The following is a 57,671-nucleotide window of genomic DNA, read 5'->3' as shown; positions in this document are numbered from 1 at the left end:
CCGTCACAAATACAAAACTTTCAATATTGCCGCCACCGGCCAGTCGCGACTTAGCCAGGCGACCTTCATCCCACTGCACCGTCACGGTAATTTCATTACCATTGCGACTGATCGCCCCATCACCACCGGGCAGGCGTTGCGCTAACTCTTGCAACCACTCCCGGCGGTCAACATCAACAATTCCATCGCCGCTGGGCGCGTCCGCATCCACCGCGATATCATAGTTGCCCGCTGTGGCGTTTGCGCGATTTGCTCTCATGCGATCGGTAATATCGTTGGCTAAAAACACCGCGTGGGAGCGGAAATTCGCCACTTGATTAAACTTTACAGCGTTTAACTGCAAGGCTGCGGCACCCATTACACCTGTTGCAGTCACTAAAACTGCAATCAATACTTCGATTAAACTTGTTCCGCGTTGGCGATTTAAATTCATGGGCACACCCTATCGGCAATACTCGTTTGGCCACTTGGGGTTATCGTTAAATCTCGGTCATGTCCGCATTTCTCAGGCTGACTACGATAGCTAAAGGTCACTGATTGTCCCGACGCCGCGAAACCCTGGCTGTCAAAACTCACTTCCGTCACAGCTGAACCGTCGATTTGCGCAGTAATAAGTGCGCTAGTTTTAATCGCAGTAGCGACTTTGAATTCTTCCCCACTATCATAGCTGCCATTAGTATTAGTATCGGCCCAAACTCGCCAACCCTTAGCCCAATCGCCGTCGACTGCGGTTAAATGCACTGAACGGGCCCGAACAACAGCCTCAGATCGCGCCGCCACCAAGTTTTTCAAAAGCTGTTGTACATCTGCACGCTCACGGGAATTATCGATAAAGCTGACGAAATTGGGCACCGCGACAGTCGCCAATATAGCGACCACTGACATTGTGACCAATAACTCTATCAGGGTGTAACCCTGCTCTTTACCCACTGCGAACTGCATTTTTCTTCCTTGCAAGCAACTTGACATTAGCTATTCAATACGTAGATTACTGTACATCTGATCATTCCAGTTAAATATGCGGAGTAACCCGCATATCTCTAAGAAATGTAGTTCTTAATACACTTAAACGCCACTATTGTGCAGTTTAAGCCACTATGGAAAGGAGTCCATAATGGAAAACCGAGGGGTCACCCTGATTGAGCTCATTAGTGTGCTCGCAATTAGCGCTGTTTTGGGCCTTGTCGCCGTCCCGGCGCTAAACAGCCTTATTCAAAAACAGCAGCTCCGCGCAGCAGCGTATAGCCTATACCATCTACTCATAACTGCCCGCGCCACGGCCATTTCCCAGCAAAATAGAATTAGCGTTTGGAATCAGGATGGTGATTGGCGAAGCGGTGTTGAGGTGTTTCTCGACAGCAACGAAAATGGCCAGCGCGAAAGTGCCGAGACCCGGCTCTATGCCGCAGCAGACCACGAAAATATGTCTATTAGTGGTAACAGTCCAGTAGCCAACTATGTTTCTTATATTCCAAACGGCCGCGCCGCTAAGGCGAACGGCGCTTTTCAAGCCGGTACCATCACCCTATGCAAGTCTGGCGTAAGCGATCGATATCAATTAATTATCAGTAGTGTTGGGCGGCTACGCCTGCAGAAATCAACAACGAGCAGCTGCCCATAGGTAATTTAGTAAAACCCTAGGAGACATCAACCAAGCGCAGCTCTTTTGGCAATGAAAAGGTAATGTTTTCTGGACGCCCAGCAAGCTCTACTGGGGCTTGCGCGCCGAGGTCACACAACCGTTGCACCACGGCATGAACCAGCACTTCTGGCGCCGAAGCACCCGCAGTAATGCCGATGCGCGGATTACCCGCCAACCACTCGCTGCGAATATCCGTCTCGCTATCAATTAAATAGGCTTTGCAACCAATCCGCTCGGCGAGTTCGCGAAGCCGGTTGGAATTGGAACTGTTTGGGGAGCCAACCACCAAAACCACATCCACTTGTTGCGCCAAGGTTTTTACGGCGTCTTGGCGATTCTGGGTGGCGTAGCAAATATCATCTTTGCGCGGCCCCTCAATATTTGGGAACTTGCTGCGCAGCGCGTCAATTACTGCGGCGGTATCGTCCATAGACAAGGTGGTCTGCGTTACAAAGGAAAGTCTGTCGGGATTCTTAACTTCCAGCTGCAAGGCCTGTTCAACATCCTCAACCAAGTAAATGTCGCCACCCTGAGCGCCGCTGTATTGGCCCATGGTTCCTTCAACTTCTGGGTGGCCCTTATGACCGATCAGCACACACTCACGGCCAGCCCCACTAAAACTAACCACTTCCATATGCACTTTGGTTACCAGTGGACAGGTTGCGTCAAACACCTTTAGACCACGGGTTTCAGCCTCTTTACGAACAGCCTGCGACACGCCGTGCGCACTGAAAATAACGATTTTGTCGTCGGGCACTTCGACCAGTTCATCGACAAATACCGCGCCGCGTTGACGAAGATTTTCGACCACAAATTTATTGTGAACCACCTCATGACGAACATAGATAGGCGCACCGAACACGTCTAGAGCGCGGTTCACGATCTCGATCGCCCGATCAACACCGGCACAAAAGCCCCGCGGATTGGCCATCATTATCGGCATTTTTATCTCTGAACCCGCCACTGCACCACCTTTCTGTTCAATCAATCTATGACTTTACCGCAGACTGCGCGCTTACTTTCAGAATTTCAACTCGGAACGTCAAGTTCAAGCCGGCCAACGGATGATTAAAGTCAACCATCACCGATTCATCACTTACTTCGCTCACCACGCCAGGTAATTCTGCTCGCGCTGCGTCGGCAAAGGAAATAACCAGCCCCTTTTCCAGTGCCATATCTGCCGCAAACTGGCTGCGGGGAAAGCGCTGAATATTCGCCGGATTGCGTTGACCAAAAGCATCTTCTGGAGCTAGCGTAAAGGTTTCACTGGCGCCCGCACACAAACCAAGCAATTTTGCTTCTACACCCGGCAGCAAGCTGCCGTCACCGTAATTAAACGTTGCCGGCTTTGCCCCAAAGGTAGAATCTACATCGTCGCCACCAACAATACTTAGGGCAAAGTGCAGGGTAATTTCAGTACCGGGCGCAATTTTCATATCAGTCATTGTTCAAATACTTCCAGTCATCGCTCAGGATGATTTTTCAGGCTCAGGATTTAAAAACATATCCAAGAGCAGTAAAACGGCACCCACACTAATCGCAGCGTCAGCAATATTAAAGGTGGGGAAATAATGGTGGTCCCAATGTACCGAGATAAAATCGATAACATGCCCAAGCCATACACGGTCCCACAAATTACCCAGTGCGCCACCCAACACTAAAGCCAAGGCAAAGGACAATAGCCACTGCTCGCGTTTCAGGCCTTGCAGCCAAATTCCGATATAAATACTCACGCCAAGGGCAATAACGGTAAAAAACCAACGCTGCCAACCACCGGCGTCACTCAAAAAGCTAAACGCAGCGCCCCGGTTATAGTGCAGCGTAATATCCAATACTGGCAGCACGGTATGCGGCTGAGCGTAGCTCAGCATGCTGTCAGCAAAATATTTTGTGATCTGGTCTATGGCAACAACCGCGATGACCACCAGCAGCCAAAATACGCGGCTGCGGCGCTCGGCTGCCTGTTCGGAACTTACCCCAGACTCAAGCATAGAAGCGCACTTCGCCGTCACCGTCGACGTTATCAATACAGCGGAAACACAATTCGGGATGATCCAAAGACTGTCCCACCTCTTCGCGGTGATGCCAACAGCGGCTGCACTTTTCGCCTTCGCTTGCGGCGACACGCACCTGCAAACCTTCAACATCAGTGCTCATTGCTTCATTGGCCGCCGACAAAGGAGCCAATCGCGCAGCGGAACTAATCAGTACAAAGCGCAGCTCGTCACCCAGCTTAATCAAGGTATTCATCAGTGGTTCGTCGCAAAACAAGGTCACTTCAGTGGCCAAACTGCCGCCGACCAAACCTTCTTTTTTGGCCCCTTCCAGCACTTTATTAACCGCTGACTTAACGGCTTGCACCGTCTCCCAGAAGTTGTCGTCCATGTCCGCGTCAGCATCCATGCGAATCAAACCCTGATACCACTCAGCGGCAAATACGCTGCCATTGTGTTCGCCGGGCAAGTGCTCCCACAGCTCGTCCGCAGTAAAACTCAGTATCGGCGCAATCCAACGGGTGAGTGCTTCGGCAATGTGGTACATAGCCGTTTGCGCTGACCGCCGCGGCAAGCTATTCGGCTTGGTGGTGTACTGCCTGTCTTTAATAATATCCAGATAAAAACCGCCCAATTCCAGCACGCAGAAATTATGTAACTTCTGGTAGATCAAGTGGAATTGGTAGGCCTCGTAAGCGGCGACGATTTCGTCTTGCAATTCTGCCGCCCGATGCATAATCCAGCGGTCCATGGCGAGCATATCGCTAGGCGCAACGGCGTGTTCCTGGGGTTCAAAACCAGCCATATTGGCCAACAGGAAGCGTGCCGTGTTACGAATGCGACGATAGGAATCAGCAGTGCGTTTAAAAATCTCGTCGGAAACCGTCATTTCATTGCGGTAATCTGTCGCCGCCACCCACAGACGTAAAATATCGGCACCCAAGGTGTTCATCACTTTTTGCGGCGCGACCACATTGCCGACCGACTTTGACATTTTGCGGCCCTGTGCGTCCACCGCAAAACCGTGGGTTAATACGCTTTTATAGGGCGCACAGCCATTGGTGGCCACCGATGTAAGCATGGATGACTGGAACCAGCCACGATGCTGATCAGAACCTTCCAAGTAAAGGTCGGCAGGAAATTGCAAATTATCGCGCTGCGCTAAGACCGCGTAATGAGTAACACCAGAGTCGAACCACACATCTAAGGTATCGCTCACTTTAACGTAGTCGCTGGCGTCGTCACCCAGCAGCTCGCTTGGTTCAAGGTCAAACCACGCTTGAATACCCGCTTGCTCAACGCGCTTAGCAATTTCTTCTATCAGCGCAGGCGTATTGGGGTGCAATTCAGCCGTGTCTTTGTGAACTAATAAAGCAATCGGTGCGCCCCAAGTACGCTGACGCGACACGCACCAGTCTGGACGCTCCTGCATCATGGACTCAATGCGCGCGCGACCCCAACCGGGCATCCAATTTACCGCGTCAACTTCCTTCATCGCGGTATCGAGCAGACCGTTTTGGCTCATGCTGACAAACCACTGCGGCGTAGCACGGAAGATAATCGGGCTTTTATGGCGCCAGCAATGCGGGTAGCTGTGCTCCAAGGGCTTGTGCAATAACAAACGACCACGCTCGCTTAAGGCCGCAATCACCGTGTCGTTCGCTTTGAACACATGCTGACCAGCGAAGAGTTCGGTGTCCGGCAAGTAAGTGCCGTTGGCTGCAACTGGGTTATAGACCTCTAGGCCGTAGGCTTTGCCCACCACAAAGTCATCTTGACCATGCGCTGGCGCGGTGTGAACTGCACCAGTACCGGCGTCGGTTGTAACGTGTTCACCCAGAACCACCGGTACTTGGCGGCTATACAAAGGGTGTTGCAGTAATAAATTTTCCAGTGCAGCGCCTTTACAGCGACCAAGCACGCTAAAGTCTTCAACGCCGTAGCGCGCCATAGTGGCTTCGTGCAGGGCCTCAGCCAGCAAGACCACGATAGCCTCGCCATCACTACGCGTGTATGAAACCCACACATAATCCAACTCTGGGTGCAGGCTCACCGCCATATTGGCAGGAATTGTCCATGGCGTCGTTGTCCAGATCACCAGATTCAACTCACCTTCCGTATCAACAGGCAAGCCACCCGCCGCAAGCATCGCAGCGCGATCTACCGCTGCAAAGGCAACGTCAATCGCGGGCGAGGTTTTATCTTTGTATTCGACCTCTGCTTCGGCCAGGGCCGAACCGCAATCCATGCACCAGTGCACGGGTTTGAAGCCTTTGTGCAAGTGACCGTTGTCGACGATTTTGCCAAGGGCGCGAATAATATTGGCCTCAAAGCCAAAATCCATTGTTAAGTAGGGATTATCCCAATCACCAAACACGCCGAGCCGCTTAAAATCTTCGCGCTGGCCGTTCACCTGTTTGTAGGCGTATTCACGGCACTTTTCGCGGAACGTAGCGGCGTCAACTTTGTGGCCCGCTTTGCCGACTTTTTTCTCAACATTGAGTTCAATGGGCAGACCGTGGCAATCCCAACCGGGCACATAGGGCGCATCAAAACCACTGAGGGTTTTCGATTTAACGATAATGTCTTTAAGGATTTTATTGACCGCATGACCAATATGAATATCACCGTTGGCATAGGGAGGGCCATCGTGAAGTACAAACTTTTGCCGCCCTGCACGGGCGTCGCGAATTTGCTGATAAACGTCCTCTTCCTGCCAGCGCTTCAGCATACCGGGTTCACGTTGGGCCAAATTTGCCTTCATGGCAAAGCTGGTCGCGGGCAGGTTCAAGGTGTGTTTGTATTCACTCATAGTGGTTTTTTACACATTCCAAAGGTTTAAAGATCAAAAAAGGTTCGCGCCTGTTCAACATCTAGCGCAATTTGCGCCTGCAGGGCGTCTAGTCCGTCAAACTTCACTTCATCCCGCAATTTTTTGCGAAATACCACGCGAATTTTGCGGCCGTAAATATTCTGATTAAAGTTCAGCAAGTGCACTTCTAAAATCGCTTTTGATAGATCACCAATAGTTGGCCTAACACCAACATTGGCAACACCGGGGCACATGCCGTCGGCGGCGCCGTATACTTCTACGGCAAATACCCCTGAAAGCGGTGCACGCAAGCGGTGTAATTCCACGTTCGCCGTTGGCGTACCAATAGTGCGTCCTAATTGTTGGCCGACAATTACCCGTCCAGAAATACTGTAAGGACGACCCAACAAGCGCTCGGCGAGCGCAAAATCAGCCTCAGCCAAAACTTCGCGAATACGCGTGCTACTCACTCGCTCGCCGGAAAATTGCAATGTGGCAGTGTCGACCACATCAAAGCCATCGCGCTTACCCACTTTGCGCAGCAAATCAAAATCACCGCTGCGATTGCGGCCAAAGCGCAAATCATCACCCACCACGATGTATTTCACGCCAAGGCCTTCCACAAACAATTTGTGAATAAAGGCCATGGCCGTCATATCCCGAAATCCGGGGGTGAATCGAATTCGCAGTACACGGTCTATACCAAGATCGCGCAGTGCATGAAACTTCTCGTGAAAGCTCATCAAGCGCGCTGGCGCATCGTTTGGCGAAAAAAACTCACGGGGCAGCGGTTCAAACAGAACGACAGTAGAGGGCAAGCCCATTTCCTTACCCTTGGCAATGAGCTGGCGCAGCACGGCCTGATGCCCCAAATGGACACCATCAAACGCGCCTATCGTAGCCACGCAGCCGCGATGTTCGGGGCGAAAATGTTTAAATCCGCGGATTAACTCCATGCCTACCGTCATTCTAATTTACAAAGCGGGTGATTATAGCTCAGGACGGAGCCGGACTAAACGCCAGTGTTGTGCTAATCACGCCCCCGCAGGAACTTAGGCGCGGGGTACTGAACCACGCAAATCCTTAAGCCGCAAGCCACAGGCAAGCATTACTGCAATATAGACGGCGCTGCCAGCCACGCATAAGGCCATTAGATGCATCGCGCGTTGCATAGCCCCCCACTGCTGCCAGCCATCGAACCACTGCAAGCCATACCAAAGACACACAGACATTGCAGCCACAGCCAAGCCTAGTTGCATACAATACCGACCCCAGCCCGGTAGGGCTTTAAAACCTGCCTTGTGACCAAGGCCGCGATACAGCAAGCCGGCATTAAGCCAGGCCGACGCTGCGGTTGCCAAGGCCAAGCCGGCGTGGCCAATCTGCCAGTAGTGGTGAAGCGGAATGACCAGCGCAAGATTCATCACCATATTTGCGACCATGGCGATAATACCAATACGCACCGGTGTTTTGGTGTCTTGACGCGCGTAAAAACCCGGCGCCAATACCTTTATCAACATAAAGGGAATTAAACCTAAGGTGTAAGCGCGCAAACTGAGTGCCGACATCGTCACGTCGCTAAGTTTCATTTCGCCGTATTGAAACAGGGTGACCAGGATCGGTTCCGCCAATAGCAGCAACGCCGCTGTTGCCGGAATTGCCATTAACAGCACACTGCGTAAACCCCAGTCCAAGGTCGCGCCAAAGGCGAGTTCATTACCACCGGCACGCAGTCTCGATAAATTAGGCAAGACCACGGTGGCGATGGCAATCGCAAAAACGCCCAGGGGCAACTCCACCAGCCGGTCCGAGTAATACAGCCAAGAAATGCTGCCCGTGGGCAAAAATGAGGCAAGGATGGTGTCGAGCAATAAATTAATCTGACTGATAGACACGCCAAACAAGGCCGGAATCATCAGCGTAATGATTTTTTGCACACCGGGATCTTCCCAAGCCCAGCGCGGCCGCGGCAGCATTTGGATACGCTGTAAAAAAGGCATTTGGAAAACCATCTGCACTGCGCCGGCCATTAATACGCCCCACGCTAAAGCCATGGCTGGCTCGGCGAAATATTGCGACATGTAAACGGCCGCAACAATCATACAAACATTAAGCAATACCGGCGTAAACGCGGGCACAGCATAGCGACCAAAGGTATTGAGTATGCCGCCGGCAAAGCCGGTCATGGAGATCAAAAACAAATAGGGAAAGGTGATGCGAATCATATCGGAGGTGAGCTGAAACTTTGCTGGATCATCCCGAAAGCCCGGCGCAAATAGGGTTGCCACCAAGGGCGAGGCGATCACCGCCAAGGATGTCACCAAGAGCAATACGCCACCGAGTGCACCCGCTACACGGTCAACTAATAGCTTAATCGCCGCCGTATTACCGTTCTCGCGATACTCAGACAACACCGGCACAAAGGCTTGAGAAAATGCGCCCTCAGCAAATAGGCGCCGTAAGAAATTAGGAATTTTGAAGGCGACAAAAAAGCAGTCAGCGTTACTGCTCGCCCCTAAAAAGTTGGCAATCACCACATCGCGGATTAAACCCAAGACCCTAGACAACAAGGTCATTACGCTCACCAACAAGCTAGAACGCAATAAGCCGCGCTGCTTCGCCGGCCCTTTTACCGCACCGGCGTCGCTCATGCCAACCACCGCTGCCGAAGCGCGTCGCGATTCAAACGCAGCCACTGCAAAGCGATTAAATTGTGCGCGCTACTGACCTGCCCGGCATCCAGCATTGCCATTGCGTCAGTAAAGCTCATCACCTTGGCGCAAATATCTTCACCCTCTTCGGCTAAACCGAAAAAGCCGCCCGCGGTTGCTAAATTGGCACGACCGCAATACAAATAAAAATACTCATCACTGCCACCCGGCGAGGAGTAATATTCGGCGATGGCTTCCATCTCCTGAATGTCTATTCCCGCTTCTTCCAGCGCTTCACGACGGGCGACATCCTCCGGGCTTTCATCCGGCTTATCAATAATTCCCGCGACCAGTTCGGCGATCCAAGGGCTAGCCGACCGATTCATTGCACCGACGCGGAATTGCTCAACTTGCAGAATACAATCTAGCACCGGGTCATAGGGCAATACGCCAACCGCGGGCCCGCGCACAAATAGTTCACGACTCAACCAGCGACCCCAACCGCCTTTATACAAGCGATGACGCAGGCGATACTCCCGCACTTGAAAAAAACCGCGCCAAGCAGCGCGGTCTTCATCTATTTCTACATCACTGCGTTTGAAGTCAGCCATTACGTATTTGAACCACCTCTAAAATCGACGCTCGGTATACCAGTTAACATCCCGAGCGTTTTTATCCACCTGATCAACGACATCTAAAATCAAGGCAAACAGCGCCATGCGCACTAATACGCCATTATCTGCCTGGCGGAATATCGCCAAATTCGGATTATCGTTTAAGTCGTTGTCGAGTTCATTTGCCTCGGTCCGCGAGTCCCGCGGCAACGGATGCATAATCACCGTATTCGGTTCACAGTTGCGGGTGTATATCGCCTGATTCAAACGGTAGCGGCCGCGGTATAAATCGGCCTCGGCGCGATCGGCAAAACGCTCTTCCTGAATACGGGTGGAATACGCAATATCGACTTTAGAGATACTGCCTTCCATGACATCGGATTCGACCACGGTATGACCCGCACTACGCAACTGCTCTACAATCTCGCCGGGCATTTGTAGCTCGGTAGGCGAAATAAGTACCACAGTTACATTGCGGTATAGGCACAGCAGTTTACATAGAGAGTGGACCGTGCGGCCGTATTTCAAATCGCCAATCATGGCAATCCGCAGGCCGTCGAGGTCGCTGCGCCCCTGATGCAGTAGCTCCTTACGAATAGTATAGAGATCCAGTAAGGCCTGACTTGGGTGCTCGTTAGCGCCATCGCCACCATTGATCACCGGCACGCGACTAGCAGCGGCAAACTCGGCAACTGAACCCGATACCGGATGGCGCATAACAATCACATCGCTATAGCCACTCAAAACCCGCGCCGTATCATAGAGCGACTCGCCCTTGGCGATTGCTGAGGTTTCAAAACCAGTGGTTTCCCGAACTTCGCCGCCGAGCAAATTAAAGGCACAACCAAAACTCACTCGCGTGCGGGTAGAGGGTTCAAAAAACATATTGCCGAGTATTGCGCCGTCCAGCACCTTGGTCACCCGCTGACGGTGAGCATAAGGCTCCATGCGATCGGCAACCTCGAACACTCGTTCAATATCTACGCGCTCAAACTGACTGATCGAGAGGATATGGCTGCCAGAAAATTTCAAAAGGGTCTCTCCGCGTTAATTACACTGTTTCAAGAACTTCGGCACTGCTACTGCCTTCGTCAAATTGCAAACTCGCCCAACGTGAATAAAGGGGCGAGCTTTGCAGTAACTCGGCATGGTTGCCGGTATCAACCAATTTGCCGTGATCAAGCACCGCAATAATATCGACGTCCACCACGGTAGCCAGCCGGTGGGCAATGACAATAGTGGTACGCCCCTTCATTAAAAGTTCAAGGGCTTGCTGAACCTGATATTCACTTTCGGCGTCTAGCGCGCTGGTAGCCTCATCAAGCAACAATAAAGTAGGGTCGGCCAAGATCGCCCGGGCAATCGCGATACGCTGACGCTGGCCACCTGACAAGCGCACGCCACCCTCGCCCACGAAGCTGTTATAACCATCGCTTAGCCGCTCAACAAATTCATGCGCGTAAGCTTTGCGCGCTGCGTCTTCAATTTCGGCCATGCTGGCATCAGGCTTACCGTAGCGGATATTGTCGGCAACAGTGCCAGTAAACAAAACGGGCTGCTGGGGCACAATGGCAATTTGCGAGCGCAAATCCTCTAAGCTGAAATCGCGAATATCGATCCCATCGAAGTAAATAGCGCCACCCTGCACATCGTAAAATCGCAAGATCAGGTCAACCAAGGTTGACTTGCCCGCACCGGAACTGCCCACCAGCGCCAAACTACTGCCTGGCTTAATATCCAAGGTTAGACTATCAATAGCCAACTGCTCTGGTCGCGAGGGGTAACTAAAGCAAACTTGTTTAAATTGCAGATGCCCCTTGGGCTCAGCTGGCAGCGCTACTGGCGTGTCAGACGACGGGACTAGATTTTCAGCTGCGAGCAATTCTAACAAGCGCTCGGTGGCGCCAGCGGCGCGCTGTAAATCACCATAAACCTCAGAAATCGCACCCACCGATGCCGCGACCATGACCGCGTAAAAAATAAACGCCGCTAATTCACCGCCGGTAATTTTTCCCGCCATTACATCGAGGCCGCCGACCCACAGCATTGCGGTTACCGCGCCCAGCACTAGCGTTATCACGGTAGTGCTCAACCAAGCGCGCTGTTTGATACGACCAATAGCCACCTGAAATGCAGACTCAACATGCCCGTCAAAGGCCGTACGATCAAGCTTTTGATGATTAAATGCCTGCACCATTTTAATATTTTTAACTGACTCGCCTACAAAGGTACCGACCCCTGCAATTTTATCCTGACTGGTGCGCGATAAACTGCGCACCCGGCGACCAAACACAATAATCGGCACTACCACCAAGGGCACGCTGAGCATCACCATGGCGGTTAACTTGGGGTTGGTTACAAAAAGCCAAATCACCCCGCCAATAAACATCAGAAAATTACGCAGCGCGATCGATACCGATGAACCGATGACCGTTTGTAACAAGGTGGTATCGGTGGTGATGCGTGACTGAATCTCGCCACTGAGGTTGGTTTCGAAATAGCCGGGATGAAGCTGGACAACATGAGCGAACACGGCCTTCCGCAGATCAGCACTCACCCGCTCGCCAATCCATGACACTAGGTAAAATCGGGTAAATGTGCCGGCGGCCAACAACAATATCATCGCCATAAAGAATAACAGCGCTTGATTTAAGGCCGCTTCGCTGGCGCTACTGGAGAAGCCCTGATCGACCAACATACGCAGGCCCTGACCAATCGACAGGGTAATCGCCGCAGTACAAACCAATGCAATGCTGGCGCCAATCATTTGCCAGTAATAGGGCCGCAAAAACTGCATCATGGCCTTTAATACGCCAACGTTTGTGCTTTTTGCTCGTTCCGGACCGCTATCTGCCATTACCTTCCCCTGTTTATCGCCGCGCATTATCGCCTGTATCAGGCCTGCGGGAAAGCGGCGTTTTGATCGCTGATCAAGCTATCTTTGGCACTGCGCCGTAGTTTTTTTATTGCTGCCTCTCGCTGGGAAGCTTCTGAGCGGTTTTTAGCCATTTCACGATAGACAATTGCATCGGCAGGATCGCCGCGAAAAAACTTCGCACCCCGACCACCCTCACCGCAATGCTCACGAAAACGCCGATCGGGATCCGTGCTGATACCGGTATACAGCTTACCGCTGCGGCTCCGCACCATATACACCCACCACGGGGACGTCACAAACCTTCCTGCTCCAGCGCGTCGGCGTACTCCGCAAGTTCGTGAAGGATCATAGTGTCGGCAGAAGAGCTGCGCTCCAATGCCAATTCACCAAGGCGACGGCGAAAATCAACGAACCCTAGCTGCCCAGGCTCCGGCTGCCGCAGGCGCTGTCGACAAAAATCTAACCATCGCTGACGCTCAGGACCAGACAATGTCATTGGGTAATTACGTGCGCGATAGCGCCACAACAGTTCTGGTAGACGCTGATCTCGAAAAGGAAACGATTGCGTAGCCAGCGATTCGGGGTCGCTGCTGCGCACCGCATCCATCAAATGGCGATCCTCTCCACTGAAAAATCCACCGCCATAGAGCATTACATCGGGATCACTGCTCTCAGTAAATTGACGAGCACCAAACAATTTTTGCAACTTGTCTTTAAGATCAGCACTTTTGCGAATGCGCTGCCAATTACGCCGACACTGATCCATGTCAAGCTGCAAACGCTCACACACCGCTTCATCCAGCAACTTGGCCGTAGCGACGATTGGCGCGCGATTAATATGAATTTCTTTTAGCGGGATACGCTCTGCGCCCTCCGGTAAATCCGCCGTGGCGCTAAATACCCGAGCGGAAATTTCCTCCACCGACAAGTCAATCAAGGGCTGCGGATCAACACTCAGGTCGTAGACAATCACGCTGTTTTTATTGTCGGGATGCAGGGCCAGCGGCATCATGAGTGCCGAGCAAAACTTAGCCGCAGGCAAACGACCCGACACATGCAGCACCGGCACTTGGGTGACGGTATCCAGCATCGCCGCGACCGTGCGTTTGTCGCGCATACTTAAGGCGTAATCAAATAATTTTGGCTGGCGCTGTTTGAGCAACTTAGCCAAATCAATGGTGGCGTAGACGTCCGACAAGGCATCGTGCGCCGACTCATGACTCAAGCCATTGGCCGCCGACAATTCTTCAAGGCGAAAACTGGGGGTACCATCTTCCCGCACCGGCCACTCAATACCATCAGGCCGGAGCGCCCTGCACAACCGCGCGACGTCAATCAAATCCCAACGGGAATTGCCGTTTTGCCACTCACGAGCATAGGGATCAAAAAAATTGCGGTACAGAGTGTAGCGCGTCACTTCGTCGTCAAAGCGAATACTGTTATAACCAACACCACAGGTGCCGGGCTGCGCCAATTCCGCGTGAACAATGGCAATAAACTCCGCCTCAGACACTCCGTCTTGCAGTGCCTGCTGGGGCGTAATACCGGTGATTAAACAGGCTTCAGGATGGGGAAGATAATCCGGGCTCGGTCGACTAAACACCATTAAAGGTTCGTCGACAATATTCATATCTGTGTCGGTGCGCACCCCGGCAAACTGCACCGGCCGATCGCGAGCGGGATTAGCGCCCCATGTTTCGTAATCGTGCCAGTAGAAGGTTTGATTAGCCAAGGTGTGCTCCTATACGCGAAAAGCGCTTACTCGTCTGGTGTCAGATGTCAGGCGTCGGACGCTAGACCGCTCATATCTCGCCTTGCGTCCGACTCCCAACGTCAGACGATTTCTATTGTCTGCGCTTCGATCTTGGCCTTCCAAATCTGTGGCCCGATCTTGTGTACCGAATCACCCCGCACATCCACCGCAACGGTCACAGGCATGTCTTCAATAGTAAATTCGTAGATCGCTTCCATTCCCAGTTCAGGGAAGCCGACAACTTCGGATTTCTTGATCGCTTGGGCAACCAAGTATGCCGCGCCGCCAACGGCCATTAAGTAGGTAGCGCCAAACTCTTTGATTGCCTCAATCGCCACATCACCGCGCTCAGATTTACCGATCATGCCCATCAGGCCAGTTTCAGCTAGCATGGTACGGGTAAACTTATCCATACGGGTCGCGGTAGTAGGGCCTGCAGGGCCGACAACTTCATCGCGTACTGGGTCTACAGGACCTACGTAATAGATAAAACGACCTTTTAGATCGACCGGCAATTCTTCGCCCTTGGCCAGCATATCGACCATTTTCTTGTGGGCAGCATCGCGACCGGTAAGCATTTTGCCACTTAACAAAATCGTGTCGCCGGGCTTCCACGTCGCCATTTCTTCTTGAGTAACGGTGTCTAAATTAACGCGCTTGGCGTCGCCCGCTTCACGCGTCACTTCTGGCCACTCGTCCAATGATGGGGGCGTCAGTGCTGCTGGACCGCTGCCATCCAATGTAAAGTGAGCATGGCGAGTCGCCGCACAGTTGGGGATCATCGCCACGGCTTTGTTTGCTGCATGGGTCGGGAAGTCTTTCACCTTCACATCCAGCACAGTGGTCAAGCCACCGAGACCTTGCGCGCCAATACCCAGCTTATTAACTTTTTCGAACAACTCTAAACGCAGTTCTTCAGAACGGTTGCTGGCGCCGCGCTTTTGCAAATCATGAATATCAATGGGGTCTAACAGAGCCTCTTTGGCAATTATCATCGCTTTTTCAGCCGTACCGCCTATACCAATGCCCAACATACCTGGCGGACACCAGCCCGCGCCCATAGTCGGCACCATTTTCAGCACCCAATCAACGACTGAGTCGGAGGGGTTGAGCATCGCAAATTTAGATTTCGCCTCTGAACCGCCACCTTTGGCCGCAACGTGCACTTCTACAGTATCGCCGGGCACAATTTGGTAGTGGATAACAGCTGGAGTATTGTCTTTGGTATTGCTGCGCGCACCATCAGGATCATCGAGAATTGAGGCGCGTAGAACGTTGTCTGGTAGGTTGTAGGCGCGGCGTACGCCCTCGTTGACCATGTCGCTTACGCCCATGGTGCCTTCCCACTGCACATTCATGCCCACGGTCAAAAATACCGTGACGATACCGGTATCCTGACAAATCGGGCGCTTGCCCTCAGCGCACATCCGCGAATTAATCAGAATTTGTGCCATGGCATCTTTGGCGGCGGGGTTTTCCTCGCGCTGATAGGCTTCATCCATCGCGCGGATAAAATCAACGGGGTGGTAGTAAGAAATATACTGCAGCGCGTCGGCCACACTCTGAATGAGATCGTCTTGACGAATTACGGTCATCGGAGGACTCCTGAAATGATGGCGACAGCGCCCGGAATGGCGGCAGAGTATACACTAGCTGACCGGCGGTGGTGTAGTGCACCACCGCCCATAAGTTTATCGAGGGGACGGACTGCCCGCGTGATACTGCGACATAGTTAAGCGCATAGACTCAATATCGCGATTTACTTGCTTGCGGAAGGCGTTGATCGAATCTAGCCACTCATCGTTCTGAGTCACTCTGCGCTCAAGATCCTTAACCCGCGCATCCAAGGCACCGCCAGAGGCGACTTGTTTGCCCATGTCCAGCAATTGCTTGCGATTCACTTCCGATTGAGCAATAACGCGATCCAGTTTACCCGCCATTGAAGTGAGTGATTCGCGCTCAGAATTATAGGACTTCACAATTTTAGCGACTTGTTCGTCGCTGACGCGCAGTTTCGCTTCAAGGGCGGCAATGCGCTTTTCAGCCTTTGCTAAATCGGCTTTTTGCGTCACCAAACTCGCCTCGTGCTGCGCTAGCTCGTCTTTCTGTTTTTTCCAAACATTGTCCCACAACTTGCGAACTTCAAAATCCAACTCTTTAAGTTTTACCTGAGTCGAAACACTGCTCTCAGTAATACTTTCATCGGCGACGGACAAACGCTGCTCAAGCACATCAATTCGGCCTTGCCCGCTTGCTAGCTGTTTTTGAGCATTGGTCAATTGCTCATAAAGATAATACGAGGCGCCCGTCAGCGCTAAGACCAACACCGTGAGCATAAACATTACAAAGCCACCGCCACCACTTGCAGGTGGTGGCGCAGACTGCGTCTTGCGCTGGGGGGAGGCATGGACGATATCGTCCTCATCGATCGAGAGTGAAATTTTAGGTTCCTGTCTTTCCGTGCTCACGCGTAATAACTCACTCTAATTAGGGGCAGAAAAAATCCATTATGACACTGACGTGACGGGGCTTAAAGCACCACTTGGGCCATTTGAGCAGCAATCACTACCCAAGTTCCGCGGCTTTGCTATACTTCGTGGGTTTTACGCTAACACAGCGCGACCCATGGTTGTACATTGTATATTTTCTGCCGTGAATACAAAAAAACCAAACAACAACAAAACGCGAACGAGGACTCTTTAATGGAAGCATTTATCTCCCCAGATCTATTACTACGCTGGCTGCACGTTTTATTCGGCATTACTTGGATTGGCTTGCTGTACTATTTTAATTTTGTGCAAACTGAATACTTTAAAGAAGCCGAACCCGCCGCCAAAGCAGATGCGGTTAAAAAGCTTGCTCCCCGCGCACTGTGGTGGTTTCGCTGGGGCGCCATGTTCACCTTCCTTACTGGCTTAGGCTTATTGCACTTCACCATGGCTCGCGGCTTAAACGGCTACATCATTATTGGCGCGCTAATGGGCACCCTGATGTTCCTTAACGTATGGCTTATTATTTGGCCAAATCAAAAAATCGTTTGCGGCATTGTTCCCGGTGACGCAGCAAAAGCCGCCCCCAAAGCTGGCCTCGCCTCACGAACGAACACCTTGTTTTCAGCGCCAATGCTGATAGGCATGCTGGGTTCTTTCCACGGCGCAGGCGCCGCTGGTGCAGCCGCAGTAAGCAAAGCAGGCACATCGATCAGCTTAGGCCTGTGGATTTGTATCGGCTTAATCGCCTTGCTTCAGCTCAACGCCATGTTCGGCAAAACCGGCCCAATGACCACAGTAAAAGGCGTCGTACACTGCAGCATCGCGCTTGCCGTTGCGATGGTTGCACTACTGCAATTTGTTTAAGTTAAAGCCGCCAAACTAAAAAGGGGGAGCCATTCAGTTGGCTCCCCCTTTTTTTTGCCTTGCAGGGTCAGATTAAAACTGACCAGTGCGCAACAAAACCAGCGTACAGGCTTCTTCACAACGGATACCTGACACCGCCAACGCCCGCATCATTTCTTTTGATTCAGTGCCCGGGTTAAATATTACACGCCGAGGTGACAGAGCAATAAGCTGCGCAAGATCTCTTGCCAATAACTCAGCACGAACATACACACTCACGGTATCAATTTTTTCTCGCAACTGCGCCACACTCGCAACACAGGGTATGCCTGCCACCTCGCGGTGATAGGGGTTTACCGGCAATACCTTATGCCCGTATTCAGCAAGCAGCTTTACAGCCTTATAAGAGTATCGTTCTGGTTTTGGACTCGCCCCCAGTACCACAACCGCTTCAGCGGCGACCTTATTGAATTCTGCTGGCACTTTTTGTCCTCACAAAAAAAACCGGACGACAAGCATCCGGTTAGAGCAAAGCAAAAGAATTTATTTCTTTTGCTGACCGATCCAACGGCGCAATGTAGACGCTAGCTCTTGTGCATTATAAGCCTCGGCGTCATCAGGCATTGGATCTTTACCCATTTTAATTTCCAGTGACGACTGGTAATTAGTGCGGGTCGTTGCTGTTGATACTCCACCGCTAAGGCGCGAGGGAGTTTGGGTAACTACTGTGTCGCAACTTACCAATCCGCAGCGCTGATATACTGCCGTGTGGCCGCCAAAATCATTAATCGCTGAAATACCGCCAGTTGTGCGTGTTTTACCTTCGGTATCGCGATTAACCAAGTGAAACCAATTATAGCCATTCTGCAGAGTCAATTCTGCCGCTCGCAACATCGCGTAGTCGTTAACCGTTTCTTTGTCTGTCATGCTATTGCCGGTAAAGGTCACTCGATAGCGATCACCGCCAAGCTGGGTTTCCGTGTAACCGTAAGCGCCACGCTCGTCCGCTGGCTGGTATACAGTGCCACCACTACTACAAGCAACTACCGCTGTTGACAACAATGCCACTAACACTAAATGTAAACGCATATTATTCCCCTCTCGATTTACAACTGGCCGCCGACACCACGGTATCAACGGCAACCTTGAACTTGTGTACGTAATAATACGTAATTGAGATTAACTGAAACTGAACAGAGTTATTATATTGCGCCATTTTGCACTGTTTGCGCGCATTTAAAAAACAACAATAGCATGACCAAAGCGGCAAGCCGCCTCAGGTGCTCGTCGCCGCCAGGGTCATACTGGCTTCATGGCGCTGTCCCGGCGCTAACAAAAACTCATCAGCAAAGGCCATTCCTCGCTCAACGCAAACGTATTCAGCAAAATGCGCACCCACATCCGCAATGGTATCAGCCAGCACCGCACCGGGATTCCACACCACCACAGTGTCGCAGGCAGTCCCCTTCACGGAAATGGCCCTAGCGCCATCGCGCAGCGTTTGCGTGCCGCTCAACCCCTCATACACACGATCGATTTCACCGCTAAAACGCAAAGTCTCTTCTTGCCGGCACTGCGTCAAGTTCTGACAATTATCGAGGTATTCAGCGCCATCAACCCCATCAAGCGCAAGCGCAGACAAACCTGATACCGCAAAATAGCTGTGCATGGCAAAACTCAGCGGCATCGCCTTGTCGCTGCTATTGAGCACACTGAGATTTAACGCCAAGGTATCACTCAATAGCACATCGAGACGCGCCGAAAAAGCCCAGGGGAAAACCTGTAAATCCTCGGCGCTAGACTGAAACAAAAAACGCAACGCCAGATCGCCACCCGCAGTCTCGGTCACATTATCCAGACTCCAAGACTGGTTGCGGGCAAAACCGTGCTTGGCTAATGCCGGTTCGCGGCGATTAACCCCAAACCAGGGCAAACAAAGTGGGATCCCGCCACGAATAGCCTTGCCATACTCAAAGGTTTCCAATGGGCTCAGCCACAGTAATTCGTGACCGTCACTCGGACAAAACGACAGTATTTGCGCGCCCTGCAAGGCAATCACGGCCCGGCATTTTGGGGTAATGCATTCTATAACCGGCAGCTCCCCTGCATTCGGGTACACATCGCAGGCGGCGCGCAAAATGACTTTGGTACTGGTTAACTCAAGCTCATCTGTAATCATCTGTTGTCCAAACGGTATTGTTCTAGAGAGCGACTCTGCGCAAAGTGAGCATCTCACTGGCGCCCTTTTGAAATTGATACGGGACTGGCTTCAACTCAGCGTGGTAATCCCGCGCGTTAAAATACCGGAGCACACCGGGAAGGTGCTGCGATAAGCGACCATCAAGGCTAAGCAGTGGGTAGATTCGCACTTCCTTGGCGACTCGGCACATTTCAGTTAGCGCTTCAATATGCTGTGCAGCATCGATCTGTTCGCTGTATAAAAACAGCAGGTGGGAGCACAGTGCCAAATCAAACTCGTCATCAAAAAATGGCAGTTCGGGTAAGCTTGCGTCAACATAGCGGCCCTGCGCCAAGCCCAAATCAAAATCATCCAAAAACCGGTTCATTGCCGACATGCGAACCGAACCGAGATGCCCCGGGTCGCGAAAACTACTCCAATAATAATTATCGGCATGGCGGGCAAGCTCGGCAATCATGCCCGGATAAACGCGCTGAATCCGACTACTAATTTGGTCTTTAGTAAATTGGTATATTGGATCAACCGACATAATACGGCCGCCGCTCTGACTCAGTTCGGCATTAAAACTTGCAGGGCCATCACCGCAGCCAAGAATATGCCGTTCCAAATCCCCTTCGCGAAGCGCGAACATACGGCAGTACTCCGCGTATGAACGCCCCCAAGGCACAATTGACGACAGTTCCAAAACACCCTCACTCAATAGACGGACGACTAAGCATTACAAAAACAACGGCGCTAGCAGCACTGCGGAAAACCGTTCGACAGCCACCGCTACCAGCCCCTTGCAAAGAAAGGATTCAAGTATAGAGAGGACAGCGCCTCCGACACAAATTCTTATCGAGGTGACGCTGATATATTTTCAGGTATCGCGGCATGCAAACTAACGCCGACGCAAAGAATTCCGTTCTATAGTGCAGCTCAAAAATCGACTGAATTACGGAGCCACAGCCACTGCAATCGCGTTCGCAACAGCCCCGGCAAAGTCAGGCTGACCCGCCGCATCTACCGCAAACAGTGGCAAGCGCACATTGGCCGCGATATTGACTACGGGAATCGTCAAGTCCCGAGAGTATGACTCAAGGTATTGCGGATGATAGCCACTGACCCACAAGCCCAATTCATCGCCAACAGCTAAACGCTCAGCCACGCCGACCAAATCGAAATCTGCATGACTACCGAGCCCACGCACCGGCATAATTTGATCATCAACCAAACGCCAATCACCACCGCCATTGCGGACCGCGAGTCCCACAAACAGTATACTGTCGCAGCCGCTGCGAATGGTTGGCACGCCACCCAGTTCACAAGCGGCGTCATTCAGCATCTGCGGCGTCGAAACCGTCATATCCATTTGGGGGATACCCGCGACAAGCAGGCCATTGGCGTCACTCACTGTCAACAGCGGTATAACACTGACATCTTGCGCTAATACATGCGCGGCCTGTGCAGCCACCCCGTTTGGCACATTAGCCAATGCAACATTGTTAAACTCAGAGAAGCTCACTGCAGTCGTATCACTTTCTGCGCGACGCGCTTTAAACTGAGTAACGGGGATATTGACCGCGTCGTCATCCGCCAGCGAGACACAAATTTCGTTCTCGCCGCTAAGGTCATCCGCCGCTGGCTCCCCACGCAATTTGGCATTAAACCAATCGATTGTAGCACTGCGCTGGGTCAGGTCACCGCAAGCAAAGTTGCCGCCCAGAGCTTGAAAGTATATCGGCTCCGGTGTTTCACCAACAAAATTGGGAATAATGTGGCCACTTTCATGCGTCAACATCCGCACTTCATGGCCAGTGCCCGCGGCACGTTCACTCAGACACTGAAAATTCCACCAGGCGTCATTGAAATTAAACAAGGTATCGCGAATACCCTGCGTTAACAGAATATCGACTCCCGGGTGTCCACTGTAACTATTACTACCCGGCGCCTCATTAAACTCACTACTAATATTATTGTTCAGCTCGCTGGCCGCAAAACTATAAGGCATGGTCGCCTGGTCGTTAAGCTCACACCAATAGCGAGGGCTATGGTAGGCAAACCAGTCCAGGGCATCGCGCGGAAATTCATTCGTCGCGATACCGCGCAATAGCGTTTCTTTAACAAAGGGATCGAGTCCCCGCGCCAGCGGTGATTCTTGATTTTCAAAGCCCGGCTGGTAACTTCCGGCTTCACCACCACCAACCAACAACAAGCTCCAGCCCGACTTCACCACGTCACCGGGGTTTAAGCTGAAAGGCAAATAGTGCCAAGTAATATCGGGCACCATGGCATCCATGCGCTGTTTTTCATCTACGCCATGTATCAATAACTGGTAGCCGCCACCGTAGCTCGAGCCCACAGCACCGCTTAGTAGATTCACACCGCTAGGGACACTCACTGCTGGCGTCGGGCGCGCCGCTAATTCTCCAGTAGCCTCATTACGCCAGGCCAAGTAATCCAAATTTTCTTCAGCCCAATCCAATATCTGTAGTAAATCCAAACCTTCTACATCCGGATCCATAACCCGGACCGTGCCGCTGCTATCGCCAAAACCGCGCTGATCAATACTGATCACCGGATAACCAGCCGCCACCAACAGGTCTAGGGCATTGCTACTGTAATCGCTGGCCGCTGGATCGCTAACGCGCGCGCCACCAAGGCCATGGCTGTGCAATATTAATGGGTGCGCGCCCAAAGCACGCGCTCCACAGTCCAGCACTGCGGGTTCGAAAACTTCAAAACTGATGTTCTCGCCGCTGGCTGAGGGCAAAACCACTTGGTAATGACGGTTCGCCGCAACGGTTGCGAAACTATCGCCACAAGAAGCATTGACCTGCGCCGCTGAGCAACCATTGGCATCGACACTCGACAGCGCCGCCGAATCAGCACATAAATCATTTTCATTGCCAACCCCATCATCATCGCTATCGCGGCCGTCTTCTGGGTCGCACATATCACCAATATCATCGTTATCGAGATCTTGCTGATTGGCATTACTCACCGCGGGACAATTGTCTTGGTCGTCAGAAACGCCGTCGTTGTCAGCGTCATCGTCGCAGGCATTACCAATATTATCGCTATCGGCATCCGCTTGATCGTTGTTGGCAATGACAGGGCAATTATCCAAATCATCAGCAACACCATCGTTATCAGCGTCATTGTCGCAGGCATCACCAATGCTATCGCCGTCTGCGTCAGCTTGATCGCTATTGGCAATCGCAGGGCAATTATCAACACTGTCAGCAACACCATCGTTGTCCATGTCCGCCGGCTGATTGACCTCATCAGCCCTCTGACTGCGCGAAGTACTCGAACTTCCACCACAGGCAGACAGCGCTGCAAACATGATCAATGTAATTAATAGCCGGCTATTCAACATGGCAATGCCCTTTAGATTATTATCGCGAATGCAAACACAATGCTGTCGCGCTGATTTATGCCACACACTTAAGCATGTTTACACTGAATACTCAATATGTGACATAGTAAAATCGTTAGCTGCAATTCGTCGATGCATAAACCGAAACAACGTGAAATAATCCGGCGCCAGCCATATTCCCGCCTTTGAGCGCCCTTTAGGAATTTTACATTGCGACGCAGCAGCACACCTCATGCGCTCCACCGCCTGAGCAAAAAAATAAATAGATGGTATGTTCAGCGCTATATTGCGCCCCAATTCGACAGCCTCGGCAGCCTGCCCGACGTGGTGAACCCGCGCAGCGTGGTAATTTTTGGTGACAATATCCACCTCGGCAAACACGCCCATATTATCGCCGCGCCAGACAATATAATTCGTATCACCAGCTGGCCGAGCCGCTTGGGTGAAACGGAAATCCGTATTGGCAACTACTGCCTAATCTCCCCTGGGGTACGAATTTCTGCGGCCAAGTCAGTGCAGATAGGTGATAACTGCATGTTTGCCGCCAATGTTTATATCAGCGATAGCGACTGGCATGGCATTTACAATCGCATCAGGCCCTTTCGTAGCGAAAAGCCGGTGGTATTAGAAAACAACGTTTGGCTTGGCGAACGCGTTATCGTCAACAAAGGCGTCCGCATTGGTGAAAACAGTGTCATTGGTGCGGGCAGTATTGTGACTAAAGATATTCCCGCCAATGTCATTGCCGCGGGCAACCCCGCGCGCGTCATTAAGAACATCAATCCAAAGCGGCGAATGCTAAAGCGGGAGGTTTTGTTCCAGGACTCTGAACACTACTACGAAATTCAAGATGAGCTGGCCAAAATGGCATTGGCCAACAACAGCTGGCGCAATTGGCTACGCGTTTTACTCAAGCCCAATAAACAGGATTAATTTTTGAGCCTCGAAAACGACAAACCCCGACCAAGGCCGGGGTTTGTAAAGCGATAAAGCCCCACCGAAGCGGGACTTTAGGGCAAGGACTGCTTACATCATGCCGCCCATACCACCCATGCCGCCCATACCACCCATGCCGCCCATGTCTGGCATACCGCCAGCGCCAGACTCAGCTTTAGGTGCGTCGGCAATCATGCACTCGGTAGTAATGATCAGGCCAGCAACAGAACCCGCAGCCTGCAGCGCAGTACGTGTCACTTTGGCGGGATCAAGAATACCCATTTCCATCATGTCGCCGTATTCGCCAGTACCAGCGTTGTAACCGAAGTTACCGGTGCCGTTGCGAACTTTGTCCAGAACGACAGAAGCTTCGTCACCCGCGTTGGTCACGATTTGACGCAAAGGTGCTTCCAGTGCGCGCAGCGCAGCATTAATACCTGCAGTCTGATCTTCGTTGTCGCCTTCGATACTGCCGATATTGCAAATAGCACGAACCAGAGCAACACCGCCGCCAGGAACTACGCCTTCTTCTACCGCCGCACGGGTTGCATGCAGTGCATCTTCAACGCGCGCTTTCTTCTCTTTCATTTCCATTTCAGTGGCTGCACCAACCTTGATAACAGCAACGCCGCCAGCCAATTTCGCTACGCGCTCTTGCAGTTTTTCACGGTCGTAATCTGAACTGGTGTTTTCGATCTGAGTGCGGATTTCAGCAACACGAGACTGAATTGCAGCAGCATCGCCAGCGCCATCAACGATTACAGTGTTTTCTTTGTCCATGGTGACACGCTTAGCAGTACCAAGGTGCTCTAGGGTTGCTTGCTCAAGATCCAAGCCTACTTCTTCAGAAATCACAGTACCGCCAGTCAGAACTGCGAGGTCTTGCAACATGGCTTTACGACGGTCGCCAAAGCCAGGTGCCTTACAGGCAGCCACTTTAACGATACCGCGCATAGTATTAACAACCAATGTTGCAAGGGCTTCGCCTTCAACGTCTTCCGCAACAATGATCAGCGGGCGGCTAGACTTAGCAACTTGCTCAAGTAAAGGCAGCATTTCGCGGATATTAGAGATTTTCTTATCAGCCAATAAAATGTAAGGGCTGTCGTGTTCAACACTCATGTTCTCTGTGTTGTTAACGAAGTAAGGAGAAAGGTAACCGCGGTCAAACTGCATACCTTCAACAACGTCTAACTCGTTTTCAAGGCCTTGGCCTTCTTCAACGGTGATAACGCCTTCTTTGCCGACTTTTTCCATTGCTTCAGCAATGATGTCACCAATATTGGCATCGCTGTTTGCAGAGATAGTACCAACCTGTGCAATCGCTTTCGTGTCTGCGCAAGGGCTAGACAGTTTTTTCACTTCTTCAACCGCAGCGGCAATAGCCTTATCGATACCGCGCTTGATATCCATTGGGTTCATGCCAGCAGCAACTGATTTCAAGCCTTCATTCACAATCGCTTGCGCCAGAACAGTCGCAGTGGTGGTGCCATCACCGGCATCGTCAGAGGCGCGTGAAGCGACTTCTTTAACCATTTGCGCGCCCATGTTTTCTAGGCGATCTTCCAATTCAATCTCTTTCGCTACCGATACACCATCTTTAGTGATGGTTGGTGCGCCGTAGGACTTTTCTAGTACCACGTTGCGGCCTTTGGGGCCCAAAGTAACTTTTACTGCGTTAGCTAGGATATTGACACCAGCCACCATGCGCTGACGCGCTTCATTGCCAAATACTACGTCTTTTGCCATGATCTTATAATCCTTTCATTATCTAATTCGTTGATTCAAAAGAAACTTTTCAGAATTAAGCTTCTACCACACCAAAGATTTCTGATTCACTCAAAACGATCAGCTCTTCGCCGTCGAGTTTTACGGTGCTTCCGGAATACTGACCAAAAATAACCAGATCACCCGCTTTTACGCCAACCGGGCGCAATTCGCCGCTTTCTAGCAATTTGCCTTCGCCAACAGCGATTACTTCACCTTGGTTTGGCTTCTCTTTAGCAGAACCTGGCAGAACAATACCGCCCGCACTGGTCTTCTCTTCTTCCTTACGACGAACTACTACGCGATCGTATAACGGACGAATTTTCATTTTTATCAATCTCCATCAAATCAATTATTTAGAATTTGTTGACCGGTAAAACCGGTATCAGCCCAAAAGCACTCTTGCCTTTTGACCTGAACCCCCCTTTCATTACGGATTGGGAAACAGCACGTATCCCAACTGGGAAAAACCAAGCTTATCTCAGCCAAGTCACCGTGGGCTGTTCTGTAAATGGGGTTGTGGAAATGCATTTCAAGTGGGCGAACTCAAATTTATTCTTCTTTTTTAAAATCGCCTTCAATTATCACGGTCTCGCGCCGAGGGCTCGGATTCACCGACGATTCAGCCCGATCAGCACCGCCATGTTCAGCACTAGTGGACTGAAAACCGGTGGTTTGAAAACTGTTGGCCTGCATAATTCCGCGCTTAAGCAATAAGCCAACAAGCCATTGCCGTAGCGGTCCAACCAAGCAGACAAAACCCAAAGTGTCAGTAATAAAGCCGGGAGTAAGCAACAGGGCGCCACCTACCGCCAACAGCAAACCCTCTAGAATTTCCGTGGCGGGGACTTGCCCACTGTTTAGGCGTTGCTGGGCGCGCGTCAGAGTATCCACACCTTGCTGTTTAAGGAGGGCTGCGCCCACCACCGCGGTAAACACCACCATCGCAATTGTCGGCAGGCTACCGACCAAGCTACCGACCTCGATAAGCAACCACATTTCTAAAATCGGTAAAACCACAAACAAAATAAACAGAACGCGCATCAAAAACTCACTTTGTAGATACTGGTTTATTCATAAATGGGGCAAAAACCCTGCGAATTCAAGGGTGGGTAAGCCGAAGGCAAAATCAGCAGTAAAATGGAGTCGCATTGGTTTACAATCCAAGCTTTGCCTCGCGTTAAAATAGGCCTTAGATGAAGTATCACCAATATTACAAACTCATTGCACTCAGCTTATGTGGCGCGTTTACCCTACCACTCTATGCCGCAAATCCAGACTGCCTAACGCTTGCGGCACAATCTGCTGCTGAGTCTACCACCGTTGCCGAACTCCGCGAATTGTGCAAATCGCCCTTGTGGAGCACCGAAGACCAGCCACCCGCGATGATCACCGAGCCGACCCACAATAATAGTGGTGTCCTCCAGCAACGGATCGCCTTAGAACGCTTTACCGCCGACAACCCCTTTGTACTGACGCCGCATAAAAGCAACTACCTACTCCCCGTCTCCTATCGCGACGATATATTTGACTATAGTAGCCTCGTCCCAGGCAGCGATATCGCACAAGATAATATCGAACTCGAGTTTCAGCTCAGCATAAAGGTCATGGTGTGGGACTCGATTTTCGAGAATAATGGTTATCTCAGTGTAGGCTATACCAACCGTTCGTTCTGGCAAGCATACAATAGCGTGGCATCATCACCGTTTCGGGAAACCAATCACGAACCAGAGCTGATGCTCACCTTTAGCAATGATTGGGAGTGGCTGGGCTTTCGCAACGCTGGAAATCAACTGATATTCAACCACCAGTCCAATGGCCGCAGCGATCCACTGTCGCGCAGCTGGAATCGATTGATGCTCAACTTTATGTTTGAACGCGATCGTTTTGCGATGGCTTTTAAGCCGTGGTATCGATTAAAAGAAGACCGAGAGGATGACAACAACCCAGATATTGAAAAATACCTTGGTCATTTTGAATGGATGGGAATTTATAATTGGCATAACCGCACCTTGAGCCTCATGCTACGAAATAACTTACGTAGTGAGAACAAAGGCGCCTTGGAACTCGGTTGGAGCTTTCCAATCAATTCGCGCGTTAAAGCCTATGTAAAGTATTTTAATGGCTACGGAGAGAGCCTGATTGAATACAATAACGCCATCGAAAGTATCGGTATCGGTGTACTGATAAGCGACTGGCTGTGAAACTCACTGACTATTGGAAGCACGACAATGATTACCGCTCAAGAAGCCCTCGAACGACTAAAAACTGGCAACGCCCGCTTTGTTAATAAGATTAACAGTGACACCGCCAGCATCATCCACAATAAACGGCCTGAATTAGTTGAAATTCAAGCACCCTTCGCCATTGTATTGGGCTGTTCCGACGCGCGAGTTCCTGCAGAACTCGTTTTTGATCAGGGCCTCGGCGACCTGTTTGTTATCCGCGTTGCCGGCAACGTTGTTGCGCCCTCAGGTATCGGCAGTGTCGAGTTTGCCGCGCTAAGCTTTGGCACACCACTGGTTGTGGTGCTGGGTCACTCCAACTGCGGCGCCATCTCCGCCACGGTTGACGTACTCACTGGCAATAGCAAAATTCCGTCCCAAAATCTGCATTCCATTGTTAAACGCATTCGCCCGGCAGTAGAAACTTTAATGTCTACCGAGCTGCGCCACGACCACAAAGCCTTAATTGAGCAATCAGTTCGCGCCAATGTGCGCACCTCAGTAGAGCACCTAAGCAGCGGCTCACCTACTCTGGAAAAACTGATTAGCGAAGGTAAATTAATGGTCGTGGGCGCCGAGTATTCACTAGAAACCGGCGAAGTTGATTTCTTCTACGAAGATTACTGGGAACGCACTCGCAACCTAGAAGCGGAATGAACGAAGCCGCCCAACAGTTCTACGCCGTCATTCAGGCCATCCCTGAAGGACGGCTCTGCAGCTACGGCGACATTGCCAAACTCGCCGGTCTGCCGGGCCAAGCCCGGCGGGTCGGCAAACTACTCAGCCAAACCCCAAGCAATACAAAACTCCCCTGGTTCCGAGTCATCAACGCTCAAGGCAAAATCAGCTTCCCAATGGGTAGTGACGGCTATCAACGGCAACTAGAGGCACTCATTCAGGAAGGTAGTGCGGATGCGTCAGGGAAGGTGTATTGGCGCCAGCGACGATGGCCTGATTAAGAATGCCAGAAGTCGGACGCCTGAAGAGGCCGTACACTTGAGTGCTTGGCTGCCGTTACGTCAGTCACTCGACACCCGACATTTTCTTCGACCTTTCGTCAGGCATTTGACTTCAGATACCCGACGTTTTTTCCGTCCACGGGGCTACCTTAAACAACATCAACATCCCCGGCACCGCCACCACCGTGCACAACAGGTAAAAACTCGTCCAACCCACTGACTCGACAATAATACCGGTAGTGGCATTGGCAAAGGTGCGGGGCACCGCCGCTAAGGCAGTAAAAAGTGCGAACTGAGTGGCGGCGTAAGCCGGTGTCGTCGCCCGCGCGATAAACGCGGTGAATGCCGCAGTGCCAAGACCAACCCCAAGGTATTCAAAAACGATAACGACCGCTAACGCGAGCCGGTCATGACCGATTTCAGCCAGTGCGGCAAAGCCCAGAATACTCAATACTTGCACTACACCAAAGACCCATAGCGCGCGGTTAATGCCAAGGCGAATCATAATAATACCACCCGCTAAGCCGCCGATAATGGCCGCCGTGAGCGAGGCAGATTTAGCGATAGTACCAATTTCCGTGAGGGTGAAGCCGAGATCAAGATAGAACGGTGACGACAGCGCGGTGGCCATATTATCGCCGAGTTTATAGAGAAACAAAAACAACAGCAGGTATAGTGCACTAGCCCAGCCCTTGCGGTTCACAAACTCTTTGAACGGCTCGACCACCGCCGCGCGCAAACTCAGTGGCGCGATGCTGGCATCCGATGCCTCATCAATCCATAAAGTCATCGCTACGCCAATAAGCATGAACGCCGCCATCACCATAAACACGGTGCTCCACGGCAAGTAATCGCCCAGAATCACACCAATGGATCCGGGCACCAAACCCGCCAAGCGATAGGCCTGCACGTGGATGGCATTACCCAAGCCCAGCTCATCGTCACGTAACAGCTCACGCCGATAGGCGTCCAGAACAACGTCTTGGCTAGCGCTACAAAACGCCACTGCGGCAGCGCCGTAGGCAACCAACGCCACCGAAAATGTAGGGTCAATAAACCCCAATACCGCCATCGAGGCAATCAACCCCAGCTGGCTAATGAACATCCAGCCCCGGCGGCGCCCCAAAAATGGCGGCACATAGCGATCCATCAACGGCGCCCAAACAAACTTCCAGTTATAAGGGAAGCCGATAAGCGCAAACAGACCGATTTCGGTCAGGCCCACGCCTTCGCTGCGCAGCCACGCTGGCACCAGCTGAATTAAAAAATACAGAGGCAGACCGGAGGCAAAACCGGTGAGCACACAAATGAACATATGCCGATTAAATATCGCCTGTTGCCAAGTCAGCGGTGCAGAGCTTGGCATAGGTGGTGGGGACTGTTCCGTCATAATCGGTTCCGAGTATAAAGTGCGTCCATTCTGGCCTGCGGGACAGAGAATGCAAGGGCCGAAATTCGACCCTTAGGCTGACACAAAACCCGGCATCAATCTCTAAAATTGGTGAATTGCAGGGGCTGATCCAATTCCTCGGCACGCAGTATTGCCATAACGTCTTGGAGGTCGTCGCGCTTTTTTCCGGTTACTCGCACTTGCTCGTCTTGCATTTGGCTTTGCACTTTTAGCTTGCGATCTTTAATCAATTTAATGATTTTACGAGCAACATCCGAAGTCAGGCCACTTTGCATAGTCACCAGTTTTTTTACCTGCTTACCGGCGCCTTTAAGGTCACCTATTTCCATTGCTAGGGGATCAATTTTTACTTTAATTAGAGCTGATCGCAGCAGGTCTTCCATTTGCTGTAACTGAAACTCCGCCTCGGCAAACATCGTTACGGTGAGCCCGTCGCGCTCAAACCGTGCATCTACACCCTTAAAATCAAAACGAGTCTCAATAACTCGCCCAGCCTGATCAACGGCATTGGTAAAGATGTGCAGATCCACTTCTGAGACAATATCAAACGCTGGCATAGCCTAATTTCCTTTGTTATGTTGCGCCGCGCAGTTTAGCATCCTGAGACTGTGGACTGAACGTATAGCGCTAGGCAAATGTACAAAAAACAATGACAAACAAAGCGAATAACCCAGCTTGGTCTATTCTCGGCGCCGGTGCCATCGGCAGCCTATGGGCGTGCTACGCGCAAAATAACGGCCAGGCGGTGGAGTTGATTCTGCGCGATCAGGCGAGTTTAGCGGCTTACCAGGCCCACGGCGGCATTTCGTTTTCATCTGAGCAACAAACCCAATTACTCAATATTAGCGCCTGCTGTCCAGAAACCCTCGCGCACCCAATTCAACAGCTACTCATTACCACCAAAGCCCAGCAAACCATCGCGGCACTGCAGTCAATAAAAGCGCATATACACCCCAAGGCACACTTAGTTTTACTGCAAAATGGCCTAGGAATTACTGAGCAAGTCCAAGCGCATTTCCCGCAAGCACTAGTATTGCAAGCGTCGACAACGGAGGGCGCTTACCGCTCCAGTCGCTTTGCTGTCGTTCACGCTGGCCGCGGGCAAACCCTAATTGGTGCCGCGAGCATTGAGCCCAGAACAAACACTTCGCTTGCTCAATCTACGGCCATCGCCGAATCGCTCAGTTTTGCGCCGCTGCAGGTCGCGGCAAGCGAAAATATGGCGGCGGTGCTCTGGCGCAAGCTTGCCATTAATTGCGCAATTAACCCGCTTACCGTTCTTCATCGCTGTCGCAACGGAGAATTATTAAGTAACCCCGCCGCCCTCACCCACATCAGCCAAGTTGTCGATGAGATCTTGCAACTCAGCAAACAGCTACATTTAGATCAGTACGTCGAAGGCTTACAGCAGCAAGTCCTCGACGTCGCCCGGAACACCGCCAATAATCGCTCATCAATGCTCCAAGATATTGAATCTGGGCGAGAAACTGAAATCGACGCGATCACAGGTTACCTTTGCAGGCTAGCGGCGAAACAGGGTTTAACACTGCCCACCAATCAATTCCTCTACGACGAAATTCAAAGAATTACCGCACTAAATCGCCGTTAGTACGCCCGCGAGTAAAGCCACTTTGTTTGACAAAATATAGCCGCGGCCGTACAGTGCGCGCCACGTAATAGGTGCTCATACCCGCGTTAGTCGCGGCGCTGAGTTAAACGGGAAGTCCGGTGAGGCGTGTTCATACAGAACACCACCAAGTCCGACGCTGCCCCCGCAACGGTAAGTCACTGCCTTTAACAGCAAGACAAGCCCGGAACCGGCCTGATACGGATTCACCCGATGAAGCGGAGGGCTCCATCAGCGGTCGTATATTCGTATATAACCCCTACCCCTCCCTCATTGCTTCCATTTTTAGCATTGAGGTTTACCATGAACAAAATCACTTTAAGCGCACTTAGCAGTGTATTTGCCTTTACTGCCACAACTACGGTTGCCCAAAGCCACAACGCAATGGAAACCACCATTGTTACGGCGACGCGCACCGAGCAATCTATAGCAGACAGCTTGGCTCCAGTTACGGTATTTGAGCGTGCGGATATTGAGCGTATTCAACCCGTCGACTTACAGGAGCTACTGGCCCGCGCCGTTGGCGTAAGTTTTGTCCGTAATGGCGGTCGTGGCGCCGCGACCAGCCTATTTTTGCGGGGCAACCAAAGCAACCACACCCTGGTTTTAATTGATGGCGTGCGCATTGGCTCCGCCACCCTCGGCAGCCCATCACTGACCAATCTACCCCCCGAACTTATTGAGCGGGTAGAAATTGTACGGGGCTCCCGCTCCAGCCTGTACGGCTCAGAGGCCATCGGTGGGGTCGTGAATATCATCACCCGCAAATACCACAGCACCAACGGCGTTAAGCCATTATTGCAACTAGGTATTGGCAGCCAAGGCAGCAGCAAAGTGCTCGCCGCGATTAGTGGCGGCAATCACCAAACGCAATTTAACTTAAGCGCCCTGCAAGAAAATACGGACGGCGTCGACAACACTGAAGACAAGTCTGGCGTTCACGGCGACAAAGACAGCTTTGAACAAACCGCGTACAACCTGACAGCCAGCCACAAGATCAACGAGCGCGCTAGCGTGTTTGCCCTGTACCAAAACAGCCGCAGCGAAAGCGACTACGATACCAAATGCTACGGCACTCCCTTTGCCGTTTACAGCTGTTCGCCCTATACCTTGAGCGAGGTCAACGTCGCCAATATCCGTGGCGAATTCCAAGTTCTGCAAAACTGGCTACTGACCTTGTCAGCTGGCGAATCCAAAGATCAGTCACAGACCAAACACAGTTACCTAGAACCCGGTGCAGTCGGCGTTAGCGGCGACAGTTTCGACACCACCCGCAGAATTTACAGCGTACAAAATGACCTACTATTGGGTAAAGACCACGTGCTAACCGTGGGCTTTGAGCGCCTACTGGACGAAGTCGATAGCAGCCTCAATTACGGCGAAGACAGCCGCGCGAATAAGGCAGTATTCGCGCAGTGGCAAGCCGACTTCGGCATTGTTGATTTAACAATTGGCGCTCGTAACGACGACAACGAGCAATTTGGCACCTACGACACCGGCAATGCCTCGGTGGGCGTTCAAATTGCTAAGCCAGTTAAACTCATCGCCTCCTACGGCGAAGGTTTTAATGCACCGACCTTTAACGACTTGTATTACCCCTTCTACGGCGTTGCAACGCTAAAGCCTGAAACATCAGAAAACCACGAACTGGAATTACGAATCGACCAAGCGTGGGGGACCTGGGGCGCTAGTTATTTCCAGAACGATGTTGATGAATTAATTCAATATAATCCGGCAACCTTTGGTCCGGACCAAATTAAAGGTGCGAAACTAAAAGGTCTAGAACTGAGCATGGCAACTAGCCTGTATCAATGGAATATCGAAGCCAACGCCACCTTTTTGGATGCCACTGACACCAGCACAGATAAAGATTTGCGGCGCCGAGCCAGCAAGCAATTTAATATCGACACGGATCGTCAGTGGCAACACTGGGGTGCCAGTGCCGGCCTGCGCTTTGTTGGCAAACGTTACGAAGATACCAATAATACCGACGAACTCGGCAGCTACGCATTGCTAGACACCGCGATCTCATACCGATTTAACGAGCAGCTGAAACTCAATTTAGCGCTGAAAAACATCTTTGACCGCGAATACGTCTCTGCCCGGGGCAGCCTTGGCGACTATCAAGCTATTGGTCGCGAAGCCATGCTGAGCATCACCTACACTGGCAAATAAAAGGTATCATTGCCTTTTATTTTAACGCGGCCACGTGCCACTATGTGGCCGCGCGCATTAAACAGGTCACCTTATGACAACATTGAGCGACGAAGAAAAACACCAGAAACGCATGCAAATCAAAAAGGCCATGATCGACGAAAAAGTCGCCAAGGCCACTGAAGAGCGCGGCGTATTGATCGTATTAAGCGGTCCCGGCAAGGGCAAATCCAGCTCAGGCTTCGGCACTGTTATTCGCGCCCTCGGTCATGGCTACAAAGCCGCCGTGGTGCAATTCATTAAAGGCACTTGGGATTGCGGCGAACGCAATTTTATTCAGCAGCGCTGCCCAGAAGTACCCTTTATTGTCATGGGTTCCGGTTTTACCTGGGAAACGCAAAACAAAGAACAAGACCGCGAAGCAGCTCAGCAAGCTTGGCAGCAAACCAAAGTGCTGCTGCAGGATGAATCCATTCATCTGGTATTGCTCGACGAAATTACCTACGTTTTAAAATACGGCTACCTCGACGCCGAAGAAGTTTACGCAGCCCTACGCAATCGACCACGTGAACAAAGTGTGATTGTCACCGGTCGCGGTGCCCCGGTTCCGCTCAAGGAAATGGCCGACACTGTGTCAATGATCGATGACACCAAACACGCTTTCCACAACGGCGTAAAAGCACGCAAGGGTGTGGAGTGGTAGCCTTGAAGACAGCTATTGCCCTCACACTCACCGCATTATTTTGCGCTGGTTCAGCGCTGGCCGAAATCTGCGTGCAAGACGATAGCGGCGCTGAAGTTTGCCTGAACAAACCGGCCCAACGTATTATTGCCCTGTCGCCGGGCGCAACCGAATTAGTCTATGCAGCGGGCGGCGGAGACAGCGTGGTTGCCGCGGTAAGTTACTGCGACTACCCCGAAGCCGCAAAAGCCCTGCCCCGAGTCGGCAGCTATAATCGCTTTGACCAAGAAGCAATTCTGGCACAGAAGCCGGATTTACTCGTCGCCTGGATCGAGGGCAATCCCGCCGAGCAACTCGCTAAATTAAAGTCGCTTGGCCTGACTATTTACTATACTCAACTCAATGATTTTGAGGACGTAAGCAGTAGCTTAGAGAGACTGGGCAAGCTCGCTGGCAGTGCCGCGCAGGCCAAACTTGCCGCCGACAAATTTCGCGCTGGCATCACCGAGCTCGAAAATCGCTACAGTCACTCCGCACCGGTCACCGTATTCCAGCAAATTTGGAACAAGCCCTTAATGACCGTGAACAATCACCATATTATTAGCGAGGCCACACGGATTTGCGGCGGTGTGAATGTGTTTGGCGACCTACCCAACCTCAGCGCCCGCATCGACAATGAAGCAGTTTTGGCTGCCGATCCAGAGGCCATTATTGCCGGCGGCATGGGCGAAGAAAATCGTGACTGGTTGGACGAGTGGCAACGTTTTAGTGGTCTCACTGCGGTACGCAAAAATAATTTATTTTTTATTCCACCCTCAACCATTCAGCGCCCAACCCCGCGTTTGCTCGAAGGGACTACGCTACTGTGTAAGCATCTAGAGACCGCCCGTGCTCGCCGCTAAACGCCACAACAACAGCATACCTCACGTATTGCTACCGCTGGGTATATTGGCGCTCCTTACGCTTGCGACCCTCGCCCTCGCTATTACCACTGGCAGTGTCAGTATTTCAAACGCCGAATTGTGGCAAGTACTCAGCGGCGGAGGTGAGCCATTACATCGCACATTAGTATTTGAGCTTCGCCTGCCTCGGGCTTTGTCGGCATTTGGTGCGGGCGGTTTGCTTGCGGTCGCCGGCGCCCTGATGCAAGTGTTGTTACGCAACCCCTTGGCAGATCCTTATATTTTAGGCTTGTCAGGCGGCGCCGCCGTTGGTGCCCTCACCTCCATGCTGCTCGGCCTCAGTGCTGCAGCAGTATCCGGATCGGCATTTATCGGCGCCATGGTGTCTGCCGTTACCGTATTTGGCTTGGCGCACGGCACTGGCAGCTGGACACCTACGCGCTTGCTACTAACCGGTGTGGTTATTGCCTCGGGCTGGGGCGCGGCAATTACCTTTATGCTTGCAGTCAGCCCCAGTGAACAATTGCCAGGTATGCTGTATTGGCTAATGGGCGACCTGGCTTACGCCCGCTCGCCTTGGCCGGCACTGATCGTGCTCGGCTTAATATCCATAATTATGCTGCCCCTCGGACGCAGCCTCAATGTGCTGGCTCGCGGCCAAATGCAAGCGGCGGCACTTGGCGTTTCGGTACGCGCTTTGGAGTGGACCGTTTATATTGCTGCCAGTCTGCTCACTGCCTTTGCAGTAGTGACTGCGGGAAGCATTGGCTTTGTTGGTTTGATCGTGCCACATATGTTGCGCTTGGTACTCGGTAATGATCAGCGCCTAATCCTGCCCGCCGCCGCCTTAGCCGGCGGCGCATTGCTGACCCTGGCCGACACCTTGGCCCGTACGTTAATTGCCCCCGAGCAGCTGCCAGCGGGCGTGATCACTGCACTGATTGGCGTGCCCACCTTTTTATACCTGCTACACCGGAGCCGCTAAGATGCTCGCGGCCAACAATCTCATTATTGATATCCCGGAGCGCAGCAGCGGCACGCCCTTGTCCTTCGACATTAAGCCCGGTGAAACCTGGGGCATACTCGGCCCCAACGGCGCAGGTAAAACCACCCTACTCCACACCCTCGCAGGCTTACGCAAACCCCGCAGCGGCGACGTGGAATTATCCGGCGAAAACATTAAAACACTTCGCCGCAAACGGGTTGCACAGCAACTAGCGGTGGTTTTTCAAAACAATGGCGAGGGCTTTCCCTCCACCGTATTAGAAACCGCCATGATTGGCCGCCACCCCTTTATTTCACCTTGGGATATCGAGAGCTCCGACGATTTAGCCATCGCCCGCGCCGCCCTGCAAAAAATGGAATTGGGCGATCTAGAGCATCGCCTCATTAGCACTTTATCCGGCGGCGAACGTCAGCGTTTAGCCATTGCCACGGCCCTGAGTCAAACCCCAAAACTGTGGCTGGCCGACGAGCCCAGCAACCATTTGGACCTGAAACATCAGGTTCAAATTATGGAGCTATTAGCGGAACAAGCTGCAGCTGGCTGCGGCATTGTGCTGTGCCTGCACGATTTGAATTTAGCCGCCCAGTGGTGCGATAAAATTTTGTTACTCTATCCCAACGGCGATGCCTGCTGGGGCGACGCCAACACCATGCTAGCCACCCCCGCCCTAGAAAAACTCTACAATCAGGCACTGCGCAGTATCGTCAGTGACGGTCAACGCTATTTCATTCCCCTGAGCAGCAGGAACTCAGTGTTATGAGTTGTGAGCACCGCGATCACGCCTATAGCCAAGCCGACATCGACACCGTGTACCGGGTCATTGCCGAACGCCGTGATATGCGGCATTTTTGCGGCGGCGAAGTGCCCTACGAAACATTAATGAAATTACTCGGCGCCGCCCACCGCGCACCCAGCGTTGGCCTCATGCAACCCTGGCGATTTATTCGGATTCAAGATAGCGCGCTGCGCAAAACGATTTACGACAAAGTGCAGGAAGAACGCATAAAAACAGCACGGGCCTTGAACGAGCGCGAAGACGAATTTATGCGTTTGAAAGTAGAAGGCGTGAAAGACTGCGCTGAGCTAATTGTTGTTGCTTTAATGGACCAGCGTGAAAAACATATTTTTGGTCGCCGCACACTCCCACAAATGGATTTGGCCTCAGCCTCCTGCGCCATTCAAAATCTATGGTTAGCAGCCCGCGCCGAAGGTTTGGGCATGGGCTGGGTATCGCTATTTGATCCCGAGCACTTAATAAGTATTTTGAATATGCCAAGCGGCAGCCTGCCGATTGCGATACTTTGCCTTGGCCCGGTTGAGGACTTTTACCCGCGGCCCATGCTAGAAACCGAGCATTGGGCGCAACGGCAAGACCTTGAACAATTGATAATGCAAGACGGCTGGCAAGACTAAGGTACAGGTCGGACGTCGAACGCCTGACGAGATTAACCTTCTCCCGTCGCCCTAAATAGACGAACCACGCCAATTAAACTAAGTGACACACAGCGATGCCCCTAACATTAATGATTCAAGGTACTACATCGGACGCCGGTAAAAGCGTAACGGTTGCGGGCCTATGCCGGGTATTTAAACGCCGTGGACTCAGCGTAGCGCCCTTTAAGCCCCAGAATATGGCCCTGAACAGCGCGGTAACCCAGGAGGGCGGCGAGATCGGTCGCGCTCAAGCGGTACAAGCCCAAGCTTGCGGCTTAGCGCCACACACCGATATGAATCCGGTGCTACTCAAACCCAATAGCGACACTGGCGCGCAAGTAATTATTCATGGCAAGGCGCTGAGCAATATGGAAGCGCAGGATTACCACGCCTATAAAAAACGCGCCATGGCAGCGGTATTAGAGTCACACCAGCGTCTTTGCCAGCAGTACGATGTGATCGTAGTAGAGGGCGCCGGCAGTCCCGCCGAAATTAATTTACGGGCCAATGACATTGCCAATATGGGCTTTGCCGAAGCGGTGGATTGCCCTGTCGTCATTGTCGCCGACATCGATCGCGGCGGTGTGTTTGCCCACTTGGTCGGCACCTTGGATTTATTATCTGCAAGCGAACAGGCGCGAGTGACGGGTTTTATCATCAACCGTTTTCGCGGCGACATTGCCCTGCTGCAATCAGGCCTTGATTGGCTAGAAGAACGTACTGGCAAACCGGTCATCGGCGTGGTGCCCTATATTCACGACTTGCACTTAGAAGCCGAAGACGCCATCGACAGCCGCCAAACTCTCAGCGAGCAAGCAATCACAGTAGCGGTGCCGGTATTCACCCGCATTAGCAATCACACCGATTTCGACGCACTCCGCCTACACCCTCAAGTAGATCTCGTGTTTGTCGGCAAAGGCGAAGCCATTCCGCCCTGCGATTTAATTATTCTGCCCGGTAGCAAAAGCACCCGGAGAGACCTGGACTATTTACGTAGTAATAACTGGCACAAAGATATCGAAAAGCACCTGCGCTACGGCGGTAAAGTCCTCGGTATTTGCGGTGGTTTTCAAATGTTAGGCAATGCCGTACACGACCCTGAAGGGATTGAAGGTGACGCCGGTTCGAGCAGCGGTCTTGGTCTACTGACCATGGAAACCACCCTCGGCAGCAACAAAACCCTCCGTCAGGTCAGCGGCTATTTATGGGCAGATAAATCAAAAATACGCGGCTATGAAATCCACGCGGGCATCAGTACTGGACCGGCATTGGACGCCCCATTTGCCGATTTAGGCAGTCACCGCGATGGCGCTCGCAGTGCCGACGATCAGATCATTGGCAGTTATTTACACGGGCTATTTGACGAAAGCGACACCCGCAATAGCCTGCTCAAGTGGGCCGGCCTGCAGGAAGTCGCCGCGCTCGATTACGCGGCGGTGATCGAAAATAATATCGATCGACTTGCGGACTACTTAGAAGAACACTTAAACATTGACGCCTTATTAACACCCCTACAGCGTGTGGTTTAAGAACCTAAGCTGAATGCAGAAAACAAACCATCCAAGGCCGACAGTGGCAACATACCCAAGCCCTCTAGGATTGGCGGTAATACTTTAGTATCCAGGTGGTAAGCCACTTCTTGGCTAACTAAAAGCAAGCCGGTGCCCAAAAACTTCGGACCGAGGCCAATTGCATCGCTCACCTCGACCGGTGCATATTCCTCTATTGGCACAACATTAAGCAAAATATTCGCGAGTAAATCATCGGTAGTCGACACCAAGACCTGCGCCATTTCCCCGCTGTCGACATTACCAGTCGCGTCAATAAGACGTGTCACATCAAAGAGCAATTCTGACAATAGGCTCAGCGCAGCACCTGCCACGGGAACGCTACCGCCTTCCTCGTCAATGCCGTCAACAATATTTTGTATATTCGCCGCTAAATTACGCAGGGGATCGGTGAGACCGCGCAGATCAGCGCTGGCGCCTTCATCAGCATTACCGTCATCCGCACTTGGCGCCTCCGCGCTAAACTGGTCTAGCGCTGCACTGAGTTGATCTAGCGGCGCCGGCAAAACTTGGCCATCGGCAGGAACAATACTGTCTTGCAAGCTTTGCAAGGCATAGAGTAAAGCCTGACTCGCCCGCGCCGCACCGGCCAGCGCCAAATCTGGATTCTGCTCGGTGGCCGCGCCCTGTAAACCCGTAAGCAAGGAATCGACAACTTCCAGTAGGGCGTTACCTGATTCTCCTACCCCTGACACAATCGTGCTGATAGTCGCTTCAGGAATTACTGCGGCGAGGCTGGCAAAGCCGCTGCTAAACTGGGCCTGCACTGGGTCAAGATTGCCGGGCTCGCCATTCACATCAAAGCTGCTATCGCCTTGGAGTGGACTGGTAAAGCCATCGGATTCCGGTAGGCCAATTGCCGCCTGCTGACTCTGTTCACGACGGAAAGCGGGTTCAGGCTGACTCAAAGACCCCAAGCCCAGCGCGGGGTCGGCAGGATCAACTTGGTAGACTTCACCCACCATGGTGTCGCCTTTAATTTCGACCCAAACAAAACCGTAGCTATCGCCTTTTTCATAGAACACGGGGTTGTCATCGCGATGTTCTAGGCTACGGGTTTTACTCGCCGCACCAGAGAGAATAAAACCGGTTTTGCCACAGGAAGCGACCGGCATTAACCACTGTAAGTCATGGTCGTGGCCAGCAAATAAGAAATCGGCTTTATCGCAAATCGTTTCTTCAATAAAGGCTTTATAACGTTCACCCGCCAACACCGGTGCCACAAAAGCCGGCGCACCATCGTAATTACCCGCATTGCCGTGGGAGCCGTTAGAAATATACGGATGATGAGCAAAGACTATTTTCCATTTGGCCTTACTGCTGGCCATGGCCGAATTAAGCCACTGGGCTTGAACCAAGCCATAATTATTGTACGAGTAGTTTTCATTGCTGTCGGGAAATCCGCCAGCGATTTGATTTGAGTCCACACCAAAAAACTCGACTAGTGGCGCCGCCGACTCTCCGCCTTGGGTAAAGCGATAATACCGAGACGGCATATGCCACCGCGATGTTTGCCGAGGTTCATCTGGGTGCTGACTATCGCGATAATGATAGTCCACCTCAAAATCACCTTTTGCATTATTGGCCCCATCACCACCAAAGAAGCCGCTGTTATCATGATTGCCGAGCACCATGTAAAAAGGCAAATCAATGGGCGCAAACGGCAGTTCAAATTTTTCTTCAAACTGCGGGTCTAGCACAGAACTCACGCCGGACTCATATATATTGTCGCCAAGGCCCAACACCAAATCGCAGCCTCGGGCCGCACAGACTTTAGCCACGGCCTCGCCAACCGCGTATGCGCCCTCGCTACCACTGCCGCTGTCACCCAGCAGAATGACACGAACAGCAGCAATTTCGGCAGGCGTGTCCGTTGGCGATTCTATCGGGGTATCGTCGACCACAGTCGGCGCCGTGGAGGAAGTGCCGCCACAGGCAGCCAAATTAAGTAGCAAGGCAATTACGCTCGCCTTCGTTACATTGTTTAATGCCAGCATAGTTTTATTGCACCAACTTCATCAGTATCAATTTTCAATTTAAAATTTTTTAACAGCCACATTGACCACTTATATTACGTTTCACACCTTAGGCCGAGACAGCGGCGTGTCTTCTTTCAAGCGGCTACTGCCGCTTTCGACAGCCAAACTTTTCACCTTGCTCAACTCCACCCCAGACTGTTCGGCAAGATCGATATTTTCCGCGTAATAAAATTCGGCCTGGGCACGCTGGTGCGTCACATCCATTAAAATGAAACCGTGGTTTTTCAGATCAGTGTATTTCATATGGGGATTAACCACCGGCAGGACCGCCGACACCAATTCTGCCGCACCGTCGGGAAAACCCGGTGAAGTCACACTAGGCGTGACAAACTCAACGCCCAGCGGTTCATCAAACACCCCCGAGGTGAGAATAGCACTGTTCTTGTAAAGCTCATTCGCCCAGCTGCTATGAATATCACCGGTTAACACGACCATATTTTTAATCGCATTCTCGTCGACAAAATCCAGTATTTCTTCGCGCTCGCTGGGGTAGCCGTCCCACTGATCCATATTCACGGCCACGAGCGGACTGAAATCATTCGTTGGTACACCGGGTAATAAGCGCTGAATTTCTAGCAATTGTAATTGTGCAAACATGACCTGCTGGCCTACTATCTTCCACGTGTTTTGCGCAGTAGCGAGCTTATTTTTAAACCACTCCTTTTGGGACTGACCAAGTAAATCGCGGGCGTCGGCACGGGCCGGATCAGCGGGATTATCGAGCTGTTTAATTCGCCCTTCAATGCGGGTATCCAGCATGACAAAGTCAGCTAAATCACCGTAACGGAAACTGCGATAAATACTGTCTTCGCTGGCCGTTGGCGGACGAATAGGCATCCATTCAAAGTAGGCCTGAATTGCCTGAGCCTTGCGGTCACTCCACTCACCTTCGCCTTCATTGTGGTTACTGGCACCATCCATATAGGAATTGTCGGCCGTCTCGTGATCATCCCACACCGCGATAAAGGGATGAATTTGATGCACGGCCTGAAGGTCGTCATCGCGGCGGTAATGGGCATAACGGCGCCGATAATCGTCCAGCACCAATATCTCGTGGCTCGGGTCGAGTAGACGGCCGCTGTTATCGCCGTACTCACCGTCACCGTATTCGTAGATGTAGTCACCCAAATGCAGTACAAAATCTAAATCGCTGCGATTCGCGATCATTCGGTATACCGAAAAATAGCCATGGGGATAGCTACTGCAAGAACAGACCGCAAAGCGCAAATGCTCGGCGTATTGCCCCGGCATCGGCAAGGTCAATGCGCGCCCAACAGCTGAACGCTGCTCGCCAACAGAAAAACGATACCAATAATGCTGCTCAGACAATAATCCCGCGGCATCGAACTTAACCGTATAGTCGCGTTCGGGGCCGGTGACGAAATTTTCGGCTAACACGATACTCGCAAATTCTGGATCTTCAGCAACTTCACACAGTACGTTAATGCTGCCGCTAAAGTCCTCGCCCGGGGTGACCCGTGTCCACAAAATTACGCGGTCATCTAATGGGTCGCCACTGGCAACGCCATGTAAAAATGATACTGACGGTGTTGCGCCGGGATTACCCGTTGCCGGATTGCTTGCCCTACTGGAATTGCTGTTGCTACCACAGGCTGTCAGAATTGGCACCGCAATAGATACAGTGCTCATCGCGCGGAGAAAATGGCGTCGGTTCACGTAATACTCACTCGTGCTGTCATCAAAAAGTAACGGCATGATAACGACGAGGTGTTACAGTTAAATTTCAGCCGTGAAATCGCGACGAGCTCGCAACCGCACACAACACAAACTAAGTAGAGAACGCATTTAAATGCTTAAAGCCTTGGCAATATTTTTTTGTGTGGCCCTGATCGGCTGCAGCAGCAAGCCCATTCCCTTTACAGAGTATATTGTGAGCAATTTGCTGCGCGACAATTTAATGGGGCTAGCCGAGCCGCCAATATTCAACATTGAAGAGATTATCATTACTGCGAGCCAACACAGCGGCGATCAAGGTCAAGCGACCGTTGATGTGCGCCTAAGCTTCCCTGAAGATTTCGACACCATTGTCAGCCTTCATAAACTAGAGGCCTTCAATATGGCCTATAAACAGTATCAAAGCAGCTTTGGTAAATTCGCCGCAGGCGAACAGCAGGTGCACCACGCCGAATATCAATTTCAGCGCCGCGACGGCAAGTGGTTTATTGTTGGGAGCCGGGCCTTGTCGCCGCCAGATATCGTTCCGGCAAAAACCAACGACGCTAAAGCAGCACCTTAGGCGCGACTTAGCTGTGCCTGCCAAGCTGCACCCACGGCGCCTTACCTTCTTGATGATAAACGCGAAAGCGACTTAAGCCCGCATAAGGCACGTTAATTCGCGTCATTGCGCCCATTGGCATACCCAAAAAATGGCACATCATTACCCGAATGACCGCGCCGTGGACCACCAGCAATACGGATTGCCCTTGATGGCCGTCGGCAATGGCATCTAACTCACTGGTAATACGCTGGCAAAAATCAGGCATGGCTTCACCATTCGGTGGGCTCGCTTCCGCTGGAGACTCCCAAAACTGACTCCATTCTTGCGGAAAGCGCTGCCTCGCCTCGGCGTGAGGCAGCCCTTCCCATTCGCCAAAGTGCATTTCGCGAAGGTCACTGCGCACCGTCAACGGCGCAGCTTTCTGCTCAGCTAACTCCTCGGCAAAGCGCTGGCAGCGTTGCAACGGTGAGCTCACAATATGATCCCAATGCACCTCGCCTAAACCGGCGACCTTATTCCGCATTTGCTGCCAGCCCAAGTCACTTAGTGCGACATCGGTACTACCACGAAATATCTCACCGCCTTCGCAGGCGCCGTGCCGCAGTAAATCGATTCGGGTTTCGGTGACCTTGCTCATTTATTATTTACCATTCACTGAGGGGTTATTTAGGATTAATCGTTGCCGCGACTCACACCAGCTTGCTCAAAACTGGCCATTTCAATTTGCAAACGACAGGCGGCCTGCATAATCGGGAATGCCAGCGCAGCGCCGGTGCCCTCGCCCAAACGCATATTCAATTGCAATAAGGGCTCAGCCTCTAGCTTATTCAATAAACGGCTGTGGCCAGGCTCTGCCGAACAGTGCGAGAAGAACAACCAAGGTCGGATCGAGGGGTTGATTTTTACCGCGGAAATAGCCGCCGCCGTGCAAATATACCCGTCAACCAAAACCACAATACCGCGCTGGGCTGCACGGATATAGGCGCCAGCCAAGGCATTAATTTCATAACCGCCAATGCGGCGCAATACTTCCACACCGTTTTTCATATGCGGTAAATGGCGGGACATGGCCCGAGTGACTACCGCCGCTTTTTTCGACAAGACCTGATCACTGATACCAGTGCCGCGGCCCACCATCGCCGTTGCCGACAGACGGGTATGCGCTACCGCCAATGCCGCCGCTGCGGTGCTATTGCCGATACCCATTTCGCCACCAATGAACACATCGATGTCGCCAGCTTGATCAATAATGTCCCGCCCCACCGCCAAAGCCTCTTCGCACTGTTCTAACGACATGGCTTCGGTAACGCACATATTCTGGGTGCCCGCGCCCACCCGCAAGTCCTGCACATTGGGCAGGTCTTCCAAGGCGTATACCGTGCCGACATTCACCACAGTAAAATCGATACCCATGGATTTAGCCAATACACTGATCGCTGCACCACCATTGGCAAAATTACGCACCATCTCCGAAGTAACGGTCTGTGGATAAGCTGAAACACTTTCCGTCGCCACACCGTGATCACCAGCAAATACGGCAATCAAGGCCTTATTTGCATGGGGCTCCAGCGTGCGCTGCATCGCCGACATTTGCACAGCAACATCTTCTAAGCGGCCTAAGGCGCCGCGTGGTTTGGTTAAACTATTTTGCCGGGCAATTGCCGCTGCGCGCATGTCTTCATCCGCGTCTGGCGCAGCTTCCTCGTACCAATGACTCATAAACCTATTCCCTTTTACTTATGCTATTCAGTGCCCTGCAAACCATTCGCCTTAAAGCAGCCTATGTCCATATAACTACCGTAAACGGAGGCTAGGCGACTGACTTCAGAATCACTTTAATTTTTTAAGACTTGCTCTAAGCCCGCGGTAACGAAGACGACCCTATCTGCTATTGCCGCAATGTCTTGATGCAAGCGTCCGGATTCGTCAACAAATCGGCGAGTCAATGTACCCAAGGGCACAATGCCCTGCCCCACTTCATTGCTAACTAAAACAATATGGCCGGGCGCCGCGGCTATGGTATGCAAGAATTGTCCCTTCACCATTTGCCAGCTGTCATCGTCTTCTTTGGCCAGCCAATTACTCAGCCACAAGGTTAAACAATCGACCAAAATAGCGGTTTGCGGTGAAGCGTACTGTTTTATCGCTGTCGACAATTCCTCTGGCGCTTCTACAGTACGCCAATCATCCGCTGCGCGCTGCTGTTGATGATGACTGATTCGCGCCGCCATTTCCGCATCACCAGCGGTCGCCGTGGCTAGGTAAATTCGCTGTGAAGTAGGCTCGCACAACCGCTGCTCCGCCAAACGGCTTTTACCTGAGCGTGCACCGCCTAAATACAATTCCAGCACCAGAACACCCCATAAAAACGCCGAGACTGCCACCATTTAACGATCTGACGTATAGTAAACCGCTTATTCTACAAGACTGCGCGACATTGAGGGAAATATGGGACATCGATTATCAAAGATTTACACGCGAACCGGCGATGACGGTACCACCGGACTCGGCGATGGCTCGCGAATCCACAAAGATCACTGCCGCATGGAAGGTATCGGCACCATTGACGAGGTAAATTCTTTTATCGGCTTACTCATGGCAGAATTAAATTCAACGGACCCCTACTTGCCGCTACTCGCCCGTATTCAGCATGATTTATTTGACTTAGGCGGCGAACTCGCCGTACCTGGCTACACCATGATCAGCCCCGAGCGAATTGACGAGTTAGAGGCCAGCCTCGACGAATTAAATGCCGACCTACCGCCCCTAAAAAACTTTATTCTACCCGGTGGCAGCAAAGCCGCGGCCCTCTGCCATATGGCGCGCTCAGTATGCCGCCGCGCGGAACGCTGCTTAGTCGCCTTGAGTAAAACTGACGAAGTTAACGCCACAGGACGTAAATACTTGAATCGCTTATCAGACTTTTTGTTTGTTATGGCGCGATTATTGGCCCTCCGCGACGGAGGCCAGGAAGTGTTGTGGGTACAAGCAGATAAACGCTGAAAACAGCTGACATCGGGCATCTAACGCCGAAGGAACTGTCTAGTGCGACGTGTAGATTTAGGCTTTGTAGCAAAATGGGCTCCTGCCTGCGCAGGAGCGACAAGAGACAAATAAAGCATTATTAAGGCCGAACCAATTCTGATCCGCTTAATTATCCCAAAGCCACGCCGCGCCACGCACGCCGCTGCTGTCTCCGTATTTTGCAGGCAGTAATTGGGTCACACATTCGTCGCTAAAAACGTAGTCATTCCAATGCAGGGGAACAGCTTCGTAAAGCATCTTAATATTAGACAAGCCGCCACCAAGAACTATGATGGCAGGGTCAACAATATTAATCACAACCGCAAGTGCAGATGCGAGTTGCTTACAGTAAATATCGAATACCGACTTAGCCAGTGCTTCATCGCCAGTCGCGCGCTCGACAATCTCAGGAACAGATAAAGCACCACCACCTGCGTTGCTATAACTACGAACCAAACCGGCGCCACAGAGATACGTTTCAATACAATCTTGCCGACCACAATAACAACGCCGCCCCTCTTTGAAATTCGGCAGTGGCGTATGCCCCCATTCACCAGCAATGCCATTAACACCATTTAGCACACGTTTATTAACAACTAAGCCGCCACCAACACCGGTACCAAGGATGACGCCAAACACCACATCGGCGCTTTCGCCCGCGCCGTCGACTGCCTCGGATAGCGCGAAACAATTCGCGTCGTTGCTAAAGCGTACGCTTCTCACTAAGCGGGCACTCAAATCATCGCGTAAGCTTTTGCCGTTTATACACTCGGTGTTGCTATTCTTGATACGCCGAGTCACTGCTGATTCCGCACCCGGCCCGCCGACACCAACGCTGACTCGTCCACCGACCGTAGCTTCAAGCCGAAAAACCAAGTCGGCGATAGCGTCAATAATTGCAGGGTAACTCCGAGGAGTGGCTACTCGCTCTTTGGCAAGCACGGCACCCTCTGAAGACATCACCACGCCTTCAATTTTAGTGCCGCCGAGATCTATTCCTAACTTCATCTTTAGCCTTATTTACACCAACTGCAATATCGCCACCACGCACACCCAACACAGTAGGCTGCGCGACAGCAGTAGCTGCACCGCGGTGAGTTCATCTGCCGCCGACTTCACGAATTGCTCGCCATCTATTTGGCCATCGGGAATATAGATCGGCAGGGATTTCATGCCGATATCGTCCAGCACATCAGCACTAGGCTGGTCGCCGCTCATATGCTGCCGCCAAACGCCAATGCAGGTATCGAAGTTGGCAACAATCGCAAAGGCTAAACCGAGCAGTCGCACGGGTGCCCACTCCAAATAAAATAAGGCATTTGCCGCTGCATCCCGATCTTCCTGGGGTAGACGTGAACTTGCCGCCAACATAAATAATAGCCGATACGCCAATGCGCCAGTCGGGCCCAACAGTACAAACCAAAACACCACGGCAAACCAGCGCTCAAAGCCTTGATAAAAAATAGCCTTGCGCACGCTATGGTGCAGCTGCGAAGCATTATCCACACCGCTGTCGCAAAGTTCGGGGTTAAAGCTCCGGCCATGCTGGTAGGCGCCCTCTAGGTCACCACGCTGCCAACTGTTTAAATACAGCTTTAGATGTATTTGAAAATCGCCCCTACCTAAGCTATAGAGCAATATCGCCACGCTCAATATAAATAAAGGCAAACCGAACAACAGCGGGCTTATTAGCCACAAAACTGCAAAAACAGAAATGACCGGCAGCGCAAAAACGACAAGTAAGCGCAGGCTCTTGACTGGGATCTTTAACGCAAGCGCCTGAAGGTGCTCAAACCACTCATCTCTTTGGACCACACCACCACTGCCCCAGAACTGCACCGCCGCCCAGGCAATTAAAATTGCAAAAAAATCCATGTTTTACACCAATGCGTTTTTAAAATAGGTCCAGTCGAAAGCCGCACCGGGATCGGTTTTACGCCCCGGTGCGATGTCATTATGCCCCACGACACGGTCCACCGTAATTGCAGGATAAGTGCGGCGCAGGGTTTGGCTAATGGCAATTAAGACACGGTACTGTGCTTGGGTATAGGCAATTTCGTCACAACCTTCAAGCTCGATACCAATACTGAAGTCATTGCAGTTCTCACGACCATCAAATTGCGAAACCCCAGCGTGCCATGCGCGATCAGCGAATGACACAAATTGACTAACGGCTCCGCTGCGATCAATAAGTAAATGCGCAGAAACATTTAGCTCGCGAAGATCGTCAAAACTCTCGTGAGCGTCGCAATCAAGGCAATTAGCAAACAAATCATGGATGTAGCCACCGCCGAACTGACCGGCAGGCAAGCTAATATTGTGGATAACCAAAAGACTCACCTCGGCACTGGGTGGCCGGGCATTGAAATTAAGTGATGGGTGTTTGGCTGCAGGCGTCAGCCAGCCAGCCGAATCGATGAAGTACATGCCACTTCCGCGTGCGTTGCTGCTAGGGATTGGGCCAAGATTACACGGGATGCAGTGGGACTGTAAAACTTTGCGTTAAATTGGCAAAACACCAAATGGCAACTAACTCACTAAGCTCTTACAGCGGCTTATCTTTCATATCGCGCAAATTACTGATCACCGACTCTAGCGCACGATCAAATTGGCGGTCTTCATCAATTAGCAGAACCGTGTTTTGGTGAAGGGCTACAGTCAGTTCATCGCGATCGAATTCCGCAACTTTAATGCCAGATCGATTTACGAAAATATAACGACCGATGCCATTAATCACCGCAGCTAGGCGGCAACGCAGCATTCTGCCGTCTTCTTGACGCAAATCAACCCAGTTACCCACGCGCAGCGACGTTAATCGCGCTGCAAGTTGCTCTGCAAGCTCGGCACTAAGTGGTTCTGGTTCTGACTGCGGCGCGGCTGGCGCTTCTTGTTCAGCCACTGGATCGCTTGCAGTGCTTTCAGCAATATCAAGGTCATCACCGTCCGCGCCAAAGCTTTCCTCGAGTACCGCATCTAAAGAGGCAATGTCAGATTCTACTTCCACAGCCTGCTTTGGCGCTTCCGGCGCCGGCGCAACGTCTTTGCGGCTAAGTTTGGCGAGGTGTAAACGTTCCAGTTGATCAAACCACTGGCCTATCTCAAAGCTATTCAGCGATACCCGATTAAAGCCCAATCGCAGGGTTTCAACTAATAACGGCAAGGCAGAAATTAATTCATTGCGATGCCCTGGGTCAGTCGAGGGCTGCACACTCCACAACAAACGATCAATCAGGCCCGCGTCTTCAGCAAATCGCTCACTGTTTCGGCCATGCTGAATATAGCTAAGGAATAAAACCTTGCTCCAGCCAAGCTGTAAAATTTTGCTCAACACCGGCGGGCAATCGACCCCAGCTAAGCGCGACTCAAGAATACCGGCAATATGCATGCGCGCGGCGTCGGCAGCAGCTTTACCATCTTCAGTATCAACGGTACGCTGAGCCACTAATTCTGCGCGGCGCTTCGCTTTTTCATTGAAGGCGAGGAATTCTTCGTAGGCATCGACAAACACTTGAGTGTCTACGCCAAAATCACGCAACACTCGCATAACGACTTTTTCAATTTCGCGGTACAGCGGATCTTTATCGACGCCCGCCACTGGCGACCAGCCAATACCGGCACTGACCAAAGAGCTAAGCAATTTACGCGCAGGGTGATCTTCGTGACCAAAAAAGCCCTTGTCGAGCATCGCCATTTTCAAGACAGGGATTTGCAAGCGAGCGATTAGGTCTTTTAATGGCTCCGCTAAGCTATCGCCTTCCAAAATGCACTGAAATAAAGCGCCAATATAATTGATAGTGTCTTGATCACGCTGAAAACTCAGCGCCGAGGCGTCGCTTGTTGCAACCCGGATTACCTGCGATAAACGCGCAAGCAGTTTTTCAGCGATCGCATTAAAATCAACGCCATCGCCACCAGTGACGGAAACCCGCACATTAAAATGAGCGAACTGCTCATTTTGCATATCTTGTAAAGCGACCATAAACGAGGGCTTAGAAACCGCGGCTTTTGAAGCATCTAGCTCGGCGTCATTGGCGCTAAGCATGGTATCGAAGGCATCAAATAACTGGGTAACCATCTCAGATGATTGCGAGCTCTCAGCCACGGGGGCTTCGCTACTCAGCTCGGCAGCGCCGCTCGTCTCATCGTCTGCGGGTGTTCTCGCTGCGGGAGTCGGATTACCACTCAGCAGTGCCACCGGCATGCCCTGAGCCTCAAGGACCGGGGTTAAAACCTTATAAAGCTCGCCAAAGGCACTGATTATTTTGGTATCAAAGAGCTTAAACAAGACTAGCCGTGCTTTGATGTCGATATCTAAATTGCGACAAGAGGCGCCAAGTGCTTCGGCAATTTTAGCTGGCCCCAAAGGCAATTCTTTAGCGGCTAGCACTGGGCCATTACTGGCCTGCTGCCAAGCAGTACACAGTACCCAAATTTCTTGCAAATAGCGCCGCTCGGCCTTTTTCGCCATGCCCTCTAGCGCAACCAACTCTTCGAGCGCCTCAGACTCCAGCAAGCGAAGCTTAGCCTGACCGCTTTCCAGCGCATTGGTTTTTTGGCCACCGCTGCTTAAAAGATAAAAGCCTTGACCAAATGATTCTGCAAAACCAACTTCAATTGCCTGTCGATTTACCCGTATTTCACGCATCGCGTCAAAATACACATGCTGCTCACGGGCATTGCTGGCCTCATCCGCCAGCTCAAACAAAGCATCATCTACATCATCCAGTAAACCACACAAGCGATCATTCAAATGCAAGGTACACTTATCGCGAAGTGCGGCTATTGCCACCGGCAAGGTCGCGCCAGTCGACACCGGCTCTCGCCGCGACTGCAAATCCACTACCTTAGATGATTGGTCTACCATAATAATTTCGTCAAAACTCTGATTTAAGCGTTAGAAATATAAAGCGTAAGCCACTGAACTGTCGAGCAAAAGTACAACAATGACTCAATATTCACATGAATGACATAGTTATACGGCAATTAACCCCTCAGTCACCACCGTTACAACTACTTACTAGCCAGCCGAAAACCGCGTAAAAATAGTCAGGCCAAGCCATGTACTGATAGAATAGCGGCGCTCTGAATTACTACAACAATTGTGCCGGAAATCCACTATGCAGCCCTCTACCCAACTACAGCGCGACATCACGGAAACCGTGGCTTTCGCCCTAAAAGAAGACATCGGTAGCGGCGACATCACCGCCCAACTTATACCACTCAACCAGACCGCGAAAGCACGAATCATAACCCGCGAAAAGGCCGTGATTTGCGGCGTAGAATGGGTGAACGAGGTATTTCGCCAAATTGATACCTCCGTCACAATTTCCTGGCATGTCGCCGACGGCGACCACGTAAAACCCGAGCAATTGCTTTTTGAGCTCGAAGGCTCGGCCCGCTCCCTGCTAACCGGCGAGCGCACCGCCCTCAATTTCCTCCAGCTACTCTCGGGTACCGCAACAATCTGTAAAAGCTACGCTGATATCGTCGCCCACACCCAAGTGCGCCTGCTCGATACCCGCAAAACCATACCCGGCCTGCGTACCGCGCAAAAATACGCCGTTACCTGCGGCGGCTGCCACAACCACCGCATTGGCCTTTACGATGCATTCCTCATCAAAGAGAACCACATTGCCGCCTGCGGTGGCATAGCCGCCGCCATCAGCGCCGCACGCGAAATCGCCCCCGGCAAACCAGTGGAAGTAGAAGTAGAAAACCTAGCTGAGTTAGAAATTGCACTGACAGGCGAAGCCGACATCATCATGTTAGACAACTTCAGCCTGGCCGACATGAAAACCGGCGTCGCACTTACTGCAGGAAGAGCCAAGCTTGAAGCATCTGGCAATGTCGATACTACAACCTTGGCAGGCATTGCCGAGACAGGCGTGGATTACATTTCGATAGGCGCACTGACTAAGCACGCCAAGGCGGTGGATTTATCTATGCGGTTTAGCAGCTAAACAGGGTATAGACAGCGAGTCATCGCGCAAGCAATACTACAAAATGAAAACAAGTAACGAGCAAGCGATTGAAAAATGCTTGCTCTTTTACGCAAACACGTCGGAAGCCTCATGCCCGCAAGTAATATCATCGCCCGAATAGACAATAAAAGCGCAGTAATCGGGGTGTTCGGTTTAGGCTATGTCGGCTTACCACTTGCACTATGCTTTGCAGAAGCAGACTTTAGCGTTATCGGTTTCGATACCGATCCCGCAAAAGCCGCCGCGATTAGCGAAGGTACAAGCTATTTAAACCATATTAGTCATGCCAGAGTCCAAGCCGCGACAGCAGCTAATTTCAGCGCCACTTCGGATTACAGCAAAGCATCAGTACTCGACGCCATTATCATTTGCGTACCCACACCACTGAATAAATACCGTGAGCCCGACCTTAGCTACGTTACCGACACCGTCACCAATTTACTGCCGTACCTGAAAGCCGACCAACTCCTATCGCTAGAAAGCACCAGCTATCCAGGTACTACTGAAGAACTAATACGACCGCTCATCGAATCCAAAGGTTTCATCATTGGTGAAGACTATTTCCTCGTCTACTCACCCGAACGAGAAGACCCCGGTAACGCCCAATACTCTACCCGCACCATACCCAAGGTATGCGGCGGCACCACCCAAACCTGCCTAAGAGTCGGCACAGCCCTATACCAAAGCATTATTGAAACCATCGTGCCGGTGAGCTCAACCCAAACGGCGGAAATGACCAAGCTCCTAGAAAACATCTACCGCGCAGTGAATATCGGCTTAGTCAATGAAATGAAAATTGTCGCCGATAAAATGAGCATTAACATTCACGAAGTCATTGACGCCGCCGCAACCAAACCCTTTGGCTTCACCAAATTCACCCCCGGCCCCGGCCTTGGCGGCCATTGTATTCCTATCGACCCTTTCTACTTAACGTGGAAGGCACGGGAATACGGGATTCATACCCGTTTTATCGAGTTGGCTGGTGAAGTAAACCGAGCAATGCCCGAGTGGGTGGTGCAAAAAGCCGCGGACGCACTTAACGAACACGGCAAAGCGGTTAAGGGCAGCAAAATACTGATTTTAGGCTTGGCTTACAAAAAGAATGTTAGTGATTCACGGGAAGCGCCTGCGGTTGAGATTGTTGACCTACTGAAAAAGAAAGGTGCACTGGTTGATTACTCCGATCCTTATATTCCAAAATTCCCGAAGAAGCGGGATTACCGCTTCGAAATGAACTCAGTCGAACTAAGTGTACACGCAGTGAAATCCTTTGATTGTGTGATTTTAGTTACCGATCACGATGATTTTGATTACACTAAAATTGAACATCATGCCCAACTAATTATAGATACAAGAAATCGTTTTAATGACCGTAAAAATGTAATACAAGGTTAAATAGAAACCCTCATGAAAAAGAAAAAGCTCTTAGTTTTAAGCTCAACGTATCCCCGCTGGGACAACGACTGGGAGCCAGCGTTTGTACATGAACTTTCAAAACGCCTTACCGATGAATTCGATGTATCGGTGCTATGCCCCCGAGAAAAGGGAAGTAAATCCAAAGAATTAAAAGATCAAGTAAGTATACACCGCTACAGCTACGCACCTAACTTACTATCTACACTTGTTTCTAATGGCGGTATTGCATCCAATTTAAAAAGCCATCCACTTAAGTGGCTGTTAGTACCCCTTTTCTTTCTATTTCAAACTTTAGCGATTTTAACTGCCATAAAACGAGACAAACCTGACGTAATTCATTGCCATTGGATTATCCCTCAAGGTATATGCTTATATATCGCAAAATTACTATCTCGCTCCAAAACACCTCACCTATTAACGTCGCATGGTGGCGATCTATACACATTCCGAGGCAAGCTTCTCAGCAAGCTCAAAAAGCGAGTTATCAATAACGCAGACTGTATAACCGTAGTTAGTCAGGCTATGAAAAAGGAAGTGAATCGAATAGCTGGACAAGAAGTAGATATCAGTGTAATACCAATGGGAATCGAGACAAAGAACACCTTTTACCCTGATCCAAATATAGAACGTTCGAAAACAGAAATACTTTTTGTAGGTAGACTAGTAGAGAAGAAAGGAGTCAAATACCTTCTCGAAGCTTTTGCAGTGATTTCACAAACTCTCCCAGATGCATCCTTAACAATTATTGGCGAGGGCCCCGAAAGAACAAACCTAGAGACACTAGCGCATACCCTCAGGATAAAAGAAAAAGTACGGTTCAAAGGGGCTGTAGTAAACAAAGAATTACCAAACTACTATAGACGAGCAGCTGTATTTGTAGCCCCGTTTATAACCGCTAAAAATGGAGATCAAGAAGGATTCGGCCTGGTAGTCGTCGAGGCATTGAGCTGTGAATGTCCAGTAATTTTAACAACTATCGAAGCAAGCGAGGACACTAGAACTATTTATAGTAACAGTGACCAGCTTATCCCAATAACACCCGAATCTTCTTCAGAAATGGCTAAAGCATTCACACACGTCCTGACAAGAGAACAGAGTAGCATTATAAAAAACCACACGGATAAAATAAGAGATACGCTGGATTGGGTTCAAATATCTCGAAGATACATGACCTTACTAAAAATGAGTATTTAAATGCGTGCTAGTACCCATTAGTATCAAACAAGAAGGACGCGCAAAAGCTCGCTTGTTCTTGAGACGTTAGAAAACTAGCAGGCAGAAAAAAATGATATCAGATAAATACAAATGTATGTTTGTACATATACCAAAAGTGGCAGGCCAAAGTATAGAACATTTTTTCCTAAATCATCACAATTTATCCTGGGAGGAAAGAGCTCCTTTAATTCTAGAATACAATCCTGACCCAACTAAAGGCCCAGAAAGACTAGCCCACCTCACTGCAAGCGAATTTTTAGACTGCGGTTATCTATCGAAAAGTGAATTTAATAATTACTATAAATTTTCATTTGTGAGAAACCCCTGGGCTCGAATTGTCTCCGAATTTAATTATCGAAATCATCATAAAAACATATCCTTTAAAGAGTTCATTACGAAGAGCCTTCCAGATAAGAATAATTACTCAGACGCCTACCGTCACGTAATGCCACAATATAACTTTTTACATGATGATAAAGGCAATCTTCTTGTGGATTTCATTGGTAGATTTGAAAATTTACAGGATGATTTTGACTTTATTGGCCGTCAACTGGGCTTCAACAGAACACTTTTACCACACATTAATTCTTCAAAAAAATACTCATTGAAAGATAGGCTTAATATCTTTAAGAACACTAAAACTGAGAAACGCAATCATTATACCGAATACTATGATCTGGAAACCCGAAAGATAGTTGAGAATATGTATTCAAAAGACATTGAAACATTTGGTTATCAATTTAATTAAAGTCTTCAAATCAGCCGAGGATCTCTAGCCCCCACCACATCCTGCATACTGATCCGAGCAAAGCGTTTCACTAAGAATTGCAAAGTTTGACCCAACCACCGCACAATTCATAAAGGCCCTGATATTATAAGTACGCATTAGATAATTCTTGATTAATCACAGGCGTTTTGGAACTTCGCAGCGGGCCTGTAGTGGACAAACCGTCAACGGATTATCTGGCACACATCCGACCTGACAAGCCAACTCAGAATACATATATCAATCGATTTACCCGCACACCTAGTATTGTAGTGGCATAGTGAATTTGGCCACCTGATTAGAGGTGATATGATCACCTCTAATCAGGTGATCAATGAGCAATCGCACAAGACCGACTTTTTGAATAGTCCCTATCACTGTAGACACTCCGCATGGTAAAAATGAACCATCGGAGGAAGTATGAATCAACGTCGCAAATTTACTGAAGACTTTAAGCAAGAGGCAGCCGCTCAAGTCATTGAGCGTGGCTACCCCATTAAGGAAGTCGCCAATCATTTAGGTATTTCGGATAAGACACTATACAACTGGGTCAACCGTTTTAGGGTGCCTAGTAATGAGCGTGATGCCCAAGATGATCTCACCGCGGAGAACCGGCGCCTCCGAGCAGAGTTGCGTCGGATGACGGAAGAACGGGATATTTTAAAAAAGGCAACGGCATACTTCGCAAGGGAGTCAGAATAAAGTATACCTTTATCAAAGTTAACTGCCAGTATTACGCGGTGCGTACCTTGTGTCGCGCACTGCGTATCGAGCGCAGTGGCTATTATGCTTGGCTCAAAACCCCAAAATCTCATCGTACTCGCAGTAACGACAAGCTGACATCAACACTTAAGCAGCTGTGGATGGAGAGTGGCTGTGTTTATGGTTACCGTAAACTGCATGCTGACCTTCAGGAGATGGGAGTTGATTGCAGTCCTAACAAGGTTGCAAGGTGTTGATTTGCATTTAAAACTGACCCAGGATTTGCATCTAAAATTGACCCACCCTGATGGCCAGATTATGGCCTAGATTTTACTTCTTTGCTGCCTTCAATTCCTCCTGTTGCGTTGTTGAGTGTTT

Annotated in this window: 56 protein-coding genes and 1 riboswitch (1 of these 57 running past the window's edge); of the genes, 22 read left to right on the top strand and 34 right to left on the bottom strand. The window is 51.1% G+C overall.

Going from position 1 to position 57,671, the window contains the following annotated elements; translation table 11 throughout:
- Both pilV and ABD836_RS16135 read right to left on the bottom strand, forming a co-directional pair.
- Positions 1 to 433: the 5' portion of a type IV pilus modification protein PilV gene (gene pilV, locus ABD836_RS16140; protein ID WP_344937954.1), read on the bottom strand. Its footprint begins 8 nt before the window's first position; the window shows 433 of its 441 coding nt (coding positions 1–433); its start codon is at positions 431 to 433; its stop codon lies beyond the left edge, outside the window.
- A complete protein-coding gene (locus ABD836_RS16135) occupies positions 430 to 942 on the bottom strand; it encodes a GspH/FimT family pseudopilin (RefSeq protein ID WP_344937953.1) in 513 nt (170 codons plus the stop codon). The genes pilV and ABD836_RS16135 overlap by 4 nt, the downstream gene beginning before the upstream one ends.
- Positions 943 to 1,114: 172 nt before the next feature.
- On the opposite strand from ABD836_RS16135, the gene ABD836_RS16130 reads away from it, so the two are divergent.
- A complete protein-coding gene (locus ABD836_RS16130) occupies positions 1,115 to 1,621 on the top strand; it encodes a GspH/FimT family pseudopilin (RefSeq protein ID WP_344937951.1) in 507 nt (168 codons plus the stop codon).
- 16 nt (positions 1,622 to 1,637) lie between these two features.
- Here ABD836_RS16130 and ispH read toward each other — a convergent pair whose 3' ends face one another.
- The 13 genes from ispH to ABD836_RS16065 all read right to left on the bottom strand — a co-directional run bounded on the left by ispH (position 1,638) and on the right by ABD836_RS16065 (position 16,812).
- Positions 1,638 to 2,585: a 4-hydroxy-3-methylbut-2-enyl diphosphate reductase gene (ispH, locus tag ABD836_RS16125; RefSeq protein ID WP_344938063.1), complete on the bottom strand. Its 948-nt coding sequence runs from the start codon at positions 2,583 to 2,585 to the stop codon at positions 1,638 to 1,640.
- Between the two features lie 46 nt (positions 2,586 to 2,631).
- Complete coding sequence (fkpB, locus tag ABD836_RS16120; protein ID WP_344937950.1) at positions 2,632 to 3,087, bottom strand: FKBP-type peptidyl-prolyl cis-trans isomerase; 456 nt, start codon at positions 3,085 to 3,087, stop codon at positions 2,632 to 2,634.
- A gap of 24 nt (positions 3,088 to 3,111) precedes the next feature.
- Positions 3,112 to 3,633 (bottom strand): signal peptidase II, encoded by a 522-nt coding sequence (gene lspA / locus ABD836_RS16115; protein WP_344937948.1) that lies wholly within the window; start codon positions 3,631 to 3,633, stop codon positions 3,112 to 3,114.
- Positions 3,626 to 6,448, bottom strand: a complete 2,823-nt coding sequence (ileS, locus tag ABD836_RS16110) for an isoleucine--tRNA ligase (protein WP_344937946.1) — start codon at positions 6,446 to 6,448, stop codon at positions 3,626 to 3,628. The genes lspA and ileS overlap by 8 nt, the downstream gene beginning before the upstream one ends.
- A gap of 26 nt (positions 6,449 to 6,474) precedes the next feature.
- Entirely contained in the window at positions 6,475 to 7,404 is a 930-nt protein-coding gene (ribF, locus tag ABD836_RS16105; RefSeq protein ID WP_344938061.1) for a bifunctional riboflavin kinase/FAD synthetase, read from the bottom strand.
- 96 nt (positions 7,405 to 7,500) lie between these two features.
- Complete coding sequence (gene murJ, locus ABD836_RS16100; protein WP_344937944.1) at positions 7,501 to 9,099, bottom strand: murein biosynthesis integral membrane protein MurJ; 1,599 nt, start codon at positions 9,097 to 9,099, stop codon at positions 7,501 to 7,503.
- The gene (locus tag ABD836_RS16095) at positions 9,096 to 9,710 is read right to left on the bottom strand and encodes an NUDIX domain-containing protein (protein WP_344937942.1); all 615 of its coding nucleotides are present in this window, start codon (positions 9,708 to 9,710) and stop codon (positions 9,096 to 9,098) included. The genes murJ and ABD836_RS16095 overlap by 4 nt, the downstream gene beginning before the upstream one ends.
- An 18-nt stretch (positions 9,711 to 9,728) precedes the next feature.
- A complete protein-coding gene (locus tag ABD836_RS16090; RefSeq protein WP_344937940.1) occupies positions 9,729 to 10,745 on the bottom strand; it encodes an aspartate carbamoyltransferase in 1,017 nt (338 codons plus the stop codon).
- A 19-nt stretch (positions 10,746 to 10,764) separates the two neighbouring features.
- Positions 10,765 to 12,570, bottom strand: a complete 1,806-nt coding sequence (locus ABD836_RS16085; RefSeq protein WP_344937938.1) for an ABC transporter transmembrane domain-containing protein — start codon at positions 12,568 to 12,570, stop codon at positions 10,765 to 10,767.
- A gap of 38 nt (positions 12,571 to 12,608) precedes the next feature.
- Positions 12,609 to 12,887, bottom strand: coding sequence for a GIY-YIG nuclease family protein (locus tag ABD836_RS16080; RefSeq protein WP_344937936.1), 279 nt, complete (start codon positions 12,885 to 12,887; stop codon positions 12,609 to 12,611).
- Positions 12,884 to 14,323 (bottom strand): exodeoxyribonuclease I, encoded by a 1,440-nt coding sequence (gene sbcB / locus ABD836_RS16075; protein WP_344937934.1) that lies wholly within the window; start codon positions 14,321 to 14,323, stop codon positions 12,884 to 12,886. Before sbcB ends, ABD836_RS16080 begins: the two co-directional genes overlap by 4 nt.
- A gap of 101 nt (positions 14,324 to 14,424) precedes the next feature.
- Positions 14,425 to 15,939 (bottom strand): fumarate hydratase, encoded by a 1,515-nt coding sequence (locus ABD836_RS16070; protein ID WP_344937932.1) that lies wholly within the window; start codon positions 15,937 to 15,939, stop codon positions 14,425 to 14,427.
- A 96-nt stretch (positions 15,940 to 16,035) separates the two neighbouring features.
- Positions 16,036 to 16,812, bottom strand: coding sequence for a hypothetical protein (locus tag ABD836_RS16065; RefSeq protein ID WP_344937930.1), 777 nt, complete (start codon positions 16,810 to 16,812; stop codon positions 16,036 to 16,038).
- Between the two features lie 234 nt (positions 16,813 to 17,046).
- Here ABD836_RS16065 and ABD836_RS16060 point away from each other — a divergent pair, with 234 nt between their 5' ends.
- Positions 17,047 to 17,700 (top strand): urate hydroxylase PuuD, encoded by a 654-nt coding sequence (locus ABD836_RS16060; protein WP_344937928.1) that lies wholly within the window; start codon positions 17,047 to 17,049, stop codon positions 17,698 to 17,700.
- Between the two features lie 72 nt (positions 17,701 to 17,772).
- Here the strand turns inward: ABD836_RS16060 and ABD836_RS16055 are convergent, their stop codons facing one another.
- The 5 genes from ABD836_RS16055 to ABD836_RS16035 form a co-directional block, all read right to left on the bottom strand.
- Positions 17,773 to 18,162 carry a CoA-binding protein gene (locus ABD836_RS16055; protein WP_344937926.1) on the bottom strand — a complete coding sequence of 130 codons (390 nt, stop codon included), beginning with the start codon at positions 18,160 to 18,162 and terminating at the stop codon, positions 17,773 to 17,775.
- A gap of 60 nt (positions 18,163 to 18,222) precedes the next feature.
- Entirely contained in the window at positions 18,223 to 18,768 is a 546-nt protein-coding gene (locus tag ABD836_RS16050) for a CC0125/CC1285 family lipoprotein (RefSeq protein WP_344937924.1), read from the bottom strand.
- Between the two features lie 187 nt (positions 18,769 to 18,955).
- Positions 18,956 to 19,858 carry a D-hexose-6-phosphate mutarotase gene (locus ABD836_RS16045; RefSeq protein WP_344937922.1) on the bottom strand — a complete coding sequence of 301 codons (903 nt, stop codon included), beginning with the start codon at positions 19,856 to 19,858 and terminating at the stop codon, positions 18,956 to 18,958.
- Positions 19,859 to 19,880: 22 nt separating this feature from the next.
- Positions 19,881 to 20,510: a class I SAM-dependent methyltransferase gene (locus ABD836_RS16040; protein ID WP_344937920.1), complete on the bottom strand. Its 630-nt coding sequence runs from the start codon at positions 20,508 to 20,510 to the stop codon at positions 19,881 to 19,883.
- A 303-nt stretch (positions 20,511 to 20,813) separates the two neighbouring features.
- Complete coding sequence (locus tag ABD836_RS16035) at positions 20,814 to 23,240, bottom strand: thrombospondin type 3 repeat-containing protein (protein ID WP_344937918.1); 2,427 nt, start codon at positions 23,238 to 23,240, stop codon at positions 20,814 to 20,816.
- Between the two features lie 210 nt (positions 23,241 to 23,450).
- Here ABD836_RS16035 and ABD836_RS16030 point away from each other — a divergent pair, with 210 nt between their 5' ends.
- Positions 23,451 to 24,173 (top strand): acyltransferase, encoded by a 723-nt coding sequence (locus tag ABD836_RS16030; protein ID WP_344937916.1) that lies wholly within the window; start codon positions 23,451 to 23,453, stop codon positions 24,171 to 24,173.
- Between the two features lie 93 nt (positions 24,174 to 24,266).
- Here ABD836_RS16030 and groL read toward each other — a convergent pair whose 3' ends face one another.
- The 3 genes from groL to ABD836_RS16015 form a co-directional block, all read right to left on the bottom strand.
- Positions 24,267 to 25,925 (bottom strand): chaperonin GroEL, encoded by a 1,659-nt coding sequence (groL, locus tag ABD836_RS16025; RefSeq protein ID WP_344937915.1) that lies wholly within the window; start codon positions 25,923 to 25,925, stop codon positions 24,267 to 24,269.
- A gap of 55 nt (positions 25,926 to 25,980) precedes the next feature.
- Positions 25,981 to 26,271 carry a co-chaperone GroES gene (locus ABD836_RS16020; protein WP_301026897.1) on the bottom strand — a complete coding sequence of 97 codons (291 nt, stop codon included), beginning with the start codon at positions 26,269 to 26,271 and terminating at the stop codon, positions 25,981 to 25,983.
- Positions 26,272 to 26,495: 224 nt separating this feature from the next.
- Positions 26,496 to 26,987 carry an FxsA family protein gene (locus ABD836_RS16015; protein ID WP_344937912.1) on the bottom strand — a complete coding sequence of 164 codons (492 nt, stop codon included), beginning with the start codon at positions 26,985 to 26,987 and terminating at the stop codon, positions 26,496 to 26,498.
- A 152-nt stretch (positions 26,988 to 27,139) separates the two neighbouring features.
- Between ABD836_RS16015 and ABD836_RS16010 the strand changes: the two genes are divergently transcribed.
- The 3 genes from ABD836_RS16010 to ABD836_RS16000 are packed head-to-tail and all read left to right on the top strand — an operon-like array spanning position 27,140 to position 29,127.
- Complete coding sequence (locus ABD836_RS16010; protein ID WP_344937910.1) at positions 27,140 to 28,147, top strand: phospholipase A; 1,008 nt, start codon at positions 27,140 to 27,142, stop codon at positions 28,145 to 28,147.
- A gap of 27 nt (positions 28,148 to 28,174) precedes the next feature.
- Positions 28,175 to 28,825, top strand: a complete 651-nt coding sequence (locus tag ABD836_RS16005) for a carbonic anhydrase (protein ID WP_344937908.1) — start codon at positions 28,175 to 28,177, stop codon at positions 28,823 to 28,825.
- On the top strand, positions 28,822 to 29,127 hold the full coding sequence (locus tag ABD836_RS16000; protein WP_344937906.1) for an MGMT family protein: 306 nt from the start codon (positions 28,822 to 28,824) through the stop codon (positions 29,125 to 29,127). Before ABD836_RS16005 ends, ABD836_RS16000 begins: the two co-directional genes overlap by 4 nt.
- 112 nt (positions 29,128 to 29,239) lie before the next feature.
- Here the strand turns inward: ABD836_RS16000 and ABD836_RS15995 are convergent, their stop codons facing one another.
- Both ABD836_RS15995 and ABD836_RS15990 read right to left on the bottom strand, forming a co-directional pair.
- Entirely contained in the window at positions 29,240 to 30,517 is a 1,278-nt protein-coding gene (locus ABD836_RS15995) for an AmpG family muropeptide MFS transporter (RefSeq protein WP_344937905.1), read from the bottom strand.
- Between the two features lie 95 nt (positions 30,518 to 30,612).
- Positions 30,613 to 31,095 carry a YajQ family cyclic di-GMP-binding protein gene (locus ABD836_RS15990; RefSeq protein WP_344937903.1) on the bottom strand — a complete coding sequence of 161 codons (483 nt, stop codon included), beginning with the start codon at positions 31,093 to 31,095 and terminating at the stop codon, positions 30,613 to 30,615.
- A gap of 92 nt (positions 31,096 to 31,187) precedes the next feature.
- Here ABD836_RS15990 and ABD836_RS15985 point away from each other — a divergent pair, with 92 nt between their 5' ends.
- The 8 genes from ABD836_RS15985 to ABD836_RS15950 all read left to right on the top strand — a co-directional run bounded on the left by ABD836_RS15985 (position 31,188) and on the right by ABD836_RS15950 (position 39,872).
- On the top strand, positions 31,188 to 32,147 hold the full coding sequence (locus tag ABD836_RS15985) for a ketopantoate reductase family protein (protein ID WP_344937901.1): 960 nt from the start codon (positions 31,188 to 31,190) through the stop codon (positions 32,145 to 32,147).
- Positions 32,148 to 32,199: 52 nt separating this feature from the next.
- Positions 32,200 to 32,378, top strand: a riboswitch (cobalamin riboswitch).
- A 90-nt stretch (positions 32,379 to 32,468) separates the two neighbouring features.
- Complete coding sequence (locus tag ABD836_RS15980) at positions 32,469 to 34,340, top strand: TonB-dependent receptor domain-containing protein (protein WP_344937899.1); 1,872 nt, start codon at positions 32,469 to 32,471, stop codon at positions 34,338 to 34,340.
- A gap of 73 nt (positions 34,341 to 34,413) precedes the next feature.
- A complete protein-coding gene (gene cobO, locus ABD836_RS15975; RefSeq protein WP_344937898.1) occupies positions 34,414 to 35,022 on the top strand; it encodes a cob(I)yrinic acid a,c-diamide adenosyltransferase in 609 nt (202 codons plus the stop codon).
- Entirely contained in the window at positions 35,016 to 35,903 is an 888-nt protein-coding gene (locus ABD836_RS15970; protein WP_344937896.1) for a cobalamin-binding protein, read from the top strand. The genes cobO and ABD836_RS15970 overlap by 7 nt, the downstream gene beginning before the upstream one ends.
- The gene (locus ABD836_RS15965; RefSeq protein ID WP_344937894.1) at positions 35,890 to 36,888 is read left to right on the top strand and encodes a FecCD family ABC transporter permease; all 999 of its coding nucleotides are present in this window, start codon (positions 35,890 to 35,892) and stop codon (positions 36,886 to 36,888) included. Before ABD836_RS15970 ends, ABD836_RS15965 begins: the two co-directional genes overlap by 14 nt.
- Before the next feature lies 1 nt (position 36,889).
- Complete coding sequence (locus ABD836_RS15960) at positions 36,890 to 37,669, top strand: ABC transporter ATP-binding protein (protein WP_344937892.1); 780 nt, start codon at positions 36,890 to 36,892, stop codon at positions 37,667 to 37,669.
- The gene (bluB, locus tag ABD836_RS15955) at positions 37,666 to 38,322 is read left to right on the top strand and encodes a 5,6-dimethylbenzimidazole synthase (protein WP_344937890.1); all 657 of its coding nucleotides are present in this window, start codon (positions 37,666 to 37,668) and stop codon (positions 38,320 to 38,322) included. Before ABD836_RS15960 ends, bluB begins: the two co-directional genes overlap by 4 nt.
- 95 nt (positions 38,323 to 38,417) lie before the next feature.
- On the top strand, positions 38,418 to 39,872 hold the full coding sequence (locus ABD836_RS15950) for a cobyric acid synthase (protein WP_344937888.1): 1,455 nt from the start codon (positions 38,418 to 38,420) through the stop codon (positions 39,870 to 39,872).
- Here ABD836_RS15950 and ABD836_RS15945 read toward each other — a convergent pair.
- Both ABD836_RS15945 and ABD836_RS15940 read right to left on the bottom strand, forming a co-directional pair.
- Positions 39,869 to 41,908 (bottom strand): metallophosphoesterase, encoded by a 2,040-nt coding sequence (locus tag ABD836_RS15945; RefSeq protein ID WP_344937886.1) that lies wholly within the window; start codon positions 41,906 to 41,908, stop codon positions 39,869 to 39,871. The two genes, ABD836_RS15950 and ABD836_RS15945, sit on opposite strands and share 4 nt — an antisense overlap.
- 81 nt (positions 41,909 to 41,989) lie before the next feature.
- A complete protein-coding gene (locus tag ABD836_RS15940) occupies positions 41,990 to 43,627 on the bottom strand; it encodes an alkaline phosphatase D family protein (protein WP_344937884.1) in 1,638 nt (545 codons plus the stop codon).
- A gap of 133 nt (positions 43,628 to 43,760) precedes the next feature.
- Here ABD836_RS15940 and ABD836_RS15935 point away from each other — a divergent pair, with 133 nt between their 5' ends.
- Positions 43,761 to 44,207: a hypothetical protein gene (locus ABD836_RS15935; protein WP_344937882.1), complete on the top strand. Its 447-nt coding sequence runs from the start codon at positions 43,761 to 43,763 to the stop codon at positions 44,205 to 44,207.
- 7 nt (positions 44,208 to 44,214) lie between these two features.
- Here ABD836_RS15935 and cobC read toward each other — a convergent pair whose 3' ends face one another.
- From cobC to cobU, 3 genes are all read right to left on the bottom strand, one after another.
- The gene (gene cobC / locus ABD836_RS15930) at positions 44,215 to 44,826 is read right to left on the bottom strand and encodes an alpha-ribazole phosphatase (RefSeq protein WP_344937880.1); all 612 of its coding nucleotides are present in this window, start codon (positions 44,824 to 44,826) and stop codon (positions 44,215 to 44,217) included.
- Positions 44,827 to 44,861: 35 nt separating this feature from the next.
- The gene (cobT, locus tag ABD836_RS15925; RefSeq protein WP_344937878.1) at positions 44,862 to 45,908 is read right to left on the bottom strand and encodes a nicotinate-nucleotide--dimethylbenzimidazole phosphoribosyltransferase; all 1,047 of its coding nucleotides are present in this window, start codon (positions 45,906 to 45,908) and stop codon (positions 44,862 to 44,864) included.
- Between the two features lie 116 nt (positions 45,909 to 46,024).
- Positions 46,025 to 46,576: a bifunctional adenosylcobinamide kinase/adenosylcobinamide-phosphate guanylyltransferase gene (gene cobU / locus ABD836_RS15920; protein WP_344937876.1), complete on the bottom strand. Its 552-nt coding sequence runs from the start codon at positions 46,574 to 46,576 to the stop codon at positions 46,025 to 46,027.
- Positions 46,577 to 46,637: 61 nt separating this feature from the next.
- Here cobU and ABD836_RS15915 point away from each other — a divergent pair, with 61 nt between their 5' ends.
- On the top strand, positions 46,638 to 47,192 hold the full coding sequence (locus ABD836_RS15915; protein WP_344937874.1) for a cob(I)yrinic acid a,c-diamide adenosyltransferase: 555 nt from the start codon (positions 46,638 to 46,640) through the stop codon (positions 47,190 to 47,192).
- A 147-nt stretch (positions 47,193 to 47,339) separates the two neighbouring features.
- On the opposite strand, the gene ABD836_RS15910 is transcribed toward ABD836_RS15915, so the two are convergent.
- The 4 genes from ABD836_RS15910 to ABD836_RS15895 all read right to left on the bottom strand — a co-directional run bounded on the left by ABD836_RS15910 (position 47,340) and on the right by ABD836_RS15895 (position 52,077).
- Positions 47,340 to 48,221 (bottom strand): ROK family protein, encoded by an 882-nt coding sequence (locus tag ABD836_RS15910; RefSeq protein ID WP_344937871.1) that lies wholly within the window; start codon positions 48,219 to 48,221, stop codon positions 47,340 to 47,342.
- A gap of 12 nt (positions 48,222 to 48,233) precedes the next feature.
- Positions 48,234 to 49,088 (bottom strand): regulatory signaling modulator protein AmpE, encoded by an 855-nt coding sequence (gene ampE, locus ABD836_RS15905; protein ID WP_344937869.1) that lies wholly within the window; start codon positions 49,086 to 49,088, stop codon positions 48,234 to 48,236.
- A 3-nt stretch (positions 49,089 to 49,091) separates the two neighbouring features.
- A complete protein-coding gene (gene ampD / locus ABD836_RS15900) occupies positions 49,092 to 49,640 on the bottom strand; it encodes a 1,6-anhydro-N-acetylmuramyl-L-alanine amidase AmpD (RefSeq protein ID WP_344937867.1) in 549 nt (182 codons plus the stop codon).
- A gap of 118 nt (positions 49,641 to 49,758) precedes the next feature.
- On the bottom strand, positions 49,759 to 52,077 hold the full coding sequence (locus tag ABD836_RS15895) for a DUF1631 domain-containing protein (protein WP_344937865.1): 2,319 nt from the start codon (positions 52,075 to 52,077) through the stop codon (positions 49,759 to 49,761).
- A gap of 253 nt (positions 52,078 to 52,330) precedes the next feature.
- On the opposite strand from ABD836_RS15895, the gene nadC reads away from it, so the two are divergent.
- From nadC to ABD836_RS19530, 6 genes are all read left to right on the top strand, one after another.
- Positions 52,331 to 53,173 carry a carboxylating nicotinate-nucleotide diphosphorylase gene (gene nadC / locus ABD836_RS15890; RefSeq protein ID WP_344937863.1) on the top strand — a complete coding sequence of 281 codons (843 nt, stop codon included), beginning with the start codon at positions 52,331 to 52,333 and terminating at the stop codon, positions 53,171 to 53,173.
- 111 nt (positions 53,174 to 53,284) lie between these two features.
- The gene (locus ABD836_RS15885; protein WP_344937861.1) at positions 53,285 to 54,589 is read left to right on the top strand and encodes a nucleotide sugar dehydrogenase; all 1,305 of its coding nucleotides are present in this window, start codon (positions 53,285 to 53,287) and stop codon (positions 54,587 to 54,589) included.
- 12 nt (positions 54,590 to 54,601) lie between these two features.
- Positions 54,602 to 55,804: a glycosyltransferase gene (locus tag ABD836_RS15880; RefSeq protein ID WP_344937859.1), complete on the top strand. Its 1,203-nt coding sequence runs from the start codon at positions 54,602 to 54,604 to the stop codon at positions 55,802 to 55,804.
- 91 nt (positions 55,805 to 55,895) lie between these two features.
- Positions 55,896 to 56,573, top strand: coding sequence for a sulfotransferase family protein (locus tag ABD836_RS15875; protein ID WP_344937857.1), 678 nt, complete (start codon positions 55,896 to 55,898; stop codon positions 56,571 to 56,573).
- 438 nt (positions 56,574 to 57,011) lie between these two features.
- The gene (locus ABD836_RS15870; RefSeq protein ID WP_344937855.1) at positions 57,012 to 57,293 is read left to right on the top strand and encodes a transposase; all 282 of its coding nucleotides are present in this window, start codon (positions 57,012 to 57,014) and stop codon (positions 57,291 to 57,293) included.
- A 38-nt stretch (positions 57,294 to 57,331) separates the two neighbouring features.
- Complete coding sequence (locus tag ABD836_RS19530) at positions 57,332 to 57,550, top strand: IS3 family transposase (protein ID WP_425583045.1); 219 nt, start codon at positions 57,332 to 57,334, stop codon at positions 57,548 to 57,550.
- The last annotated feature ends 121 nt before the right edge of the window (positions 57,551 to 57,671 follow it).

Source organism: Zhongshania borealis (assembly GCF_039539625.1).
Taxonomy (GTDB): Bacteria; Pseudomonadota; Gammaproteobacteria; order Pseudomonadales; family Spongiibacteraceae; genus Spongiibacter; species Spongiibacter borealis.
Note: the sequence above shows the minus strand (reverse complement) of the source record. Positions and strands in the feature narration are given on the sequence as shown.

Bases quoted from the DNA above. Each gene is read 5' to 3' on its own strand.
- ABD836_RS15870 (WP_344937855.1), top strand. From the start codon at position 57,012: ATGAATCAACGTCGCAAATTTACTGAAGACTTTAAGCAAGAGGCAGCC.
- ABD836_RS16085 (WP_344937938.1), bottom strand. From the start codon at position 12,570: ATGGCAGATAGCGGTCCGGAACGAGCAAAAAGCACAAACGTTGGCGTA.
- ABD836_RS15915 (WP_344937874.1), top strand. From the start codon at position 46,638: ATGGGACATCGATTATCAAAGATTTACACGCGAACCGGCGATGACGGT.
- ABD836_RS16010 (WP_344937910.1), top strand. From the start codon at position 27,140: ATGAAGTATCACCAATATTACAAACTCATTGCACTCAGCTTATGTGGC.
- ABD836_RS16135 (WP_344937953.1), bottom strand. From the start codon at position 942: ATGCAGTTCGCAGTGGGTAAAGAGCAGGGTTACACCCTGATAGAGTTA.
- ribF (WP_344938061.1), bottom strand. From the start codon at position 7,404: ATGGAGTTAATCCGCGGATTTAAACATTTTCGCCCCGAACATCGCGGC.
- ABD836_RS15950 (WP_344937888.1), top strand. From the start codon at position 38,418: ATGCCCCTAACATTAATGATTCAAGGTACTACATCGGACGCCGGTAAA.
- ABD836_RS16130 (WP_344937951.1), top strand. From the start codon at position 1,115: ATGGAAAACCGAGGGGTCACCCTGATTGAGCTCATTAGTGTGCTCGCA.
- ABD836_RS15945 (WP_344937886.1), bottom strand. From the start codon at position 41,908: ATGCTGGCATTAAACAATGTAACGAAGGCGAGCGTAATTGCCTTGCTA.
- cobC (WP_344937880.1), bottom strand. From the start codon at position 44,826: ATGAGCAAGGTCACCGAAACCCGAATCGATTTACTGCGGCACGGCGCC.
- lspA (WP_344937948.1), bottom strand. From the start codon at position 3,633: ATGCTTGAGTCTGGGGTAAGTTCCGAACAGGCAGCCGAGCGCCGCAGC.
- ABD836_RS15960 (WP_344937892.1), top strand. From the start codon at position 36,890: ATGCTCGCGGCCAACAATCTCATTATTGATATCCCGGAGCGCAGCAGC.
- fkpB (WP_344937950.1), bottom strand. From the start codon at position 3,087: ATGACTGATATGAAAATTGCGCCCGGTACTGAAATTACCCTGCACTTT.
- ABD836_RS16070 (WP_344937932.1), bottom strand. From the start codon at position 15,939: ATGACCGTAATTCGTCAAGACGATCTCATTCAGAGTGTGGCCGACGCG.
- cobO (WP_344937898.1), top strand. From the start codon at position 34,414: ATGACAACATTGAGCGACGAAGAAAAACACCAGAAACGCATGCAAATC.
- groL (WP_344937915.1), bottom strand. From the start codon at position 25,925: ATGGCAAAAGACGTAGTATTTGGCAATGAAGCGCGTCAGCGCATGGTG.
- ABD836_RS15980 (WP_344937899.1), top strand. From the start codon at position 32,469: ATGAACAAAATCACTTTAAGCGCACTTAGCAGTGTATTTGCCTTTACT.
- cobU (WP_344937876.1), bottom strand. From the start codon at position 46,576: ATGGTGGCAGTCTCGGCGTTTTTATGGGGTGTTCTGGTGCTGGAATTG.
- ABD836_RS16040 (WP_344937920.1), bottom strand. From the start codon at position 20,510: ATGTTCGCGCTTCGCGAAGGGGATTTGGAACGGCATATTCTTGGCTGC.
- murJ (WP_344937944.1), bottom strand. From the start codon at position 9,099: ATGAGCGACGCCGGTGCGGTAAAAGGGCCGGCGAAGCAGCGCGGCTTA.
- ABD836_RS16095 (WP_344937942.1), bottom strand. From the start codon at position 9,710: ATGGCTGACTTCAAACGCAGTGATGTAGAAATAGATGAAGACCGCGCT.
- cobT (WP_344937878.1), bottom strand. From the start codon at position 45,908: ATGAGTCATTGGTACGAGGAAGCTGCGCCAGACGCGGATGAAGACATG.
- ABD836_RS15875 (WP_344937857.1), top strand. From the start codon at position 55,896: ATGATATCAGATAAATACAAATGTATGTTTGTACATATACCAAAAGTG.
- ABD836_RS15995 (WP_344937905.1), bottom strand. From the start codon at position 30,517: ATGACGGAACAGTCCCCACCACCTATGCCAAGCTCTGCACCGCTGACT.
- ampE (WP_344937869.1), bottom strand. From the start codon at position 49,088: ATGGATTTTTTTGCAATTTTAATTGCCTGGGCGGCGGTGCAGTTCTGG.
- ABD836_RS16050 (WP_344937924.1), bottom strand. From the start codon at position 18,768: ATGCGTTTACATTTAGTGTTAGTGGCATTGTTGTCAACAGCGGTAGTT.
- ABD836_RS16045 (WP_344937922.1), bottom strand. From the start codon at position 19,858: ATGATTACAGATGAGCTTGAGTTAACCAGTACCAAAGTCATTTTGCGC.
- ampD (WP_344937867.1), bottom strand. From the start codon at position 49,640: ATGTACTTCATCGATTCGGCTGGCTGGCTGACGCCTGCAGCCAAACAC.
- nadC (WP_344937863.1), top strand. From the start codon at position 52,331: ATGCAGCCCTCTACCCAACTACAGCGCGACATCACGGAAACCGTGGCT.
- ileS (WP_344937946.1), bottom strand. From the start codon at position 6,448: ATGAGTGAATACAAACACACCTTGAACCTGCCCGCGACCAGCTTTGCC.
- ispH (WP_344938063.1), bottom strand. From the start codon at position 2,585: ATGCCGATAATGATGGCCAATCCGCGGGGCTTTTGTGCCGGTGTTGAT.
- ABD836_RS15895 (WP_344937865.1), bottom strand. From the start codon at position 52,077: ATGGTAGACCAATCATCTAAGGTAGTGGATTTGCAGTCGCGGCGAGAG.
- ABD836_RS15990 (WP_344937903.1), bottom strand. From the start codon at position 31,095: ATGCCAGCGTTTGATATTGTCTCAGAAGTGGATCTGCACATCTTTACC.
- ABD836_RS16020 (WP_301026897.1), bottom strand. From the start codon at position 26,271: ATGAAAATTCGTCCGTTATACGATCGCGTAGTAGTTCGTCGTAAGGAA.
- ABD836_RS15880 (WP_344937859.1), top strand. From the start codon at position 54,602: ATGAAAAAGAAAAAGCTCTTAGTTTTAAGCTCAACGTATCCCCGCTGG.
- bluB (WP_344937890.1), top strand. From the start codon at position 37,666: ATGAGTTGTGAGCACCGCGATCACGCCTATAGCCAAGCCGACATCGAC.
- ABD836_RS16000 (WP_344937906.1), top strand. From the start codon at position 28,822: ATGAACGAAGCCGCCCAACAGTTCTACGCCGTCATTCAGGCCATCCCT.
- ABD836_RS15885 (WP_344937861.1), top strand. From the start codon at position 53,285: ATGCCCGCAAGTAATATCATCGCCCGAATAGACAATAAAAGCGCAGTA.
- ABD836_RS15985 (WP_344937901.1), top strand. From the start codon at position 31,188: ATGACAAACAAAGCGAATAACCCAGCTTGGTCTATTCTCGGCGCCGGT.
- ABD836_RS15935 (WP_344937882.1), top strand. From the start codon at position 43,761: ATGCTTAAAGCCTTGGCAATATTTTTTTGTGTGGCCCTGATCGGCTGC.
- ABD836_RS16060 (WP_344937928.1), top strand. From the start codon at position 17,047: ATGGAAGCATTTATCTCCCCAGATCTATTACTACGCTGGCTGCACGTT.
- ABD836_RS16035 (WP_344937918.1), bottom strand. From the start codon at position 23,240: ATGTTGAATAGCCGGCTATTAATTACATTGATCATGTTTGCAGCGCTG.
- ABD836_RS16005 (WP_344937908.1), top strand. From the start codon at position 28,175: ATGATTACCGCTCAAGAAGCCCTCGAACGACTAAAAACTGGCAACGCC.
- ABD836_RS16015 (WP_344937912.1), bottom strand. From the start codon at position 26,987: ATGCGCGTTCTGTTTATTTTGTTTGTGGTTTTACCGATTTTAGAAATG.
- ABD836_RS15910 (WP_344937871.1), bottom strand. From the start codon at position 48,221: ATGAAGTTAGGAATAGATCTCGGCGGCACTAAAATTGAAGGCGTGGTG.